Annotated in this window: 41 protein-coding genes and 1 pseudogene (2 of these 42 only partly in view); 29 read left to right on the forward strand and 13 right to left on the reverse strand. The window is 53.3% G+C overall.

What is annotated here, in order from left to right; translation table 11 throughout:
• Together AB1S56_RS01165 and tnpB are read left to right on the forward strand one after the other, a co-directional pair.
• Nucleotides 1-1,177, forward strand: the 3' end of a protein-coding gene (locus AB1S56_RS01165) for a fibronectin type III domain-containing protein (RefSeq protein WP_340871646.1). It extends 2,297 nt beyond the left edge of the window; the window shows 1,177 of its 3,474 coding nt (coding positions 2,298-3,474); its start codon lies beyond the left edge, outside the window; the stop codon is at nucleotides 1,175-1,177.
• A 219-nt stretch (nucleotides 1,178-1,396) separates the two neighbouring features.
• Nucleotides 1,397-2,485 carry an IS200/IS605 family element RNA-guided endonuclease TnpB gene (tnpB, locus tag AB1S56_RS01170; RefSeq protein ID WP_367903409.1) on the forward strand — a complete coding sequence of 363 codons (1,089 nt, stop codon included), beginning with the start codon at nucleotides 1,397-1,399 and terminating at the stop codon, nucleotides 2,483-2,485.
• 240 nt (nucleotides 2,486-2,725) lie between these two features.
• Here tnpB and AB1S56_RS01175 read toward each other — a convergent pair whose 3' ends face one another.
• On the reverse strand, nucleotides 2,726-3,739 hold the full coding sequence (locus AB1S56_RS01175; protein WP_340872333.1) for a DUF3231 family protein: 1,014 nt from the start codon (nucleotides 3,737-3,739) through the stop codon (nucleotides 2,726-2,728).
• A gap of 350 nt (nucleotides 3,740-4,089) precedes the next feature.
• Between AB1S56_RS01175 and AB1S56_RS01180 the strand changes: the two genes are divergently transcribed.
• The 7 genes and pseudogenes from AB1S56_RS01180 (at nucleotide 4,090) to AB1S56_RS01210 (ending at nucleotide 20,055) form a co-directional block, all read left to right on the forward strand.
• Nucleotides 4,090-5,538 (forward strand): DEAD/DEAH box helicase, encoded by a 1,449-nt coding sequence (locus tag AB1S56_RS01180; RefSeq protein ID WP_340872332.1) that lies wholly within the window; start codon nucleotides 4,090-4,092, stop codon nucleotides 5,536-5,538.
• 17 nt (nucleotides 5,539-5,555) lie between these two features.
• A pseudogene (locus AB1S56_RS01185) lies at nucleotides 5,556-5,624 on the forward strand (glyoxalase); the annotation flags it as partial.
• Nucleotides 5,625-6,450: 826 nt separating this feature from the next.
• The gene (locus AB1S56_RS01190; protein ID WP_340872330.1) at nucleotides 6,451-9,642 is read left to right on the forward strand and encodes a glycoside hydrolase family 44 protein; all 3,192 of its coding nucleotides are present in this window, start codon (nucleotides 6,451-6,453) and stop codon (nucleotides 9,640-9,642) included.
• A 5-nt stretch (nucleotides 9,643-9,647) separates the two neighbouring features.
• The gene (locus tag AB1S56_RS01195) at nucleotides 9,648-17,279 is read left to right on the forward strand and encodes an S-layer homology domain-containing protein (protein ID WP_340872328.1); all 7,632 of its coding nucleotides are present in this window, start codon (nucleotides 9,648-9,650) and stop codon (nucleotides 17,277-17,279) included.
• Between the two features lie 607 nt (nucleotides 17,280-17,886).
• Nucleotides 17,887-18,477, forward strand: a complete 591-nt coding sequence (locus AB1S56_RS01200; RefSeq protein WP_340872326.1) for a TetR/AcrR family transcriptional regulator — start codon at nucleotides 17,887-17,889, stop codon at nucleotides 18,475-18,477.
• Nucleotides 18,478-18,489: 12 nt separating this feature from the next.
• Entirely contained in the window at nucleotides 18,490-18,915 is a 426-nt protein-coding gene (locus AB1S56_RS01205) for a DUF3995 domain-containing protein (protein WP_340872325.1), read from the forward strand.
• A 3-nt stretch (nucleotides 18,916-18,918) separates the two neighbouring features.
• Entirely contained in the window at nucleotides 18,919-20,055 is a 1,137-nt protein-coding gene (locus AB1S56_RS01210; protein WP_340872323.1) for an FAD-dependent oxidoreductase, read from the forward strand.
• Nucleotides 20,056-20,069: 14 nt separating this feature from the next.
• Here the strand turns inward: AB1S56_RS01210 and AB1S56_RS01215 are convergent, their stop codons facing one another.
• Entirely contained in the window at nucleotides 20,070-20,309 is a 240-nt protein-coding gene (locus AB1S56_RS01215; protein WP_340872321.1) for a hypothetical protein, read from the reverse strand.
• Between the two features lie 253 nt (nucleotides 20,310-20,562).
• Between AB1S56_RS01215 and AB1S56_RS01220 the strand changes: the two genes are divergently transcribed.
• Nucleotides 20,563-21,306 carry an SDR family NAD(P)-dependent oxidoreductase gene (locus AB1S56_RS01220; RefSeq protein WP_340872319.1) on the forward strand — a complete coding sequence of 248 codons (744 nt, stop codon included), beginning with the start codon at nucleotides 20,563-20,565 and terminating at the stop codon, nucleotides 21,304-21,306.
• 78 nt (nucleotides 21,307-21,384) lie between these two features.
• Here the strand turns inward: AB1S56_RS01220 and AB1S56_RS01225 are convergent, their stop codons facing one another.
• Nucleotides 21,385-21,804, reverse strand: coding sequence for a hypothetical protein (locus tag AB1S56_RS01225; protein WP_340872316.1), 420 nt, complete (start codon nucleotides 21,802-21,804; stop codon nucleotides 21,385-21,387).
• Complete coding sequence (locus AB1S56_RS01230; protein WP_340872314.1) at nucleotides 21,801-22,013, reverse strand: helix-turn-helix transcriptional regulator; 213 nt, start codon at nucleotides 22,011-22,013, stop codon at nucleotides 21,801-21,803. The genes AB1S56_RS01225 and AB1S56_RS01230 overlap by 4 nt, the downstream gene beginning before the upstream one ends.
• A gap of 163 nt (nucleotides 22,014-22,176) precedes the next feature.
• Between AB1S56_RS01230 and AB1S56_RS01235 the strand changes: the two genes are divergently transcribed.
• The 9 genes from AB1S56_RS01235 to AB1S56_RS01275 all read left to right on the forward strand — a co-directional run bounded on the left by AB1S56_RS01235 (nucleotide 22,177) and on the right by AB1S56_RS01275 (nucleotide 36,166).
• The gene (locus AB1S56_RS01235; protein ID WP_340872312.1) at nucleotides 22,177-23,133 is read left to right on the forward strand and encodes a sigma-70 family RNA polymerase sigma factor; all 957 of its coding nucleotides are present in this window, start codon (nucleotides 22,177-22,179) and stop codon (nucleotides 23,131-23,133) included.
• A 70-nt stretch (nucleotides 23,134-23,203) separates the two neighbouring features.
• Nucleotides 23,204-23,635 carry a VOC family protein gene (locus tag AB1S56_RS01240; protein WP_340872309.1) on the forward strand — a complete coding sequence of 144 codons (432 nt, stop codon included), beginning with the start codon at nucleotides 23,204-23,206 and terminating at the stop codon, nucleotides 23,633-23,635.
• 308 nt (nucleotides 23,636-23,943) lie between these two features.
• Nucleotides 23,944-25,344, forward strand: coding sequence for a stalk domain-containing protein (locus AB1S56_RS01245; RefSeq protein ID WP_340872307.1), 1,401 nt, complete (start codon nucleotides 23,944-23,946; stop codon nucleotides 25,342-25,344).
• Nucleotides 25,345-25,382: 38 nt separating this feature from the next.
• On the forward strand, nucleotides 25,383-26,246 hold the full coding sequence (locus AB1S56_RS01250) for a phosphate ABC transporter substrate-binding protein (protein WP_340872306.1): 864 nt from the start codon (nucleotides 25,383-25,385) through the stop codon (nucleotides 26,244-26,246).
• 87 nt (nucleotides 26,247-26,333) lie between these two features.
• The gene (gene pstC / locus AB1S56_RS01255) at nucleotides 26,334-27,296 is read left to right on the forward strand and encodes a phosphate ABC transporter permease subunit PstC (protein ID WP_340872304.1); all 963 of its coding nucleotides are present in this window, start codon (nucleotides 26,334-26,336) and stop codon (nucleotides 27,294-27,296) included.
• Nucleotides 27,293-28,207 (forward strand): phosphate ABC transporter permease PstA, encoded by a 915-nt coding sequence (gene pstA / locus AB1S56_RS01260; protein ID WP_340872303.1) that lies wholly within the window; start codon nucleotides 27,293-27,295, stop codon nucleotides 28,205-28,207. Before pstC ends, pstA begins: the two co-directional genes overlap by 4 nt.
• Before the next feature lie 184 nt (nucleotides 28,208-28,391).
• Complete coding sequence (locus tag AB1S56_RS01265; RefSeq protein ID WP_340872301.1) at nucleotides 28,392-30,173, forward strand: histidine kinase N-terminal 7TM domain-containing protein; 1,782 nt, start codon at nucleotides 28,392-28,394, stop codon at nucleotides 30,171-30,173.
• 18 nt (nucleotides 30,174-30,191) lie between these two features.
• On the forward strand, nucleotides 30,192-31,331 hold the full coding sequence (locus AB1S56_RS01270) for a response regulator (RefSeq protein ID WP_340872299.1): 1,140 nt from the start codon (nucleotides 30,192-30,194) through the stop codon (nucleotides 31,329-31,331).
• Between the two features lie 155 nt (nucleotides 31,332-31,486).
• Nucleotides 31,487-36,166: an S-layer homology domain-containing protein gene (locus tag AB1S56_RS01275; protein WP_340872298.1), complete on the forward strand. Its 4,680-nt coding sequence runs from the start codon at nucleotides 31,487-31,489 to the stop codon at nucleotides 36,164-36,166.
• Nucleotides 36,167-36,499: 333 nt separating this feature from the next.
• On the opposite strand, the gene AB1S56_RS01280 is transcribed toward AB1S56_RS01275, so the two are convergent.
• Entirely contained in the window at nucleotides 36,500-36,829 is a 330-nt protein-coding gene (locus AB1S56_RS01280; protein ID WP_340872338.1) for a metalloregulator ArsR/SmtB family transcription factor, read from the reverse strand.
• A gap of 182 nt (nucleotides 36,830-37,011) precedes the next feature.
• Between AB1S56_RS01280 and AB1S56_RS01285 the strand changes: the two genes are divergently transcribed.
• Genes AB1S56_RS01285 through AB1S56_RS01295 form a run of 3 tightly spaced genes read left to right on the forward strand, consistent with a single transcriptional unit; the run spans nucleotide 37,012 to nucleotide 38,003 of the window.
• Nucleotides 37,012-37,140, forward strand: coding sequence for a hypothetical protein (locus AB1S56_RS01285; protein WP_340872296.1), 129 nt, complete (start codon nucleotides 37,012-37,014; stop codon nucleotides 37,138-37,140).
• Nucleotides 37,140-37,502: a DoxX family protein gene (locus AB1S56_RS01290; protein ID WP_340872294.1), complete on the forward strand. Its 363-nt coding sequence runs from the start codon at nucleotides 37,140-37,142 to the stop codon at nucleotides 37,500-37,502. Before AB1S56_RS01285 ends, AB1S56_RS01290 begins: the two co-directional genes overlap by 1 nt.
• Before the next feature lie 30 nt (nucleotides 37,503-37,532).
• The gene (locus tag AB1S56_RS01295; RefSeq protein WP_340872335.1) at nucleotides 37,533-38,003 is read left to right on the forward strand and encodes a phage tail protein; all 471 of its coding nucleotides are present in this window, start codon (nucleotides 37,533-37,535) and stop codon (nucleotides 38,001-38,003) included.
• Between the two features lie 209 nt (nucleotides 38,004-38,212).
• On the opposite strand, the gene AB1S56_RS01300 is transcribed toward AB1S56_RS01295, so the two are convergent.
• Nucleotides 38,213-39,301: a GntR family transcriptional regulator gene (locus AB1S56_RS01300; protein WP_340872292.1), complete on the reverse strand. Its 1,089-nt coding sequence runs from the start codon at nucleotides 39,299-39,301 to the stop codon at nucleotides 38,213-38,215.
• A gap of 321 nt (nucleotides 39,302-39,622) precedes the next feature.
• On the opposite strand from AB1S56_RS01300, the gene AB1S56_RS01305 reads away from it, so the two are divergent.
• From AB1S56_RS01305 to araA, 3 genes are read left to right on the forward strand one after another with little or no spacing between them, the layout of a single operon-like run.
• The gene (locus AB1S56_RS01305; protein ID WP_340872290.1) at nucleotides 39,623-41,251 is read left to right on the forward strand and encodes an FGGY-family carbohydrate kinase; all 1,629 of its coding nucleotides are present in this window, start codon (nucleotides 39,623-39,625) and stop codon (nucleotides 41,249-41,251) included.
• 2 nt (nucleotides 41,252-41,253) lie between these two features.
• Nucleotides 41,254-41,949: an L-ribulose-5-phosphate 4-epimerase gene (locus AB1S56_RS01310; RefSeq protein WP_340872288.1), complete on the forward strand. Its 696-nt coding sequence runs from the start codon at nucleotides 41,254-41,256 to the stop codon at nucleotides 41,947-41,949.
• 35 nt (nucleotides 41,950-41,984) lie between these two features.
• A complete protein-coding gene (gene araA / locus AB1S56_RS01315; protein WP_340872287.1) occupies nucleotides 41,985-43,409 on the forward strand; it encodes an L-arabinose isomerase in 1,425 nt (474 codons plus the stop codon).
• A gap of 223 nt (nucleotides 43,410-43,632) precedes the next feature.
• On the opposite strand, the gene AB1S56_RS01320 is transcribed toward araA, so the two are convergent.
• The gene (locus AB1S56_RS01320) at nucleotides 43,633-45,180 is read right to left on the reverse strand and encodes a sulfatase-like hydrolase/transferase (protein ID WP_340872284.1); all 1,548 of its coding nucleotides are present in this window, start codon (nucleotides 45,178-45,180) and stop codon (nucleotides 43,633-43,635) included.
• A gap of 15 nt (nucleotides 45,181-45,195) precedes the next feature.
• On the reverse strand, nucleotides 45,196-47,442 hold the full coding sequence (locus tag AB1S56_RS01325; protein WP_340872281.1) for an FAD-dependent oxidoreductase: 2,247 nt from the start codon (nucleotides 47,440-47,442) through the stop codon (nucleotides 45,196-45,198).
• A 147-nt stretch (nucleotides 47,443-47,589) separates the two neighbouring features.
• On the opposite strand from AB1S56_RS01325, the gene AB1S56_RS01330 reads away from it, so the two are divergent.
• Nucleotides 47,590-48,393 carry an AraC family transcriptional regulator gene (locus AB1S56_RS01330; RefSeq protein ID WP_340872279.1) on the forward strand — a complete coding sequence of 268 codons (804 nt, stop codon included), beginning with the start codon at nucleotides 47,590-47,592 and terminating at the stop codon, nucleotides 48,391-48,393.
• 80 nt (nucleotides 48,394-48,473) lie between these two features.
• Here AB1S56_RS01330 and AB1S56_RS01335 read toward each other — a convergent pair whose 3' ends face one another.
• The 5 genes from AB1S56_RS01335 to AB1S56_RS01355 form a co-directional block, all read right to left on the reverse strand.
• Entirely contained in the window at nucleotides 48,474-49,838 is a 1,365-nt protein-coding gene (locus AB1S56_RS01335) for an extracellular solute-binding protein (protein ID WP_340872278.1), read from the reverse strand.
• A gap of 70 nt (nucleotides 49,839-49,908) precedes the next feature.
• Nucleotides 49,909-50,739 (reverse strand): carbohydrate ABC transporter permease, encoded by an 831-nt coding sequence (locus AB1S56_RS01340; RefSeq protein ID WP_340872275.1) that lies wholly within the window; start codon nucleotides 50,737-50,739, stop codon nucleotides 49,909-49,911.
• A gap of 15 nt (nucleotides 50,740-50,754) precedes the next feature.
• Nucleotides 50,755-51,654: a sugar ABC transporter permease gene (locus tag AB1S56_RS01345; RefSeq protein WP_340872273.1), complete on the reverse strand. Its 900-nt coding sequence runs from the start codon at nucleotides 51,652-51,654 to the stop codon at nucleotides 50,755-50,757.
• Nucleotides 51,655-52,036: 382 nt separating this feature from the next.
• Nucleotides 52,037-53,605, reverse strand: a complete 1,569-nt coding sequence (locus AB1S56_RS01350; RefSeq protein ID WP_340872272.1) for a nucleoside hydrolase-like domain-containing protein — start codon at nucleotides 53,603-53,605, stop codon at nucleotides 52,037-52,039.
• A 31-nt stretch (nucleotides 53,606-53,636) separates the two neighbouring features.
• Entirely contained in the window at nucleotides 53,637-54,701 is a 1,065-nt protein-coding gene (locus tag AB1S56_RS01355; RefSeq protein ID WP_340872270.1) for a LacI family DNA-binding transcriptional regulator, read from the reverse strand.
• Between the two features lie 271 nt (nucleotides 54,702-54,972).
• On the opposite strand from AB1S56_RS01355, the gene AB1S56_RS01360 reads away from it, so the two are divergent.
• The 3 genes in view from AB1S56_RS01360 to AB1S56_RS01370 are tightly spaced (at most 24 nt apart) and all read left to right on the forward strand, a layout consistent with a single transcriptional unit that may run on beyond the window.
• Nucleotides 54,973-56,406, forward strand: coding sequence for an L-fucose/L-arabinose isomerase family protein (locus tag AB1S56_RS01360; RefSeq protein WP_340872269.1), 1,434 nt, complete (start codon nucleotides 54,973-54,975; stop codon nucleotides 56,404-56,406).
• 24 nt (nucleotides 56,407-56,430) lie between these two features.
• Nucleotides 56,431-57,279, forward strand: a complete 849-nt coding sequence (locus AB1S56_RS01365; RefSeq protein WP_340872334.1) for a transketolase — start codon at nucleotides 56,431-56,433, stop codon at nucleotides 57,277-57,279.
• Between the two features lies 1 nt (nucleotide 57,280).
• On the forward strand, nucleotides 57,281-57,671 hold the 5' end (the start) of the coding sequence (locus tag AB1S56_RS01370) for a transketolase C-terminal domain-containing protein (protein WP_340872268.1). 557 nt of this gene lie beyond the right edge of the window; the window shows 391 of its 948 coding nt (coding positions 1-391); its start codon is at nucleotides 57,281-57,283; its stop codon lies off the right edge, out of view.

Raw genomic sequence — 57,671 nt, forward strand, 5'->3', positions numbered from 1 at the left:
GAAGGTTACAATCGTGAAGGTGAATTCTTCCGTGCTTGAAGAAAAGCTGGATACAGAGGGACAAGGCGCGGTAATTACGGTTCCGGTATTTAATAGCTCTGATGTAGTCATAGGCCAACTAGATGGCCGGATGATCAAGCATATGGAACAGCAGCAAGCGGTGATCGAAATGAAAACCGAATATGCAACCTATACGCTGCCTGCAAAGCAAATTCATATTAGCGACGTCTCCAATCAGTTAGGCACAAATGTAGAGCTTCAGGACATTCAAGTGGCCATCAAAGTAGCCGCACCGGGACCGGAAGCGACCCAAATCATTAAGCAGTTGGCAACCCAATCGGGATTTCAGGTCGTTGCGCCGGTGCTTGATTTTACAATTGAAGTCACTCACGACGATACTACGATTGACGTCTCGACATTTAACTCTTATGTAGAAAGACAAATTGTCATTCCGGATGGTGCAGATCCTGAGAAGATAACGACGGGAATTGTTATTGCTTCAGACGGAAGCGTGAGCCATGTGCCAACGAAAGTGGAAAAAATAAACGACAAGTATTACGCGATCATAAACAGCTTAAGCAACAGCACGTACGCTGTCATCTGGCACCCCATGGCGTTTAAGGATATGGAACAGCACTGGGCTCAAGCCGATGTCAACGATCTAGGCGCGCGGATGGTCATTAACGGAAGCGGCGATAATTTGTTCGAGCCGAACCGTTCGGTTACTCGCGCTGAATTTACCGCAATGATCGTAAACGCCTTGGGATTAAAACGGGGCTCAGAAGCGAGGCCGTTTGTGGATGTGCAAGCAACAGATTGGTATGCTGAATGGATTCATACCGCAGTCTCCTATCAACTGATACAGGGTTATGAGGACGGTACGTTTTCTCCAGGAAGCAATATTACGCGCGAACAGGCGATGGCGATCATATTCCATGCGATGAAATTAACCGGCATGCAATCGGATATAAATGCCAGCGGAGCAGCAGGGATGCTTGCACAATATAGCGACAGCCACGAGGTGGCAGGCTGGGCTGTTGATGCGGTAGCGGGCAGTGTTCAAGCTGGAATCGTATCCGGCCGACCAAATGGCATGCTCGCGCCCAAAGACTATATTACTCGCGCGGAAGCAGCTAAGCTGGTAAGGAATTTATTACAGAAATCCAATCTCATATAGGGCAAGCTCGGACAATTATACCCCCCCATGAACATGATGAACATCACGTTTATCATAGACACCGAGAATACCCCTGCCTCTAAGCTACCGTACTCACGAAGTGAGAGTGTAGGCAGGGGATGAATCGGGAATTTTGCTCATGGATAGACACGAACATTTGTGCTATAATTGGAATGAGTTAACATTCATCTCTTTTGCAGCGAGGTGACGAATCAGACGATGCTCCAGCATAAAGCCTTCAAATTTCGGATCTATCCTAGTCATGTACAAATCATGCAACTGCGCAAAACGTTGGGTTGCTGCCGTTTTGTGTTCAACCACTTCCTATCAAAATGGAGTCAGATCTATCAGGCTACAGGCAAAGGTTTGTCTTATAACGCCTGTGCATCTCAGCTTCCTGACATGAAGCGCGAGTGGTCTTGGTTGAAAGAAGTGGATAGCATTGCCTTGCAGTCAGCTGTGCGAAACTTGGCTGACGGATATCAGCGCCACTTCAACAAGCAAAATGAACGACCTCGCTTCAAGAGTCGCAAGCATCCCGTACAAAGCTATACGACGCGATATACGAACGGGAACATTGCTGTGAAGGAAAACCGTCTGCAACTTCCCAAGCTAGGCTGGGTACCCTATGCCAAGTCAAGAGAGATCGAAGGCCGGATCCTATCCGCTACCGTACGACTAGCCCCAAGCGGCAAATGGTTTGTATCGTTGGTATGCGAGGTTGACATCCAGCCTCTTCCTTTAACGGACAGCATACTTGGCATTGACGTGGGTATCAAGTATCTTGCCGTGCCTTCGGAAGGTCCTGCAATGGATAATCCAAGATATACATTGCGATATGAACGGCTGCTCACGAAATGGCAGCGCATCCTTGCAAGAAGGAAACAAGGCGGAAGTAACTGGTCTAAAGCGAAAAGAAAAGTCGCCCTTATCCATGAAAGGATTCGAAATAGCCGATTAGACGCGATGCATAAGCAGACTACGAAATGGATCCGTGAAAACCAAACGATCTGTCTCGAGGACTTACGTATTGCAAACATGATGAAACAACGACACCTCGCCAAACACATAGCAGATGCATCCTGGGGCGAAATGAGCCGTCAACTGCATTACAAAGCCAAGTGGTATGGCCGAACGGTCAAAGAAACACCGGTTTTTGCGCCAACGAGTCAAACCTGTCACATCTGTGGGAACAAGCAAGCAGAAGTGAGAGATTTGAGCGTGCGGGAATGGACATGTTCATCCTGCCAAACACCACATGACCGAGATTGGAATGCGGCACAAAACATAAAGGCCATGGCCCAGTAAAGAACAAAATAGGAACTGTGGGAACCACAGGGATCGCTTGGTGTACGATATTTCAAAAAAATATCGCTACGACTTTGCTCCGTGAGGAGCAGCAACCCAAGAATCCTCCACCTCTTAGGTGGCGGGAGTGTTCAAGGAAGGGGTATTTTTTCTTCCCCGACCGACCTTCAAGCTTCGGTCCTCCAATTTGTAGAGCGAGCGGGAGTAAGGCATATCGAGGTTATTGTAGAATGCTTGCAATTATATGGATTTAACTAATTGATCACGATCGGCAGCAAGCGGAGGCTGCTCAAGCCAGCCGTATTCAATCAACATTTTCACACCTTGCTCTGAAAACTTGCTGATGTCCGTGAGCATCCCTGCGTAATCTAGAGCTACGTCGTGCCGCAGGTTTGAAGAAACGCCAAAAGCAATGTTTAACATACTTCCCGCGTTGGCTAGGGAAACATGATAAAGCATTAATTTGTCCGAGAATGGTGCCTGCTTTGAATCTAATATTTCGGCGTCCCAGAGCTGAGGGGATGGCAGATGATCTTTCGTGAGGAGATCCTGCAATTTGTTGATGTTTTTAGAGGACAGGTCTCTGCCGGCTACCATATATTTTTTTATATCTGACGAGTTTGCAGCTTGACTAAAGGCGATCATAAGCGATTTTCCAAGCTGATTGGCATCCAGGTTTATATATAGTCCCGTAATTTCAGTTGCTGAGAGCGGTCTTTGCTTCGTAAACATGTTGTGCAGAAAACCGTTGGATTCAACAAATTTGACTTCCTTAGGTATGGGGATCCCCGGTGCCCGTATGATAAATCCTTTCGCTAACATACAATTCATGACATCTTGGTAAAGCTCACTAGCATCATCAATGCATTCATCAAAGTAGGAGCGGATATCTTCGCGGAAGGAAACGGTTAAAGAGTTGGAGAATTGTATAAGGTTTATTCTTGCCATCTCCTTCAAATAAAAGAGATAAAATTTATCAGTGAATATCACCGTGGCATTTTGATGAACATCATTGGAGCTAAATCCAGCCGGGAGGGCGAAGCTTTCCTTATGGAAGATCTCTTTTAGTTTAGAAATATGCTTCTGTGTCATTTGTTGAGCTTTTTCTAATAGTTGCTTGATTCGCTGGTCATTGGTATTAGACACATAATGAGAAAATACGCAGTCTAACAGGGTCTCGCCTATGTAATTCTTCCAAATCTCACCAATCTCAGTGGCGGTTAACGTAATATATCGGCCTTCTTGGTTATCCACGTAATCAGCTCCTATAGATTGTATTGTTTACATTATGTTGAATGTCTGATTCATTTATTCAGGCGAGGGACATATATTGTGAAAAAGGATAATCCGCAGCAGCGAGAACGCATAGAAGCTGTTTTGTCGTGGGTGTTGAAGACATTTCATTTCCGAATGTATCATGGATGTTCTACATTCAAAAAAGAGAGATAACGGGCTACCCGCTTTGGTTGGCCCGTTTTCCTTTGCAACAAACCAGTTGTAATCGGAATCAGTTAGAAATACACTTTTATCTCATACGGGGTAGGAATGTTTCACAATATGGGATACATTTAAGCAATACAGGGTTTACAAAAAGGAGCTTATTCATGGATATTCAAAGCTTTCAGGATTATAAATTAAGCGAGGATATTCTGCGTGCCTTGGATCACTTGGGGTACCAGAGTCCGACAGAGGTTCAGAACAGTGTCATTCCCTCTGCGCTAGAGATGAAGGATATGACCGTGAAATCCCGAACGGGAAGCGGCAAGACGGCGGCTTACGGGATTCCTGTCTGCGAAATGGTGGAGTGGGAAGAGAATCGGCCGCAGGCATTGATTCTGACTCCAACACGCGAGCTTGCCGATCAGGTCAAACAGGATATTATGAATATCGGCAGGTATAAACGAATCAAAGCAATCGCGATCTATGGAAAGCAGCCGTTTGCTAGACAGAAGACGCAGCTGACGTACAGAAATCATGTTGTCGTCGGTACGCCGGGCCGGGTGATGGATCATATCGAGAAACGAACCATCGACTTGGAGCAAGTCAGATTCCTTGTCATTGACGAAGCCGACGAGATGCTGAATATGGGATTTATCGAGCAAGTGGAAAAAATTATTCGAGAGCTGCCTAAGGATCGTATGACGATGCTATTCTCGGCAACGCTGCCCAAGGATGTCGAGCGTTTATGCCACCGGTATATGAATCAGCCGTTGGATATTGAGATTAAGACAGCTGGGAAAGCGAACGGTCAGATCGAGCATTCCCTCTATATGGTGAAGGATGAGCATAAGCTCCAGCTGCTCCGGGCTGTCACAGTGGTCGAGAATCCGGACAGCTGTATCATCTTCTGCCGAACGCAGACGAGAGTTGAGGTTGTGTACAAAGCATTAGAGAAGCAGGGCTACCCCTGTAATAGAATCCATGGCGGAATGGAGCAGGACGAGCGCATTGAGGTGATGAATGCGTTCAAGCAAGGGGAGTTTCGCTATCTGATTGCAACGGATGTAGCAGCGAGAGGCATTGATATTGATAACATCAGTCATGTAATCAACTACGATCTTCCATTAGAGAATGAAAGTTACGTACACCGGACGGGTCGAACGGGACGGGCAGGCCATTCCGGCAAAGCGATCTCTCTCGCCACGCCTAGTGAGGAGAAATTCATTCTTCATATTGAAAAATATATCGGGTTCGAGATTCCGAAGAAAACGAGTCCTTCAGGAGAAGCTGTGGCCCAAGGGGAATCGGCTTTTGAAGCAAAACTGAAGAAGCAGGCAGCCGTTAAGAAGAACAAGGAATCGCGCGTGGATCAAGATGTTATGAAGCTGTATTTTAACGGTGGGAAGAAAAAGAAGCTTAGAGCTGTCGACTTTGTCGGCACCATCGCGAAGATTGAAGGCGTGTCGGCGGAGGATATCGGGATTATCACGATTGAGGATAACGTTTCCTATGTGGATATTCTCAACGGCAAAGGCCGCCTGGTCCTTCGTATGATGAAGGATACAACGATCAAAGGAAAGCTGCTTAAGGTCCAGGAAGCGAACAGAAGATAAAATGACGTTGATACAAGTTCCACTTCTGTGTGCAAGACCCTGACATCGAAGGGCTCGTTCAAACCATTGTCGATAATGGCGGGAAATAAAGAATGCCGATTAGAGAGTATTACCCTTAGTCTCGATCTCGATTCCACACGTGGAGACGGTATACGGCAACCAGCAGGGCGCAGCGGTTGGCGTCAATAGCTACAAGACCGGACGCAGGAGCTGCCATCCCTTGCTGGTATACTTAGGCAAGTCAATATGCTCGTGAACGCTGCGCTCCAGAAACACCGGCGGTTCGACAGATTTCCTTCCTATTGTGAAGGAGATCTTCGACCTTATTGGGTTGCGTGAAGTCCGAACTCATTTACATGCAAAAAATTTAAATGCAGAACGTACAGTTCATTTTATCGGAAAGCCCCTTACGACGGTCGCTAACTGCAGAACTTACATTTAAATTTGTGTTTTTTGGGAAAATGACGTGCTTGACCCTAAATTAGCTGTACGTTTTGCAGGTAATCCCCTGAGGTAGGGTTGATAGCCCCAATTAACTGTAGGTTTTGCAGGTCAGGTCATTCTCGTATCCGCCTGCTTTGCTTTGCTTTGCAACGTCACTTTCTCCGATCCGTCGATGATCCAACGATCTGTAAGCTGGCATGTCACGATAGCTGTGGTTGAATAAGCGAAGAAGCACGTTATACAAATATCCATTGAGTGGACATGATTACGATCGTGTCCATGCAATGGATATTTTTTGTCTACGAACAGGACGCGATACCCGCTTAATCGGACAGGGGGTGAAAAGAATTCATCCTCCCTAATACTTGGAAGTCGTTATAAGCTATAACTTGGAATGATGACCATGACGGCAGACCGGGCTTCAAGCCTCGGTCCTCCAATTTGTAGAGCGAGTTAGGAGATGGATGAATGAAAACCTTGAGGGGACAACACAGAAAAAGCGTATATCTGGTATGTTTGGCGGCGCTCCTTGTCTTCAATACGTTTGTCTTCGGCACGGCCGAAGGCAGCCCTATTGCGGGAGTAAGCTTCCAGGCTTCCGCTTCTCCCGCAGCATCTGTTGTGGAGACGGGCTCCAGTCTAGTTGTGAACGTCAACGTCACGGCATCGGCACAAGCCGATGTGCTGTTAGACGTGGAATTTTTTGACTCCAAGCTGAAGCGAGTCGGCCAGACCGTTGTCGACAACATCCGGCTGGAAGCCGGAGTCGGCAGAACGGTGCCGCTGACGTGGAATGTTCCGGCAGGCCTTGCGCCCGGAGAATATCTGATCAGCTTCGGCATATTCGGCGCCGGCTGGAAGGGAAGCGACAGCAAGTGGTACCCGGGTGTCGCGAAGGTTACCGTTAAGCAGGGAGCCCCTGTGCCGACCCCGGCGCCCACACAGACTCCGGCGCCAACGCCAACGCAGGCACCGACACAGACTCCGGCGCCAACGCCAACGCAGGCGCCAACACAAACCCCGGCGCCAACGCCAACGCAGGCGCCAACACAAACCCCGGCGCCATCGCCGACCCCGGCGGACAAGGCCTTTCAGGTACTGACCACGACGGGCAAAAATGCTGAGACCTTCTCGATTACGCCAAAGTTCAAGGTAATCAACCAAAGCAAGTCGGACTTCAGCTTAAAGGATCTCAAGCTCCGTTATTATTTCACGGCTGACTTCGCCAAGGATGAAGAAAAAGCGTTCGCTATCGGCTTCTACAGCCTGGTGAAATGGAGATCGCTGGGCGCATCGGACGTAACAACGCAATTCGTCAAGCTGCCAATACCCGCCGCTGACGCGACTCATTATTTGGAGGTTGGATTTGCCGAAAGCGCCGGACTCATAAAGTCAACGGAGGAGCTTATCTTCAGCGGCTGGATGAACAAAAGCGACTGGTCGTCCTTTAACCAGCTCAACGATTATTCCTTCACAAATATGGCTTCCGAGACGGCAAGTCTCCGAACGGTGCTGTATCGAAATGGCGAGATTGTATGGGGCGAGGAGCCCGTGCTTCTGGACTTGCCTTCGTTCCCCGACCCTATTCATTACAGCTCCACGGATACGTCGATTACTCTGACCTGGGACGCCGTGAACGGCGCAACGGGATATGAGGTGGCTGCCGACGGCGTCTATACAACAGTTACAGCTCCGGCCTTCGACTATAGCTATCTGAAGCCGGGCACGCTGCACACCTTCAGGATTCGAACACTGAAGGGAGACAGGACCAGCCAGTGGAGCTCGCTGCTGACGATCAAAACAACGGGAGAGCAGCAGCTGCCTGTCATGCTGGGCATTCGGGCGGCCAAAACCGAGGATGCCATTACGATTACCTGGAAGGCCATGAAGGAAGCCGTCACCGGCTATGACATCGAGGTGGACGGCACTGTTATGCCCGTCACGGGCTTGTCTTACAAGCATGAGGGCTTGGCGGCGGGATCGCTGCACACCTACCGGGTAAGGGCGAAGGATGGAGCCGCGCTTGGTCCATGGAGCGACCTCATGAAGGTGAATACACTTCGCCAGATTAATGGCGCATTTGATGTTCAGTTTACAATTGATCCTTCCATGGAGCGCCAGCCCATAAGTCCTTATATTTATGGAGCGAATGAGGATTTGACGGGAACAGAGAACCTGACTTCGCGCAGGGCTGGCGGCAATCGCTTCTCGGCCTACAACTGGGAGAACAACGCTTCGAACTCCGGCAGCGACGAGGGTTACGTAAGCGATTCGTTTGTGCCGTGGTATTACGGGGGCATTCCTGTCTCGGAGAAGGAGAAGTGGAGTATACCGGGCAGCGCGGCCATCGGCTTCCATCAGAAATCGTTGGAGAAGGGCGCCTACACGCTATGGACGCTGCCTATGGCGGGTTATGCAGCCAAGGATACAGCCTCCACGGTTACGAAGGCGGAGACCGCTCCGTCGAATAGGTGGGTCGAGGTGAAGGCCGCCAAGGGCGCGCCATTCAGCCTGACGCCTGATTTGAACGACAACGTGGTCTATAACGACGAGCTGGTCCATCTGCTGGTCAACAAGTTTGGTCCGGCGAGCTCGGCGACTGGCATTAAGGGCTATTCCCTCGATAATGAGCCGGGATTATGGGATGACACGCATGCGCGCATGCATCCGGAAGCTCCGAAGGGGGCCGAGGTGCTGCGCAAATCGCTTGAGCTGTCCAAGGCAGTTAAGAACGTAGATCCCGGAGCCGAGACGTTCGGCCCTGTCTCCTACGGCTTCAGCGATGCCTATATGGTGGACAACAAGACGGAATGGAACGAAATCAAAGGCAATTACAGATGGTACTTGGACTATTACCTAGACAATATGGCGCGGGAATCCCGCAAGGAAGGACAGCGATTGCTGGACGTGCTGGACATTCACTGGTATTCCGAGGAGATGGGCGGAGGAACGCGGATTACGAATACGGAGTTCTTGGATCACACGCTGGAGACGCATAAGGTGCGCGTACAGGCTCCAAGATCCTTGTGGGACCACAGCTACCTGGAGAAAACATGGATTGGCGACTGGTACAGCGAATTCCTGCCGCTTATTCCGAACCTTCAGCATACCGTGGATACGTACAATCCGGGGACCAAGCTTGCCATTACGGAATACGACTTCGGCGGCGGCCACCATGTTTCCGGAGGCATTGCCCAAGCCGATGCGCTAGGTATATTCGGCAAGCAAGGCATGTATATGGCTCATTATTGGAATATGGCGGGCACGAACAGACTGTCGCAAATTCCGTATCTTTCTTCCGGCTTCCGTATCTTTAACAACTATGACGGCAACAGCTCCAAGTTTGGAGATATCAGCGTGCAAGCCGATACGAATGACATGGAGAACAGCTCCATCTACGGCTCTGTCTTCCATGAGGATAACGGCGAGCTGCACCTTATTGTTATGAACAAAAATTTCGACCATGCCATGAACGCTCAATTCGACATCGGCGGAGAAACGGCTTACAAGTCGGCCCAGGTATGGGCGTTCGATGAGCACAGTCCGCAAATTACGCAAAGGGAAGGCGTAGCCGAGCTTGCAGGCAACAGCTTCACCCTGAATATTCCCCCATTGACGGTCGCGCATATTGTGCTTTCCGCCAATGGGACAGGAGGTTAAGACCTATGAAGAATAAGTGGTTAAAAGCTGCCAGAAGGAGGACCGCGTCGCTGCTCGCGGCGGTCATGCTTGGGACGGCAATGATGCCGACGGGAGCATGGGGGGCGGACTCCGCCCCTGGCATAACCGTGGCAGCCGGTGAGAGCGCCGCAGGGGAAGGCGGCGAGGTGAGAGCTCTGCTCCCTTCTGCCGGCAGCGACAGCTCGCCCTTGTCCTGGAATTTGTTAAGCCGGCTTAACCGGGGAACGGGATCTTATATGTTCCCCGCCTCTGACACGCCTATTACGCAGCTGAGCTCAGATGAGAGGTACATGGCGTTCATGACCTATCCCATGGATGATCTGGGAGTGGGCAGAAAGGTTGTGGCCTTGCAGGATCGGAGCACTGGCGAGCTGAAGATTACGCCAATGCCGGATGAAGCGGGCTCGGTCCACTTTTTTGACATGACGCCGGATGCCCGGTATATCGCTTACACCTATGGGGAAGACGCTGTCAGCGGAAAGGTCAAGGTCTACCTGTACGATTGGGTGGAGCAAAGACTGGAGACGATTAACGGGGTAAGCGGTCCTAATGAATTCAGCTATAGTGACGGGGACTACGTCTCCATAAGCGATGACGGTCGTTATGTAGCATTTGACAGCGAGGCTCAGCTGGTGCCCCAGGACACCAATGAGACAAGGGATGTCTACCTCTATGACCGGCTGGCAAGCGGAGAGAAGCTGGAGCGTATCAGCAAGCCCCTCAAGGAATTCTACGATTACGGCAGCTGGGCTCCCAGTATAAGCGGGGACGGCAGCGTTATCGCCTTTGTCTCCAAAGCGCAGCTGCTGGAGAATGAAGAATATGGCTGGAATACCGTCTATCTGTATGATCGAACGGATGGCGCGATCAGGCGTGTCGCAGAAGGGGAGACCCCTTCTGTCAGCGAAGATGGGCGCTACGTTGCCTTCGCCACGCATCTGAACAATCTAGGGTCCGGAGACAGCAATGGCCAGGACGACATTTATGTCTACGATAGCGAGCAAGAAAGCTTCTTGAGGGCATCCATGAAAGCGGACGGAACGCAGCACGACTCGGACAGCCGTTATCCCTCTATTAGCGGGGACGGCGCTTACGTCGCCTATGAGGTGGGGAGGTACAGCTCTGAGGATACGTTGGAGGGCTTCGTCACGGGACTTCGTGATCTGACCTCTGTCCCAATTCAGGTACCCGACTCTCCGCTTAAGCTAGGCACTACCTTAATGAGGCCTATTATTGGAGACGACGGACAGACCGTGACTTTTCTATCTTCTTTTATGGATCGAATCGGGGAAGTCGAATATTTGAATTTTGATTTTTTTGTTGCTACGGATGGGGTGGCGCCAACTTGGCCGGCAGGCAGCAAGCTTAGCGCATCCAACATAGGAACCGATTATTTGACAGTAAGCTGGCCCCATGCGGAGCATGGCGAGGGGGTAACGGGCTATGCGATCTATCGGAATGGCAATCCCGTAGGTTATGTACCGGGCAGCGGCACATCCTATACTTTGACTAATCAACCCGCCGAGAACAGCTATGAAGACCTCATTCAGGTAGAAGCCATCGGCGGCAGGTACCATATGAGCATGAACGGACCTACCTATGCTTGGGTTAGGGATGGAGAGGTCGACCCGCCGGATGAGCTGTTATTCTTCGAGTGGATCGGCGAGAGAGGCAGCGACAGCGAGCCTCTGCATCGAGGGAGCGCTATTCAGCTGTTTGCTTCGGGACCGTCCGGACGGGAGGCTAAGGTAGAGTACTCCTACAAGGAATGGAATGGAGTGAGCGAGGCCTTGAAGTCGGGCTCCATTCCGCTGAATGAAATACAGGGATCGGGCCTGTATATAGCTAATTTCCAGTTGTCTCAGGAAACAACGGAATTGCTCTCTATCCGGCTGACCTTGACCGGAGGGGGAGAGACTTTAACGGCAGAGGGGGATCATCTGCCTGTGTCCGTCGGCGGCAGTCTGTCTCTTGCGTTCGAGGGAGCAGAGCCTGAGGAACTGAAGGGCGCTATTCTGACTCTTCTCCAGTCTGGAAGTGAAGTAAGGACAATGACACTCGGCGATAGTCCACTTACCTTGCTGGAAGGCCTTCAGCCAGGAGCGTCGACGACCGTCCTACTCTATTCGCCGGATTATCGCCACGAAATGGCGCGGGTAGAGAACATTGTGATTCAGCCGGGAAGAACGACCGCAATTACCGTGCCGGTCGAGCTGCCTTCAAGGTTTCGGGCTCGCACGGTGGATGCAGACGGAAGTCCCGTAGCCGGCATTCCGGTCTCGTTCTGGAATGAAGAGCGGGAGCTGCTGCTAATGTCAGCCACGGAGAATGACGGTCTGACGTTCTGGCAGGAAGGGCTTGCGGAGAATGAAGTCATTACAGTAGAGCTTGATCTGGAGAGGTTCGAGTACGAGCTTGCGCCGGACAACGCCATGAGCATGAAGCTGGAGCGCGGCGATAATGAATTGGTGATCCGGCTTGTCCAGCCGGATCGCGGCGGATTGGAGGTCAGCGTGCTGGATCCGCAGGGGGAGCCGGTCTATAATGCCATGGTGACGGCCACTCAGACGTACAAGGGCAGACCTGTTGTTGTGAGCGGGCGCACAAGCTTTGACGGCAAGGCCAGGCTGGACCTGTACGCGGGAGAGGCTACTCTGGAGGCAACGCAGAGCAGCTATCAATACAGCTCGGAGAAGACCAGCGTGCAAGTGGCAGCAGAGGCTATGACCCCGGTGAAGCTTCCCGTTCGCCAGCCAAGCCAATATATGGTGAACCTGCATGTATTCAAGAAGGCGCTGGATACCGACTGGATTGGCCCGCTTAGCTTGAGCGAGGAGGGCTTCCTGGCCACCGTAACTTCTTCGCCGGGAGGAGGATGGATCAGGTCCTACTTCTCCAATGCGGTAAGCTTAGGGGGCAAGCCGGGCAATGTGGTGGAAGCCTGCCTGGCAGGGACAATCTATGGTTATGTAAGAGCCTGCGGCAGCTCTATTATGGATGAGAACATGAATGCGGATGTGGAGGTGCGCCTGGAGGAGAAGGGCGCGCGCATTCAAGGGCAAGTGGAGACGGGACGCCATGTGTCCTATTACGCGACCATCTACGAGCTGCAGGAGAACGGCGGCCGGCGGTGGGTGGCAAACGCATGGAACGAGCATTTCCAAAGCAAGCCTTTTAATGTCAATATCCCGAAGGGCGGCACGTTCCGAATGGAGCTCGTCAAGACGGTGCGGGAGCCCAACTATACAAGCCGGTATGAGACGGCAAGCGTAGAGTTCACAGTCGCGGAGAATGAGATCAAGCATCTGGGAACGCTGGCGTTCAACGCGTCCAGCCACTTCGCGAACAAGGGGGGCAACAGCTTCACCGCTTATCCTTCCCGAGCTGTTCCTGGAAGCACGCTCGTCATGAAGGCGGCCTATCGGAACGCCACAGACAAGACAGTAGAGCAAGCCTATCTGCATTTGGACATTCCAGAGGGCATGAGCATTGTGAATGACGCTGCCGGAGGAATAGCGGTTACGGGTGGAGCCGGAGCGGCGGAGGTGAAGGACGGCATGCTGAGCGTTCCACTAGGCCAGCTGGCTAAGGGCCAAGACGGCACGGTAACGTATAAGCTGGCCGTATCCCCGTCCTTCAGCAAGTCGTCTGTAGCCGCATCAGCGAGAATAGCAGCGAAGATAGATGGGGAAAGCTTGGAGGAAACGCTGGGCACCGTCCAGCTTGATGTGCCCAAGATTACGCTGCAGGCACCTGCGCGCGTCTCCAGCGCAGATCGTGGCACCTTGCTAAGCGGCTTTGCTCCAGCCGGCAGCACCGTCCATTTGTACGATACAAATGTGCGAGTGGGTGGCGCTGTAGCTAACGCGGCAGGCATGTGGAAGGCGACGGTAACGCTGGTCGACCTGGGCAATCCAAGCACGCACGGCTTATGGGCGGAGACGGAGAGCGGCGGCGTCACGCTGCGGTCGGAGAAGGCGTTCTTGGAGTATGATGAAAGCCTGCCGAGACTGGAACGTATGGCGTACTCCCAGGCGCCGAACGGCAAATGGGTGACCGTTGAGGTAGGCAGTCAGGTACAGGATCAGCCATATAGCGTTCTGCCTGGCAATCCGTTCCTCTTCGACCTAAAGTTCTCCGAGCCGGACCGGGTGGAGAACGTGAGAGTGTATATGGATGGCCAGGAGGGCAGCGAATCCATTCTTGCCAGCAGGCAAGGGGACATCTTCAGAGCCACTGTGCCTATATCGGCGGGCGCCCTCGGTGGAATCTATGTCGATTACGACGTGGTGAACGAGCAGCGCTCTTACGACGGGCATCTGGAGTCGTTGGATGAGATTCGGGCCTCCATGCCGATTGGCATGAGAGACTTTGAAGTGGTGTCCGTAGAGCCCTTCCGGCTAGATGGAGATTCGTATGTCGGCAGCGCGGTGCTTCGCTTCCCTCAGCTGGATGGAACAACGCTCAGCTATTCCATTACGGTAGACCCAAGCTCCAGCTATGTTCCGACGGCGGAGGAGCAGGAGCTTGCGATTCGATCCGGAGTGCCGGTCGTGCAGAAGACGTTCGAGGCTTCCGAGACGGATACCTCTATGTCCTTGAAGCTCGGCGGTTACATTCCGAGCAATCTGCTCCAGGATGAGGGCGGCAGCTCGCTGGCCGCCAGCTCCGCCTTGGCTGGCAAGCCGGGCGAATGGAAGCATACTGCGGAATATTTTATGGAGATTAAGGCAGATGTGGACGGTGTAAAAGGGCAGATTAGCGGCATTAAGAGCCAATATAACGACTACATGACGTACGCGGGCAAGATTAACAAGATTATGCACCGGGTAGAAGCAAGCGGTATGGATTGCCTGGAGGAAATGCCGACAACCGCCAAGGAAGCCGGCAAGGCGCTGGCAGCGGTCATCATTGGCGAGGTAGCCAAGACGGCCATGAGCGCCGGTGTTGGCGCGATGGCGCTGACGGGCGTCGGCGGCGCCATTGCGGGCAAGGTAACGAGTATGGCGAGCTCCCGAATCGACAAGTATGTAGATGAACGAATTAACGCCGTCGGCTCCGGCTATAACGAATGTTATACGGAGGAGACGGGCAAGAAGTACAGAGGCTTGAAGGTAGCGAATCCGAAGTGGATCTACGACCCTAGCGGCTATGTGTACGAGGCGGTGGCCAGCAATCCGGTGGAGGGTGTCACTGCAACGGTTCTGTTCCTGGATGAGGCAACAGGCGATTGGAAGGTGTGGAAGGCCGAGGAATATGATCAGGTCAATCCGCAGCAGACGGATCAAGCCGGCAAGTATGGCTGGGATGTGCCGCCTGGCAAGTGGAAGGTGGTCTGGAGCAAACGGGGCTACGAGACGGTGGAAAGCGCGGAGATGATCGTGCCGCCGCCTCATACGGAGGTCAACGCGGGCATGATCTCGCGAGCGGCGCCTGAAGTAGCCAGTGTGCAAGGCATCGCTGCCCCGGGCGGAAGCTATGTGGAGGTGGCGTTCACCAAATATTTGAAAACAAATGAATTGCCGGCGGGTGCGATTCTGCTGTTAGATGCGGACGGCAAGCCGGTTGAGGGCAAGGCGCAATTCACAGGACTTGAGGCAAGTGCGGCGGATGAAACGGTATTCTTCTCCCGTACCGTGCGCTTCGTGCCGAAAAACGATCTGGCTCTGGATGGCCAATATACGTTGAAGGTGGGCAAAGGCGTGTTCGTCAGCTATGCCAATGCGATGCTGGCGGAGAAGGATGCCAAGTCGTATACTGTGCCGATGAAAGCGCTGGACTTGGTGGGACCAACGCCTCTAAGCGCAGCAATGGAGAGCGGAGGCCGGGTCATTCGTATCGTGTTCGACGAACCCATTCAAGGTACGGCAGACGCAGCAGGCATGCTCATTAACGGTACAAAGAACGTCGTGACAACAGCGGTTGCAGCGGCCCAACAGGGCGGCGGCGAGTCGCGCGAGCTTCTGCTCTCGTTGAAAACCCCCGTTCTGGAGGGAGCGAGACTGACGCTGCCGGCAGGTGCAGTGAAGGACCAGGAGGGCAACTCGTCGGCTGAGACGGCCTTCACGTTGTCGCCTGACCTCGACCCTGGATTAAGGGAGCTGTCGTTCGGCACCGGCACGTTAAGCCCGGCGTTCAGCTCCAGTGTAACGGAGTATACACTGACGCTGCCGGCGGGAACGAAGGAAACGACGATCAAGGCGACGGCTATTCATGATGGGGCGAAGCTTACAATTGGCTCCGACCCTGGCCTCAGCGGCCTTGCCAAATCCATTGCCATTCCGGAGGACGGGATCATTACCGTGCAATCGGATATTGGAGGCGGAGTGGCAATCAAGAGATATACCGTGCAAGTGAGCTACTCCGGCGGCGGCGAGCCGGGTCCAGGTCCCGGCCCAGGCCCTGGGCCGGGCACAGGCTCGGGAGTAGATCCAAAGCCGGGAGATACGCTGAATGTTGGCCAATCCGCTAAAGTAACCAGCGAGACGGCTGCAGATGGAAGAGTTGTGGTTACAGCGGACATTGCGGTCGAGGCTATTACGGCGGCTCTGCGAGATGGGCGCCAAGGTCAAGTGCTGTATCTGGAGACCAAGGAGCAGGGCGATGAGCTTGTTGTCCGCGTTCCTGCCCAAGGGATGCTGCTAATGAAGGAAGCCGGCGCCAAGCTGCTGGTGAAGTCAACGCTGCTGCATGTGACGGTTGACGCGGCGGCGGCATTAGCCGGGAATCAGCCTTCGGGCGAGACCGCGTTCAAGCTGGTTGTAGAATCGGCCGCGAATGACTGGCTGAGTGCCGCGGATAAGGCGGCTCAGAGCCAAAGCCACGGCATTAAACGGCTGACCTCAGCGGTTCGCGTTCAGGCGCATTGGGTATCGGGCGGCAAGACTGCGGCCATATCGAATGAAGCGCTGAAGGGGCAATTCGGACCATCTGCCGATGTGTATCGGTTCAGCGAAGGCGCTTGGATTCATGTTGCAAGCGCGGGAGCCATGTTCGCCATTGCGGAGTCCAGCGGTTACTATGCGGCGCTTAAGCCGCTGCTGAATCGCTTCCAGGATACAGCGGGGCACTGGGCAAAGCTTGACATCGAGTGGATGGCGCAGCGCTTGCTCGTGAACGGAACGTCGAGCATCGCGTTCCAACCGGATACATCCGTCACCCGCGCAGAGTTCACCGCGCTCCTGGCGAGAGCGCTGCAATTGCCGGCAAGCAGCGGCGAGGCGGGCAGCAACGAAGGCTCCGGCTTTGCTGATGTGGCTTCCACCGCATGGTATCGCAAGGATGTGCTCCGAGCGGTTGCGGCTGGCATCGTGAACGGAAGAGACGCACACCGGTTTGCTCCGGATGCAACAATAACGCGTCAGGAGATGGCGGTAATGATCAGTCGCGCATATGCGTACTTGGGTCTTGAAGCATCGCCTTCAGGCGCTGACCCGGCAGAGACATTCGCGGACGGAAGGGACATTTCGTCCTGGGCGAAGAGCGCTGTTGAGCTGGCGGTGAGCGAGGGACTGCTGAAGGGCGTGTCGGAGGGCCGCTTTAACCCGGCAGGTCTGACTACACGAGCGCAGGCTGCGGTTGTCATCAAGCGACTGCTTGGCAAGCTGGAGGAATAGGCGTTATGACATCTGCCCGAACGTTGCGAATGTGAAGCGACGCTCGGGTCCATACGATGAGGAGGCGTCCCTGGGAACAGGGACGCTTCTTTTCTTGAATTCTAAGCGTATAAGTGTTACACCTTATCTGAGCTTAAACTTCTCGGAATGAAACGCGCTGCGCCGCCAAGGACGGCGACAGCCGTTTCACCTTGACAATAGCTGAAATTGAATGTAAAATGACCACAGTCAAACAATGACCGTGGTCATTTTTGTGGTTGCGACGAAGATCCGGTTCGTAGGCGCAACAACGACACGAGTTGTCGTTATGAGACCAATTGGAGTCTTGTAGAGGTGAATAGCGACACCTCGTGTCGCTGTAGCCCAAACAAGCTACTCTTCTGGACTCATAACGATCTCACGTGTCGTTATCGCTCGTGCTGATGCACCATTTGCTGCGATAGCGACACCTCGTGTCGCTGTAACACCAAGTAGCTACTGTTACGAGGCAGTAACGATCTCACGTATCGTTATTGCTCCTGCTGGTGCGCCAGTGGCTGCTATAACAACACGAGGGATCGTTGTTGCGACGAAGAGGCGGTTAGTTTGTTAACGAGGAGGCACACTCATGCTAAGAGAAGCGCGCAAAGCGGAGCTGAAGGAGCGGTTATTCCAGGAGGCGCTGCAGCTGTTCTGCGACAAAGGATACGAGAACGTGACGGTGCAGGAAATCGCCAGCCAATGCGGGATTGCCAAAGGCACGTTTTTTAACTATTTTGCGAGGAAAGAGGACATTCTGTTGTATCTCGGCGAATCGCAGCTGGAATGGCTGGAGCAAAGCGCGGCACAGCATCAGCATGTGGAGGAGCCGAAGGAGCAAATTTGGCTTGTGCTGAATGACCTGCTACAACGGTTCGCCGCGCATAGCGAGCTGATGAAGCTGGCGGCTGTCGAGATGATCAAGTCTGCTTACCTGGCGGAGCGGGAGTCCAGAAGTGTGCTGCAATTGCATGCCCAAATAGCTGGCCTGATTGATGCTGCCAAGGCGGAGGGAAGGCTGCGAAGCCGCTGGGACACAGCGGATATTGCGACCACGCTGGTCAGTGTTTATTTCCACACGATGATGTCCTGGACGCTGCTGGCCGCCTCACGGGAATCGATAGGAGATTCGCTGAGGAAGCATCTGCATGTAGTCTGGGATGGCATTGACACCGAATAGGGGGGACGCTGAGTGACCATCTTTATTATAGCTGCGGCATGTTGTTTGTTCGGGATCAGCTTGCTTCATATCTACTGGGCCTTCGGAGGAGCGTGGGGGGTAAAGGCCGTTATACCGGAACAGGAAGGCCAGCGCTCCTTCACCCCTAGCCGTGGAGTGACCTTGCTAGTGGCGGCAGCCGTCGGCGCAGCGGGCATACTCTTGCTCTTGGAGGCGGATCTCATGGGAGGGCTTCAGGGACCCCCTGTCATTGTGCGAGCCGGCGCCTGGATATGTGCGGCTGTGTTTGCGCTTCGAGTCATCGGGGAGTTTAACCGTTTTGGCCTATTTAAGAAACAACGCGATACGGTCTTTGCCCGCATGGATACGTTTCTCTATATTCCCTTATGCGCGGCGTTGTCCTTGGCCTATATGCTGGCGATCGGAATGGGAGGGTAAGCCATGTCACAGAGAGTGCTCATTATAGGCGGCGGAATCGCGGGTCTTACGTGCGCCATTACACTGCAGCAGCTGGGTCTGGATGTGAGGGTGTACGAACGGGAGAGGGAGCAGGCGGTGGCCGGCGCAGGTATTATTATGGCACCCAACGCGCTGCAAGCATTGGAGCCCTATGGCGTTGACGCGGCTATCACTCGTGAGGGGATGCCCAGCAAAGGCTTTCAGCTGTTGTCCCATACCGGAGCGCCCCTCAGCCAATTGTCCGTACCCTCCGGCTATGGCGCCTTATATGCCCTTCATCGCAAGGACCTGCATCATATCCTTCTGTCGCAGCTGAAGCCTGGAACGGTGCAGTGGGGCAAAACCTACTTGCAACACGAAGGAGCAGGCGACGAGATTCGCGTACAATTCCGAGATGGCAGCCAGGCGCAAGGGGAGCTTGTCGTTGCCGCTGACGGAATTCACTCCGCTATTCGCAAGCAGCTTTTTCCCCATATAGCTTATCGTTATGCGGGCTACACATGCTGGCGCGGCATCGTCTCCGCTGATGATATTCAGGGAATAGCTCCACATTTTGTGGAGACATGGGGAGCGAGAGGGCGCTTCGGCGTGGTGCCGCTGCCCCGGAACAAGGTGTATTGGTATGCCCTGGTCAACGCGAAAGCTAATGATACCCGGTTGGCGGGCTATACCTCTCAAGATTTGTACCAGCTGTTCAAGGACTATCATGACCCCATTCCCAGCCTGCTGCTGAAGACGGATAACCATGATATCATTCATCGCGATATGATCGACATAGTGCCTATGAGGCGGTTTTATTCGAATCGCATCGTGTTTGTTGGGGATGCCGCGCATGCCATTACCCCGAATATGGGCCAAGGAGCGTGCCAAGCCATCGAGGATGCGAGAGTGCTCGCCGACTGCTTGGGCAGCAATCAGCATGTTGAAGCGGCGCTTGAAGCATTCGATACCCGGCGTCGCAAGCGGATCGAGATGATCTCGAAGCAATCATGGACAATGGGGAAAATAGCGCAAGCCGACAATGCCCTGTTTATTGCGCTTCGCAATCTAGGCATGAGGTATACTCCGGAGGCGCTGTCTCGCCAGCAAGCGCTGAAGCTGTATCAATTTCAGCTGTAGAGCTGCAGGGACGACTACCCCACGCCATCGCTTTCTAACAAGGAATAGAAATGGTCACGGTCCTCGTCGTCGAATTTGCCAAGCGAGCGGACTCTGACGATTTCATGCCCGCCATGCAGGTCGATTTCTTCTCCGTAGCTGTTGTAGAGCGCGAGCATCCTGCCGTCTGCATTCATTTCCATGTACCCGTAGCAGGCTGCTTCGGGCTCTTTGCCGTAAAAGCGCAGAAATCTGATCTTGTCCACGCTATGCATCGTATACCCCCCTTTTTCTCCACTAACCTGATCCACATCTTACAGCAAATTGGCTGACTTGGAAAAAGCGATCAGGCTGAACATATATCCGTTCTTCCAATGAAAGGAGAGGGCGGCCTCGTTTTATCGCTCTATTGCACATTTTCTCTTGACGAGATGAGGTTTGGGCATTATGATAGCGTGCCGATTAACCTAGGTTAATGAAACCCGCGTCTCACCGTTATAGAGTAAGAGCTGAAAGGGGAGATGCATCATGCATACGACAGGCCATACGGTAGTCATTACGGGGGGCGCGTCCGGGATCGGACTGGCGTTGACGGAGAGGTTCGTTCGTGAAGGCAACAAGGTCATTATTGTTGGCAGAGATCCCGTTAAGCTGAACGCTGCAAAAGCTAAATTTCCGGACATCGCTGTATTCGTCTGCGACTTGCGCTCGGAGGCGGAGACCGATGCCCTCGTGGCCCAATTGAAGGAAGCCCATCCCGATATAAGCGTGCTGGTCAATAATGCCGGCATGCAGAATATAGAGTCGCTTGCTCAGCCGCGGGATGAGAATATGGGGAAGCGGATTGCGGAAGAGATCGAGGTCAATTTGACGTCTCCGATCCAGCTCACCGCCAAGCTGCTGCCTGTGCTTGCTCTTCGTGAGGAAGCCGCGATTGTCAATGTATCCTCGGGACTTGCCCTTTCGCCCAAAAGGAGCGCGCCTGTCTATTGCGCCACGAAGGCAGGCATTCATGTTTTCACTAAGGCTCTGCGATACCAGCTGGAATCGACGAGCGTGCGGGTATTCGATATCATCCCTCCTCTGGTGGACACCGCTATGACAAGGGGGAGGGGAGGCACAAACAAGATGTCGCCCGACCAGCTCGCCGAACAATTCTGGCATGCCTATAAGCGTGACCAATTCGAGGTGGCGATCGGCAAGGTGAGGCTGCTGAAGCTCCTGAAGCGCATCCTCCCATCCGTTGCCGACAGGCTGCTGAAGAACAGCTGACGGGAGCTTCACTCCTCCAAGGCATGTGGTATGCGCCATGTAGTCACTTAGCTAATGCGTTGCGTTACGGTCTACAGGCTACATTTCCTTGGAGTATTTGACCCGGTAATAGACGCTGCAGCCAATAATGAACGTATAGGCAGCAGCCAATAACAGCAGCATGGTTAGCTCTAGACCCATCAAGGCCAATGCGGTCAGCAAGGCGCCAAGCACAGGAACCATCAGGTCATAAGCTTTGGCTTTGGCCCGGTAGGCGATGGCCAGATTGCGTTCATCATTTTGTTCAATCTCAACCTGCTTCGCAGCGGCGGGGCTATGCTTCTTCGCGAAGGAGGACATCAGCTTCCCCATGCCGTGGCCGAATAGTCCAGCGCCAAGACCGATGCAGATGTAAGGCAGCGCCCCCGCCAAGCCTTGCCACTCATCGGTCGTCTTGATGACAGACACACCGGCTGCGAGAATCAGCACGCCTGCTATGGTTATCCATCTCGCATTCATACGTTCACATCCTCTTCCTCTTCGTAAATAAAAATGTCCTCAATGCTCATGCCGAAATAGCGGGCAATCTTAAACGCTAACAGAATGGACGGGTTATAGCGTCCGTTCTCCAGCGAACCAATGGTTTGCCGGGACACCTCCAGAGCAGCTGCTAATTCCTCCTGCTTAATGCCCCGCTGCTTGCGAATTTCCTCTAAACGGTTATTCAATGCCATCACGCTCCTCATGGAAAGCTGGCTTTCCATGCTTCCAGCATACTGATATGACTGTGCAATGTCAAGCTTACTTTCCATTTGTATTGGCTAATCCCCTATGTTCCGGTAAAATACAGACATCAAAGTACAATGCTATGAGCATAGACTGGAGGTTCCAATGAACGAAACGGCAGAAGAGCTTCAGTTGTTCGAAAGTGTCAAGCCGGCATTAACGTCCTACTGCTACAGAATGTTAGGGTCCATCGATGACGCAGACGATGCCGTTCAGGAGACCTATATACGTGTCTGGCAGAGCTGGAGCACCTTCCGACAAGAGGCCTCCTTCAACACGTGGGTGTATCGGATCGCCTCCAACATTTGTCTGGATAAGCTGAGACAAGCCAAACGCCGCATACGGCCCGTTGATTATGGCGGTCCTGCCTCGACTATTGTTGAGCCCCGCGACATGCTGCCAGACGCTTATTGGATTTGGCCGGCACCAGATTTGCCAGAAACGCCGGAGGATATTATGGTGCGCCGAGATACGCTTCAGATCTGTTTCCTTGCGCTGCTGCAGACCCTCCCTCCCCGCCAAAGAGCGGTACTGATTCTGAAGGATGTATTCGAGTGGCCATCCAAGCAAATCGCGGAGACGCTCAACATGTCCCCGGCAGCCGTGAACAGCGCCCTGCAGAGAGCAAGGGTGACACTGGAGCGGGAGAAGCTTCGCTCGGATGTGCGGGTTACCAGCAAGGCTGAACCGGATCAGGAGCTGTTGTCCAAATATGTGGAGGCGTTTGAGCAATTCGATGTCGAAACACTGGTTGCGTTATTCCATGAGGAAGGCCGTATGTCCATGCCTCCGTTCACAATGTGGGTGTGCGGCAAGGAGCATTTGTCCGCGTTTTTTACGCTGACGCGCAGCCATTGCGAGGGCTCCCGCTTTGTACCTATTACGGCTAACGGTGGTTATCCAGCGCTGGCGCAGTATGTGCCGAGCCAAGAGGGGGATGCTCTTATTCCATGGGCCATTCATCTGCTTGAGTTGCGGAATGGAGAGATCTATCATGTGCAACACTTTATTGGAGCCCATTTATTTGCTCAATTCCGTCTTCCTTTGCAATTACACCGATGAATTTCCCGAAGCTGAATCGTCTATAAGAAGGAATTGACCAATAACGAAGCCATTCGAGGAGGAACCATTCATGACGGTTAAGCTTACCCCTTATATCACCTTAGAGGGACGCGTGAAGGAAGCGATTCAGTTCTACAAGGAAGCCATAGGCGCGGAGATTATCTCCCTGATGACCTACGGCGAGATGCCTGACATGCCCAGCACCTTCACTGACGAGTTAAAAAATCTTGTGGCGCATGCCAAGCTGAAGGTAGGCGATACGGAGCTGATGCTGTCAGATACGCCCAACCAGTCGGGGACGATGGGTGATGGGAAGCGGGTTACCATTTGTATAACAACCCATAATGTGGAGCATGCCAGAACGATATTTGAAGCGCTTCGCCAAGGCGGCCAAGTGAACATGCCGTTTCAAGAAGAGCCCTTCAGCCCTGGCTTCGGCGATGTCACAGACCGGTTCGGAGTAACGTTCCAAGTGTATACGGAGCTGCAGCCTGAGGTGTAGGCGCTCCTGCCCTCTAAGCACGCCAAGAAGGTCATCCTCACGGGATGGCCTTCTTGGCGTGCAGCCGCTTATTAGGCGGTTCGATGTATATAACCATAATTTACAAATTAATTACTATTTTTAAACAATGGGATAATAAATCCTTGCTAATCTGTTCTAGGAATTGCGGTGGTGTGTGATGCAAGCCAAACCTACGTTTCTCGGGAGGGATTCTGCCAATAGATCAGACCGGCTGTGGCTGTCGGATATGCAAGAACACCCTATTGTACCTGTAGCAGTAACCCTAATTCAGAAAGGTGATTCCAACCATGCCAATGAAAAAAACAGTAATGGTCTCTATGCTCGCAGCAGCGATCAGCGCAGCAGCAGTTACTCCCGTGCTCGCACAAACCACTAGCCAGCAAGCCATGACATTCGAAATCGCGACTTTTTATGTAAACGCCAATCCCGTTGATATTCGTACCATTATGGCTGGCGGCCAAACACTGGCATCTGTCCGCGATCTTGTGGACGCGATGGGCGCCAAGCTACATATAACCAGCAGCAAAGCGATTCTGGTATACGCTAACGATCATTTCCTGGAGCTCCAGGCAGGCTCGTCCACGATCTATGTGGATGGCGAAGAGCAGATGCTGGCTACGCCGGTTACCCAGGTTGCCTATACGAACTTCATTGACCCAGCGGCATTCGCAGAAGCGCTTGGCGCAAAGTATGAAGACAACCACATCTCCACCATCGAGATGCTGGACGGCGTAGAGCAAGCGGTATGGGTGAACGGCTCGCAGCTGCTAGCCTCGAACTCCGTAGGCGAAGGCCGCGAGGACTACCTGGTAGATGCCATGACGGGCGCTTATGAGCTGCTGCTTGCGTCGGAAGGCGCTTCAGGGCTGGTGCTGTCGCCAGACGGCTCCAAGGCTGCGTATTCCGATGCTGACGGCATCGTCTATACGATTGATCTTGCGACGAAGAAGCAGATGAAGATCAGCGACGATGCAACGATCAAGAATGAGCTGACATGGGCCAAGGACGGCTCTGCGCTCTTCTTCCTGCAGGGCGACAAGAGCTCCGTCATCGCTAAGCTCTCCCTGGCCGACGGCACTGTCACCAAGGTACTGGACGATAAGGTGGATTACAAGATGGATCTGCAGGTATCCGCAGACGGCAAGCAATTCACTTATTATGTCGTGAAGCAGCCGAAGGTAACGGCGGACAGCAGCAAGGAAGTGGAGCTGGATGATGTTGCGATCGACGCGACAGGCACAGAGCCGCAGATCTATTATTACGATGGAAGCTTCGCCAACACGAAGCCGGTTCAATTGACGAAGGATGCTACGGATAAAGCATTCCTGGCGTTCGCTGCTGACGGCTCCCAGGTAAGCTACATCAATATGACAGCTGACGAAGAGAGCGTGGGCCAGCTCTTGACGGTGGACAACAAGGGCATGAAGGCCAGCAAGCCAGTTTTCACGAAGAAGGACGTCTACCAATTGACGCAAAGCGGCGGCATGCTGTATGTCCTCACGGCTTATGGTCCGACGACCAATGGCATTTATGAGATCAACCCCGCAACAGGAGCTAGTCAATTTATTAGCTTTGTCTCCGACAGCGCGATGGAGCTTGTGATCTCCGATGAGTCTCATGTAGCAGCCATTGTAGACGGTCAGCTTCAGGTTTCTGTACAGGGCAAGTGGAAAAATATTACGAACTAAATCAATTTATTTATTGAAATTAATGGAGGTTATATTACATGAAATGGTTCAAACAATTATCCATCGCAGCGTTAATCGCGGCGATTAGCTTCAGCTCTATTCCGGCATCCACTCCAGTAGCGGAAGCCGCCAGCAAGCTGAGCGGCAAGATTGTCATCAATGGCTCATCCGCGCTGCTTCCACTGACGCTGCAAGCGTCCAATGAGTTCAAGAAGCTGCACCCGAAGGTGAAAATCTCGGCATCTGCTGCCGGCTCCATCACTGGACCTCAGGCTGTACGCAAGGGCATCGCGGACATCGGAGCGGTGGACTGGGATGCATCGAAGGATGTGCCGGGCTTCAAAAAATTTGATGGCCAGGTCGCCCATAAGGTTGCGGTTATTCCCTTCGCAGCGGTTGTGAACAGCAAGGTTGGCGTCAAGGACCTGTCCACGAAGGAGCTTCAAGGCATCTTCTCCGGCAAAATCACGAACTGGAAGGATGTTGGCGGGGATGACGCCAAGATTATCGTCGTGAACCGTACCTTCGGCTCCGGCACTCGCGTCAACTTCCAGGATAAGGCGCTCAAGGGCGAGAGCTTCATGACCAAAGGCGACAACTACAAGGAAGTGAAGACAAGCGGCGACATGAAGACGGCGATCGAGACAACTCCGAACGCTATCGGCTATATGGACCTTGCTTATGTCACGTCCAAGATGACGGCTGTAAGCATTGATGGAGTGGCGCCTACTGAAGCGAACGTCGTAAACGGCAAATACAAGGTATGGGGCTATGGCTACTATATGACCAAAGGCCAGCCTTCTGGCGCGACTGCTGAGTTCATCAAGTATGTACAGAGCACGAAGTTCCAGAACGGTTCTCTCAAAAAGCTTAAATTCATTCCAATCTCCGCTATCAAATAACAGCGATTGGATATGAAACGGTCGGCTTGCGCGAGTTGCGCTTAAGCCGGCCGTTTTTGAATGACCATTCCTTGAGGAGACGATCTCATGTTAGAAAATACGCAAGTCGCGCGGCAGTCCAAGCTCTCGACAGAGCTGGGACGTACGATCCTGTCCGGCCAGCATAAGCCGTTTAACCGGAAGGCCAGACTGATTCTCGCGAATCGGCTGTTCCGTTATCTTTGCATCATAGCGGCAGGCTTTGTCTGCCTTGTGCTGTTCATGATTCTTGCGCTTATGCTGCGAACCGGAGCACTGACTTTCGGCGAAATATCACCCGCTCAATTCTTCTTCTCGGCGGAATGGAACCCTGAGAATGAGCAGTATGGCGCGTGGATTTTTATATTCGGCACAATAGCGCTGACGGCATTAACCCTGCTGATCAGCGTGCCAATTTCATTAGTCGTAGCAATCTTCCTGTCCGTATTTGTGCCGACGTGGATGAAGAATGCGCTGCGTCCTATTCTGGATCTGCTCGTCGGCATTCCGTCCGTCGTGTACGGCTACTTAGGGTTGACGGTGCTTATTCCGCTTATTCGGCAAGTGACCGGCAGCGGGATGGGCGACGGCTTGCTGGCGGCGGCCCTGGTCCTTACGATTATGGTGCTGCCTACCATTAGCCGTATTAGCGATGATGCCATCAGTGCAGTTCCCAACCGGTTCCGAGATGCTTCCTACGCGCTTGGCGCAACGAGAATGCAGACGGTATTCCGCGTGCTCCTGCCCTCAGCCAAGGGCGGCATTATGTACGCTGTCATTCTGGGCATGGCTCGCGCAGTTGGCGAGACGATGGCTGTCGTGATGGTCATCGGGAACACGCCGCAGCTGGCCGACAGCCTGCTTAAGCCGACGTCCGTGCTGACGAGCAATATTGTTATGCAGATCTCGAACGTGCCCTTTGACTCTACGTGGAACTACGCATTGTATTTCATGGGCTTCCTGCTGCTCATTATTTCACTGCTTATGATTATTACGATTCGATTCTTGCAGAGGAAGGGATCACAGCTATGAAGCGTAAGCCATTGCCTGTCAAGAGTGCTGAAGGGAATCCGTTTGTCGGCAATCATACGTTAAGCAAATGGAAGGACCGGCTGTTCACCGCATTTGTGTGGAGCCTCGGGCTTGTCATTATCGCCTTTATATTCGGCTTGCTCTACCTGATTCTGCAGGACGGACTGCCGAAGCTGACGTGGGATTTCATTATTGGCATACCGAATGAAATTGAAGAGGGCGGCGGCATTGGACCGACGCTGCTGAATTCGTTCTACGTGCTGTTCGTATCGCTTGTCATCTCCATACCGCTGGGGCTCGCGGCAGGCATCTATCTGGCTGAATTTGCGCCGGACAACAAGCTGATCGACTTCGTTCGGGTATGCGTAGAGGGTCTCGCCTCCGTGCCGTCTATCATATTCGGCTTATTCGGCATTGCAATCTTCGTCGAATATTTCCAGATTGGACTTACGATATTAGGCGGAGGCGTCAGCCTGGCGCTGCTGAATCTGCCCGTGCTGACCAGGGTGACGGAGGAGTCGATTCGGCTGGTTCCGCAGGAGCAGAAGCAAGCCTCCTTCGCTCTTGGCGCCTCGCACCTCCAGACCATTCAGCGCGCGCTTCTTCCAGCAGCGATGAATGGCATCATTACAGGCATCTGCCTGGTGGCGGGAAGAGCCTTCGGGGAAAGCGCGGTTATTATCTTAACCGCAGGCGTAACCACCTCGGGAGAGATGTGGGACTTCAACCTGTTCTCTCCGGGAGCGACGCTGGCCGTCCATCTCTGGTATGTGCAGTCTGAGGCCATCGTCAGCGATGCCGGAGAAATTGCGCAGAAGGCTGCCGCGGTGCTCGTCTTCGTGGTACTGCTTATTAATCTCGTCTTCCGTATTCCGCTATGGTACAATGCGCTGCGCACGAAGCGCTCATAACGGTTACCTAATGGCACCCTGGCGGGTGCCATTTTTTTCGGGCGAATTTCCGCAGAACCATTGGAAGCTCGCCTATTATTTTAGCAAGAAACCTGTCGAATAATGTCTATTCTTGTAGGTTTATGAGACGCCTTCTGCTAACATAGAGAGAGGGATGAGTTGAACCCTGGGAAGGCTGACAGCTATGAGCTATAATCTCTATTTATCCGTAATGCTGATGGCTGCCACGGGCTGCTCGCTTATATTGGCTTATCTATGCTGGCAGCGGCGGGAGCAGCCTATTGCCATCAGCTATGGCCTGGGCTTGCTGACCGGAGCCTTCTATTCCATGGGCTATGCGTTTGAAATTGTGAGCACCAATCTGGAGCAGATACGCTTCTGGCTTCGCATCGAATATTTGGGTATTCCTTTCGGCACGGTATTCTGGTTTCTTCTTGTTCTTCAATATACGGGACGTCAAGCTCTAGTGCGCCGAAGGCTTGTAATCCTGCTGCTGATTGTTCCTGCCATTACCTTCATCGCTCACTACACCAATGAATGGCATCACTGGTTCTATACAAGCATGTCCTTGAATATGTCGGAGGGCTTCCCCACCGTCGTGCTGGAGAAGGGTCCGCTTTATTATCTTCATGTCTTCTTTTCGTATATCCTGTTTGTCATCGGGATGGTCATGCTGGTGCAAATGTTCAGAAAAGCGACACCAAGCTTGAAGAAGCAGGTCGGCTTTATGATTATCGGCTCCTGGGGACCGTACGGCTTCACGCTGATCTACTTAAGCGGCATCATGTATATGCCCATTGATTTTTCACCGTTTGGCTTTTTGTTTTCTGGCGTATTTTATTTGTGGGGCATCTATCAGTTTAATATGCTTCGGTTGGCGCCGCTGGCGCTGCAGAAAGTGTTTGGCACAATGAAGGATGCTGTTATGGTGTTCGATATGGACCATAGCTTAACCAGCTATAATCAGTCCGCTGCGGGGATCATTGCCAGCTTGGATCAGAACTGGATCGGCGCGCCGGCCCCCCGCGTATTCGGCGAGCATCCCGTTCTGCTGGATAAGCTGCGGTCCGTTCCTTCTTTTACAGGGAAAGTACAGCTCGGCATGCAGGGGGAAGACCGATTCTACCATGTGCATATCACCATCATTGCCGATCGGAAGCAGAAGCCGGTTGGTAAAGTGATGCTTCTTAGCGATGTGACGGAGACGGTGCGATACGAGGAGAAGCTGCTCGACAGCGCCAAGCAGCTCAGCGAGCTGAACCTGTTCAAGGATAAGATGTTTAATAGAGTCGCACATGATATTCGCAATCCGCTTGCCGTCCTCGTGAACCTGATGGAGCTGATGGAGGATGAGCTGCGGGAATGCGGAGAGCGCCATAGCGGAATGGCACAGGAGATGAGCCGTCAAATTCATCACACGTTTATTCTGGTGGAGGGCTTATTGGACTGGTTCCACAGCCAGAAGGGCGGCATGCTGCTGCACCCGCATGAGGTCAACCTCGCGGCCGTGGTGGAGGCGAGTATGGCCTTGCTTGGTGTGCGAAGCGAGGCTAAGGGGATTGGCGTGGTCTCCCAGATCCCGGAGGATATGCGCCTGTTGTGCGACCCGGAGATGCTGGCATTTATTATTCGCAATCTGCTGACTAATGCAATCAAATTCACCGATGCAGGCGGTCGTGTCAGCGTGAAAGCGGAGAGGGCAGAGCCTCTGATCATCGTTGCGATCAGCGATACGGGGGAAGGAATAGATCCCGATCAAGCGAGGGCCTTATGGCAGGAAGGCTATTCCATGTCTTCGGCTGGCACAGCCGGTGAGAGGGGCATCGGTCTGGGACTCGCCATATGCAAGGAGTTTGTGCGTCTGAACGGAGGAGATATCTGGGTGGAGAGCAGCCCTGGGCTGGGTAGCACGTTTTATTTCTCCCTCCCTGCGTCAAGGGTGGAGCAGACTCGACAGGCGGACTAGCGTGGAAGGAGAGATGGCATGAAGGTCATTCTTATTGATGATGAGAAAGCCATGCATATCATTATGACCAGAATGCTCGCCAAGCTGGATGACAAGCTTGAGGTTGCGGGCTGCTTTACCGATACGGCTTCCGCGTATGCTTATCTGACAAGCCATGAAGTGGATCTGGTCTTCGTCGATATTAGCATGCCGCGGGAGAGCGGGCTGGCGTTTGCTGGGAGGCTGCGTGATGCGGGCAAGCACACGAGGCTTGTCTTCGTGACGTCGCACAAGCAATATGCGCTTACCGCCTTCGATGTGTACGCGTTTGATTATATTGTTAAGCCGATTGGGCTGGAACGGCTGGGGCAGACGATTAAACGAGCGATGGGGGAGCTTCAGGCGGAGGTGCGATTGGCGGAGAAGGCGGAGGCTGCTGCTCCGGATATTCGCTTCAACTGCCTGGGCGGCATGGATATACAGAGCGCGCAAGGACTGCGAGCCAAGTGGAAATCAAGCAAAAGCATGGAGCTGTTCGGCTATTTGCTGCTGCACAGGGGCAGGCTGGTATCGAGAGCCCGGCTGATTGAGGATATGTTCGGCGATATGCCGCTCAAGAATGCCGAAGTCTATCTCAATACGACCGTGTATCAGCTGCGCAAGGTGCTGCAGAGCTTTGGGCTGAAGGAAAGCCTGATATCAGACAGCTACCATTATGCACTGAATCTCAACGAAGTGAAGGTGGATCTGTTCGAATTCGAGGCAGGCTGCAGGGCTCTGTCTATGGCGAATGAGCAGCAGGTGAGCCAAGCGATCCAGCTGGAGCAGCTGTACGCGGGCAATTTGTTCGGGGACCATGCCTACGCCTGGGCCGCGCATGAGGTTGAACGCATCGCGATCATGTATGCCTCTTTCACTCGCAGCTTAAGCGCCGCCTTGCTGGAGCGGGGAGATGCCCATCTGGCCAGCTTGCTGCTGAGGAAGCTCATGAGCAATAACGAGCTTGATGAAGAGGCGTTGGCGCTGCTGATGAAAGCATGGGCCGCACAGAAGAACAAGGAAGCTTTGACAAGCTGCTATAAGCGGTTTACCGAAACCTTGTACAGAGATATTGGCGTGAAGTCCTCGCGTGAGTCGGAGGACCTATACAACAAGCTGCTTCTTCAGCTGGATGCTTAATCGAATAGACAAGCGGAGAGCCCTTTTTGGGCTCTTTTTTGCGCTTAAATAAGGGTTGATGGGGACTGGCCGGGCTTGGTTTATCATTATCGCGTCATTGGCGACCCGTATAATAGTCCTATGCATAATAAAGGTTAACAGGAGGTTGAATATTGTTGAATTTTTTTGTGGGTAGAAAATGGATTGCGATCTCCATGATCGTATGTCTCCTGTTCTCATCGGCTGGTATGGCTTCGGCTGCAGCGAGCGCCTCGCGTTCAGATATCGATGGACATTGGGCGCAGGCTCAGATGGAGGCATGGGCGGATAAAGGCCTTATTCATGGCTATAAGGATGGCAGCATGAAGCCGAATCAGCATGTGACCCGAGCGGAGTTTATGGCGCTTGTGAATCGTGCGTTTCAATTCACGGCCTCTGCAGCCATCGACTACGTAGATCTGCAAGCGAATTTCTGGGCTTATAGCGATATCGCCATTGCGGTGCATGAAGGCTATATGGCGGGGTATGCGGATGGCACGATGAAGCCTAATAGTCCCATCAGCAGACAAGAGGTTGCGGTAGTAATGAGCAGGCTGCTGAAGCTGTCCGCAGCTCCTGCTGAGACAAGCTCGACGTTTGAAGACGCGAGCCAGTTTGCCCCTTGGAGCCAAGACGCCATCCAGGCGGTTACGGAAGCGGGCATTATGGGCGGTTATGGCAATCAAACGTTCCGTGCGAACGCCTATATTACGCGCGCGGAAGCGGTGGTGACGCTGGACCGTGCCTTAACTGGGCAGGAAGGACAGGCAATTGTCTATGATCAAGCCGGCACCTACGGTCCAGCGGAAGGGCTGCTCGCTATTGAGGGGGATGTCATTGTCAATGCGGCGAACATTACCCTGCGGAATATGGTCATTGCAGGCGACCTTCTGCTGGGCGAAGGCATTGGCGAAGGCGACGCCTATCTGGACAATGTTACGGTAGAGGGACAAGTGACTGTGCGCGGCGGCGGGCCAAATAGTATTCATCTGAAAAACTCCGTTCTCGTTGACATTGTCATTGACAAGACAAGCGGCACTGGCATGGTGAGAATTGTGTCGGAAGGCTCAACCACGGTCGCTATGGTTACCGTTCATACGCCAGCTCGCATCCAGTCGACCCAAACTGCGCCGGGAGCAGGCTTTAACCAGGTTAATCTGAGCTCCTCCCTGCCAGCGGGCTCTGAAGTTACGCTCATCGGCTCCTTCGAGACGTTGAATGTCAGCGCGAAGCAGGTAGTCGTGGCTGTGCCGCAAGGCTCGATTCAGAATGTCGATGTGAAAGCTTCGGCAACGGGAAGCTCCTTCCAGCTGAGTCAAGGCACAACCGTTAACGCCATGGTGCTGAATGCGGTCATTTCCGTATTGGGCGAGGGCGCTGTTGCGTTGGCCACGATTCATACGCCAGGCTCCAGCTTCCAGAAGGCGCCAGCCAAGACGGTAGATTCGCAGGCGACGCCATCGGCGACGCCTGCTCCAACAGCAGCGCCAACACCGGTACCAACACTGGCACCAACACCGGCACCAACGCCGGCGCCAACACCGGTACCGCCAATCATCATCTTGCCTCCTGTGCCGCCGATTCCACCGTTGCCACCGGTTCCGCCTGCACAAGCGCCGGTCGCATCGAATGTGAGTATTACGGGAACGCCGCAGGTTGGCAGTGTTCTAACGGCGCAATACACGTATTCAGACGCGAACGGAGATCTGCAGAGCGGAACGACCTTCCAGTGGTATCGCGCGGATCAAGCGGATCGCAGCGTGAATCGTACGCCGATTGAAGAGGCTGTGAGCATGTCCTACACGCTGCAAGCGGCTGATGCCGGCAAATATGTGTTTGTTCAGGTGACGCCAGGCACAACTGTTGAGCCGACTAGCGGGGCAATGGTAGAGAGCCAGGCTACAACGCTTGTTCAATATATGCCGACTGCTCCCGTTGCGGAGAACGTTGCCATCACAGGAGCTTTGGTGGAAGGGGGCTTGTTGACGGCAAGCTACTCTTATTTTGACCAGAACGGGGATGCCGAAGAGGGGACGACCTATCAGTGGTACCGCTCCGAGGATTCCGCTCGCGCAAGCCATTTAACGGCCATACAGGGAGCTGCATCCTTGACGTACACCTTGACAGCGGCAGATGTTGGCCACTATATCTCCTTCGAGGTTATGCCGAGGAGCAGCATTGCGCCTGTGCAGGGGCTGCCCGTTGTGGCTGCTGCAGCAGAAGCCGTTCAAGGGCTGCCTGTACTCATTGTGGAGGATTCATTGTCGGCCAGCATGCCGGTGATCTCCATTCAGCAGCTGGAGGTTGGCGACACCTACACGGTCTATGATACGGACAGGACAACAGTGCTGGCTCAAGGCATCGCAGAAGCGACGCAAGTCAGGACGGTGCTGGACGCTATGGAGCCGGGCATTCATTCTATCCAGGTCAAGGTAGAGCGTGGCAGCGGCGGGCAGGAACTGAACGCCGTGGCGGTGGAGCATGAGGTGCAGCCGAGGGCCATTGCTCCGCGCGATCAAATTTCCGCCGGCTCTAATCATATTGCTGTGCTCAAGACAAGCGGAGAAGTGTATACATGGGGCTCCAATTGGCACAGCCAGATCGGGAACGGCACAACAACCGCGCCAGCTATCCGATATAAGGTGACAGGTGTGCCGGAGCATATCGTTTCTGTACAAGCTGGGTTCGGCCATACCTTGGTGCTTGCCTCAGATGGGGATGTGTACCAATGGGGCTACGGCGGCATTCTGCAGCCGGAGAAGGTAAGCGAATTAGATCACATAATTGCGATATCCGCGCAAGGCGGAACGCGCAGCATCGCGCTGAAGGCAGATGGCACGGTTTGGACATGGGATCGACATAACTTCCGCCCGCCTGCGGTATTGTCAAGCTTGACGGATGTAGTCTCGGTGAAGGCGACTTATGCGGCATATTATGCAGTCAAATCGGACGGCACGGTATGGGCATGGGGAAACAATGACTACGGCCAGCTAGGTAATGGAACCATCGGCAACGGTCAAAATATAGAGGTTACGGAGCCTGTGAAGGTAACCGGCCTGGAGCATGTCACAGCTCTCGAATGCGGTAATTTGCATTGTGCGGCACTGACTGAGAGCGGAGACGTGTATGCTTGGGGCTACAATCAATACGGGCAAGTAGGGGATGGGACTGATATAACACGCACAGCTCCTGTAGCGGTATCGGTACCAGGCTTGTCCAAGGTCGTTGGGCTGGGCACAGGCCTGTACCATACAATGGCCGAGACCGAAGCGGGTGAGCTGTATGCTTGGGGAGGCAACTGGACGGGCCAGTTGGGCATCGGGCCAGGGGCGGATTCCTTTACCCCTAGCAAGGTAGAGGGCTTGCCTTCGCAGCTAGCGGCATTTACAGGCAACAATACGACTGTCCTGTTGACGGAAGACGGCACCTTGTATACATGGGGGACGGCATATAGCGGAGCATTGGGCGATGGCACACTTAACGATCGGAATAGACCGGCTGAGATTGAAGCCTTTAACCTCATGCTGGGCAATCCGATGGCTGTCATCAACGGCGCTTTAGCCGAGCATCTGCCGGTACTGACCATTGACAACATAAAGCCTGGCCAGCAGTATCAAGTGATGCTAGGCGCCGATGGCGCGATTGTTGCGCAGGGGACGGCCGTGGCTTCAGAGGTGGAGGTCATGTTGGATGCTTTGGAGCCGGGGACGTATACGTTCCGCGTTGCGGCGTCTGACGAGGGGAACGCCTTCACCAAAATGTCGAAGGTGCTGGCCTATACGGTTGGCTCATACGAGCTTCAAGCCAGAGAACGTATTTCGGTAGGCTCCAGCCATATTGTGCTTCTAGATGGCTTGGGCCATGTCTATACGCAAGGGGACAACTGGAGAGGGCAGATTGGAGACGGCACGACAGACACAAGTAACACCTTGTATGCCGTACAAGGCTTGCCGGAAGGCATTGTATCGGTGAAGGGCGGTTCGGGACACACAGCCATACTGACCTATGAAGGCGATGTATGGTGGTGGGGAGGCAGCCAGAGCATGGCGCCCGCTCGGGTAGCAGGTCTGGATCACATTATCTCCATTGCGGGTGAAGGCGGCACAGGCCTGCTGGCGCTGAGAAGCGACGGAACAGTCTGGGAGCTATTGCCCGACGCGTACGGTAATCCTTCCACGCTGCGGCAAGTAACCGGTCTGGCTGGCGCAGCCGCCATTCAGACTACTTGGGCAAACTCCAGTTTTGTGCTGACATCCAGCGGTGAGGTGTGGGCCTGGGGCTCGAATTCGGATGGGCAGCTGGGTGATGGCACGCTAACGGCTAGACAGGCGCCTGCTAAAGTGCAGGGGCTGCCTGCCATTCAATCCTTAAGCTGCGGCAATCTTCATTGCCTGGCATTAGGGGAGGATGGAACCGTATGGGCATGGGGAGGCAATCCGCTTGGCCAGATTGGCAATAACACAACAGCTAATCAGCTCACTCCGATCCAAGTGGATGGCTTATCGTCCATTAATCTGATCGGAACGGGCAACTACAGCAACTATGTGCTTGATTCCGGCGGAACCTTCTATGTCTGGGGATACAATGGCGACTTTCAGCTGGGTCTTGGCAACGATATGACGAATAAGCTGACACCTGTGACGATGACTCATACGATGGGCAATGTGCTGGCTGTCACCGGCGGTGGCGGCAACACCACGCTTGCCATTTCGAGCAATGGCTCCTTATGGCTGTGGGGCTATCCGGTCAACGGAGGCAACTATTCCACCACGCCGACGATGGTGACGGGCGTACAGATGCTGCCCGCCGAGGAGTGATTAACAAGGGCTTGAGCATATAACAAACAAGAGCGGTGCAGAGGGAGAAACTCTGCACCGCTCTTTTGCGTATTCCCATTCCCGCGCGCCATAACGACACGAGAGATCGCTATCGGCCCATCTCATCAGCAAATGAGCGCAATAGGCACACGAGGTGTCGTTATTGCAGTAACTGGTGGGTTCCAGCGCGCCATAACGACACGAGAGATCGCTATCGGCCCATCTTATCAGCAAATGAGCGCAATAGGCACACGAGGTGTCGTTATTGCAGTAACTGGAGGGTTCCAGCGAACCATAGCGACACGAGAGATTGTAATCGCCGCACCGCGCCCCTTATTCAGGGTCTTCCTTCAGCAGCTGATCCAGGCGAAGCATGTTGTGCTTCCAGAACTTCTCGTAATAGGACAGCCAATCCTGCAGCTCCTTGAGGGGCGCCGGATTGAGGCGGTTACGCGTCTCCCGTCCCACCTTGCGCTCCGTGACCAGGCCTGCTTCCTTCAATATCCCCAGATGCTTGGAGACAGCCGCGCGGCCTATTGGGAAATGAATCGTTAATCGGTTAAGCGGCAGCTCTTCCGCATCCGCCAGTAGACGAATGAGTTCGCGCCGAGTCGGATCGGCTACCGCATAATATACATCCCGTGTCTGAGCAACAGCGCTCATCATCGCTCACTCCTTCGTATGCATGCTCTTGGGTTAAAAACCTAATAGTGCCTTGATTATAGGGCTCGCCGGAGATAACCGTCAATAGGATGAATCCTTCATTGACAGGATACCAAATGGTATCCTATAATCTAATACGACACCAAATGGTATCCAATTAAAATAAAAGGGAGGCATCATGTATGCGTATATTATTGCAAATGCGGATGGACTCAGGCAAGCTGGAGATAGCAGGGAATCATGTGGACGAGCCCAATCGGTTATCCTATACTTGGCTAAGCGGCCATAAGCGGGAGGTGCAGCACGTATAATGTTTCTCCATATCCTCTCCATTATTATTCAGAGCTGGCTTCTGCTGTGGATCGCCTTTCAAGGCGCCAGCAAAATCGCGGGGACCAAGCAGCAGGTTGAGCTGTTCCAGTCCATCCGATGGCCGCAGCAGCTTCGCATAATTGCCGGTGTCGTGCAGCTCATTGGTGCGGCAGCGCTTATCGCAGGGTACTGGGCTCCCGCCGCAGCGGCTTGGGCTGGCATTTGGCTGGGCGTTACCATGCTGGTTGCGATAGCGGCGCATATCCGGGTCAAGCATTCCGCTGGGCAATTGGCGCCCGCTTTGGTCACTCTTGTGCTGGCGCTTGCCGTAGTTATTTTGTTCGCAGACGAGCTTCTGTAAGATCATAAGATGATGAGGGGTGCAATGGATATGTCCTATGTCGTGGATTTCAAAGAGGTGTCAACGGCTGGCTTGGAGTCTTCGCCCGCAGCTGAGGCGCTTGCCGGCCTGCGCGCCAATGAGGCCAGGTACTTCATGAACAAATACAAGCATGAATTTGCGGTGGTGCCGGCTGCTGACAGCCCGGAGACGCTGGAGTATGTAAGCCGGATCTTGAAGGAGCAGCGGGGAATAGCATTTGCGGCCAAGCCATTAGAAACTTCGCGTTTTCAAGTGGAAAATATACAGTGGGCCTACGTCTTCTACGAGGATGGCCTGGCGGTCAACGTCATGTATACGGTCGATGACCCCAAGAAGCGGGCGGTTGGCTTCAAGCTGTCCGAGGGAATGGAGATTCCCAAGGAGCTCGAGGAGAAGGGATTTAAGTTCGCCAGGCAGAAGTCCAAGCTGGCCGGCACGATACGAGGCTCGTTTTTTGTCATCAAGGGAGAATATGAATAGCCAATACAGATCAATTTGAGATAATTGCGAGCGCTTATGACACGTCCGAGAGGGTTCATATTGCCGCCGTCTCTGCCGATGCGATTCGCGAATACATAATCGACGGGGGCAAGATGGGGCAGGACGCGACGATGTTGTCATGGATGCCCGCAAGGAATAGGGCTGCCGTCCAGGCAGCCCTTCCTCATGCCGGTCTAGCGGCACCACAATCAACAGGACTCCGCCATAGGCGCCTTCACGGTCTCGCCCTCCACCAGCACGGGCTGATAATAGGTTTGGGCGGGCAGGTCCTTCTTCCCCTGGAGGCTCTTGATGATCCAATCTGCGGCGTCGCGGCCCATCTGCTCCTGCGGGTGAGTGAGCGTCGTCAGTTGAATATTGGCGTTTTTGGCAAAATAGGAGTTGTCCTGGCCGATGATGGACAGCTCATCCGGAATGGAGATGCCAAGCTTTCGGCAGGCATGCACGACCTCCAGGCCGACCTCGTCGTTGTAGCAGACAAGAGCCGTCAGCTCTCCTCTATGCTCGCTTAGGAAGGTCTCCAGATTGCCGAACAGGTCCGGCTTCGTATCCGTGTCGAAGGAGAGCACATGCTCCGGTAGGAAGCGAAGCTTGGCCTCCCCCAGCGCTTTGATGTAGCCCTTCATCCGATATTTCCCTTGCAGATCATCCATCTTCGCGATGAGGCCGATGCGGGTATGGCCCTTGGCGATAAGCTCCCGCGCCGCCAGATAGCTGGATTGCACGTCATCCAGGCAGAAGAACGGCACCTCCAGCTCCTCGTAATAGGCGTTAATCATCGTAAAAGGCACCTCCTGCTCCTTGAACGACAAGTAATACGCGATGTTCGGGTTATAGACATTGCTGCGGGTCGGCTCAATAATGAGTCCGTCCACACCATACGACAGCATCATCTCCAGCGCCTTCTTCTCCTGCGCAATATCATTATTGGTGCTGGCCAGCAGCAGCGAATAGTTATCCTCGTTCAGCCGGCTTTCAATGCCGCGAATAATGGAGGGAAAGATATAGTCCGAGATATAGGTCGTAATGACGCCGATCGTCTTCTTCCCGCCCGAGCGCGACCGGTATTGGCTGCTGACGTACGTGCCGGACCCTTTCTCGCTGCGCAGAAATCCCTCATTGGACAGCTCCAGAATCGCCTTCCGAACCGTCTGCCGGCTGACGCCGTAGCTCTCCTGCAGCGCGGATTCCGTAGGAATCTGCTCGCCTGCCTTGTAGGTCCCCGACAAAATATGGCTTTTGATATCATCAATAATCATTTGATATTTGGGCTTCATCTCTTCCACTTCTTTCATTCTGGTTCATAAAAGTTGTACGTACACATCTTAGCATGAAATGTACAAATTGCAAAGGTTACCCTCCATATTTGATGCCAAAACGATACAAATTTCGCCCTTTTTTGTTGAAGCACGCCATTATCGGGACCCTAAAACCCTATCACCATGATGTAAGTATAACTATTAGACTATATTGACAAATGTACGTACAAAAAATTATACTAAGGCTGTCAACTGAAGAGAAAGCGCCTTCTTCCATCCTGCTCAGAGCTGTAAGGGAGTCGGAAGCGGCTTTTATAGAAAAAGGGGAAAAGAGAGGGGATGCACGTTATGACGAGTCATACGGACCTGAAGGAAGCCATCGTCCAGGGCGCAACGTCGCTTGGCATCGAGCTGGGCTCTACCAGAATAAAGGCGGTGCTGATCGACCGCCAGTTCCAGACCATCGCATCGGGAAGCTACGAGTGGGAGAACCAGCTCAAGAATGGCTTCTGGACGTACGGCCAGTCGGACATGATGACCGGTGTTCAGGCCGCTTATCGCGAGCTGAAGGAGGAGGTAGCGAGATCCTACGGGGTTACGCTTCAGACCGTCGGCTCCATCGGCTTCTCCGCGATGATGCACGGATACCTCGCCTTCGATCAGCAGGGAGAGCTGCTGGTGCCGTTCCGGACCTGGCGCAACTCGACGACGGGCGCCGCGGCCAAGGAGCTGACGGAGCTGTTCCAGTTCAACATTCCGGAGCGCTGGAGCATCGCGCATCTCTACCAGGCCATCCTGAACCAAGAGGAGCATGTGCCTCGCGTGGCCTTCATGACGACGCTGTCGGGATACATGCACTGGCTGCTGACAGGCCGCAAGGTGCTGGGCATCGGCGATGCTTCGGGCATGTTCCCTATTGACGAAGCGACGGGACAATACCACTCCGCGATGGTTCAGCAGTTCAATGAACGAGTCGCGGACCGCGGCTACGCGTTAAGGCTGGAGGAGCTGCTGCCGAAGGTACAGCTAGCAGGCGAGGGAGCCGGTGAGCTGACGCAGGAGGGAGCGGCTCTGCTGGACCCGGCCGGCGACCTGAAGCCCGGCATTCCGCTCTGTCCTCCGGAGGGTGACGCAGGGACGGGCATGGTGGCGACGAACAGCGTGAAGAAGCGGACGGGGAACGTCTCTGTCGGCACGTCCATCTTCGCCATGATCGTTCTGGAGAAGGAGCTGTCCAAGGTATACCCGGAGATTGATATTGTGACAACACCGGATGGCAGCCCGGTTGCGATGGTGCACGCCAACAACTGCTCCAGCGATCTGAACGCCTGGGTAGGGCTGTTCCGTGAATTTGCGGCGGCAATGGGCTATAGCGAGGATTCCGGCAGACTGTTCAGCGTGCTGCTGAACAAGTCGCTCGAAGCGGATCCGGACGGCGGCGGGCTGCTCAGCTACGGCTATCTCTCCGGTGAAAATATTACAGGCATCGAGCAGGGCCGCCCGCTTTTTGTCCGCTCGCCGGAGAGCAGCTTCAATCTGGCCAACTTTATGCGCACGCATCTATTCACGGCTTTCGGCGCGCTGAAGCTGGGCATGGATATTTTGACAGATAACGAGAAGGTAGCCATCGACAGCATTCTGGCCCATGGCGGTCTCTTCAAAACCCCTGTCGTCGGCCAGCGGGCACTCGCCGCCGCGCTGAATGTGCCCATCTCGGTCATGTCCACGGCCGGTGAAGGCGGAGCGTGGGGCATGGCGCTCTTGGCCTCGTACTTGGTCAACAAGGGCGAAGGAGAGAGTCTGGACGGCTTCCTCGCGGGGCAGGTATTCCAGGCTGTCGAGGGACAGGAGCTTGCCCCGGACGCAAGGGACGTGTTGGGCTTTGAAGCCTTTATGGCGCGCTACAAGGCTGGGCTGGCTATTGAGCAGGCCGCGGTCGAACATCTGCTGGAGAACGGGAGGGGTTAACGTTGCTGGAACAGCTGAAGGAAGAGGTGTTTCAGGCGAATCTGGATTTGCCGAAGCACGGACTTGTTAAGTTTACTTGGGGTAATGCAAGCGCGCTGGATCGGGAGAGCGGATTATTCGTCATTAAGCCAAGCGGTGTCAGCTACGAGAGTATGAAGCCGAGCGACATGGTTGTGGTGGATCTCGACGGGAACGTGGTGGAGGGCGCTCTGCGTCCATCCTCTGACACGGCGACTCACGCGGTGCTGTACAAGCGCTTTCCGCAGATTGGCGGCATTGTGCATACGCACTCCACCTGGGCGACCATCTGGGCGCAGGCGGGCCTCGATGTGCCCGTCATGGGAACGACGCATGCGGACACGTTCTATGGCGCAGTTCCCTGCGCCCGGTTCTTGAACCAGGAGGAGGTGAATCGCGGCTACGAGGCGGAGACGGGCCATGTCATTATCGAGACGTTCGAGAAGCGGGGCCTCGATGTCATGGCGATTCCGGCCATCCTGCTGCAAGGCCATGCGCCGTTCACCTGGGGCAAGGACGTCAAGTCGGCGGTGGTGAACAGCGTCGTGCTGGAGGAAGTGTGCAAGATGAACCTGTACGCGCGCCAGCTGAACCATTTCTCCAAGGAGCTGCCGCAGGGTATACTCGACAAGCATTATCTCCGCAAGCATGGCAAGGACGCTTATTACGGACAGAAATAGATGCAACTACCTATATGGAAAGAGAGTGATACAATATGACAGCAACAGCAGCTAAACAGTTTTGGTTCGTAGTGGGCTCGCAGCATTTGTACGGAGAAGAGGCGCTGGCCGAGGTGAAGGCGCATGCGCAGATTATGGCCGATGCGTGGAACAACAGCGGTGTGCTGCCGTATCCCGTTGTTCTGCAAGACTTGGCTGTCAGCGCGGACAAAATTACAAGCATCATGAAAGAAGTGAACTACCGCGACGAGGTAGCGGGCGTGATCACGTGGATGCATACCTTCTCCCCTGCGAAGATGTGGATTCGCGGCACCAAGCTGCTGCAGAAGCCTCTGCTGCACCTTGCCACACAATACAATGAGAGCATTCCATGGGCGACCATCGACATGGACTTCATGAACCTGAACCAGGCCGCGCACGGCGACCGGGAATACGGCTTCATCAACGCGCGCCTGAAGAAGCAGAACAAAATCGTCGTTGGCTATTGGGAGCGTCCGGAGGTGCACAAGCAGCTTGCCGACTGGATGGATGTGGCGGTTGCCTACAATGAAAGCTTCAACATCAAGGTGGCTCGCTTCGGCGACAATATGCGCAATGTCGGCGTGACAGATGGCGACAAGGTCGAGGCGCAAATTCAATTCGGCTGGACGGTAGACTATTACGGCATCGGCGACCTCGTACAATACGTGAATGCTGTAACCGAGCAGGAAATCGATGATCTGATGGGCGAATACGCGGAGCTGTATGAATTCGATTACGGCACGAACAGCCAAGAGGCTTGGGAAGCCAGCGTGCGAGTGCAAGCGAGCTATGAGATTGCGCTGAAGAGCTTCCTGGAGGACAAGGGCTACAACGCCTTCACCACAAACTTCGAGGATCTTCATGGCATGAAGCAGCTGCCGGGTCTTGCTGTACAGCGCCTGATGGCGCAGGGCTACGGCTTCGCCGGCGAAGGCGACTGGAAGACAGCCGCGCTTGATCGTCTGATGAAGGTTATGAGCCGCAACCAGAACACGGGCTTCATGGAGGACTACACGTATGAGATGGCGGCTGGCCAAGAGGCCATCCTGCAATCCCACATGCTGGAGGTCGACCCGTCGCTGGCGGCGAACAAGCCGAAGATTGTGGTGAATCCGCTCGGCATCGGCGACCGCGAGGATCCGGCTCGTCTCGTATTCGACGGCAAAGCCGGCGAAGGTGTCGTTGTCTCCATGGCCGACTTCGGCACGCATTACAAGCTGCTGATTAACGAGGTGTCCGCGTTCGAGCCGACGGTCCCAGCTCCCAAGCTGCCTGTCGCGCGCGTCCTGTGGACTGTGAAGCCGAACTTCCAGGACGGCGTAAAGGCCTGGATCGAGAACGGCGGCGGCCATCATACGGTGGTGTCGCTGAACCTGACGACCGACCAGATCGTAACGTACGCGAAGCTTGTGAACCTGGAGTACGTGGTCATTAAGTAATGATAGGGCGCGTGAATGCCACTTAAAAAAGCTGGTCCTGCTTGAGCTGAAGAGCTGAAGCGGGACCAGTTTTTTTGTGTTGGATTTGAACGAGAAATCGTTCAAAGTGGCTTGGTGATGCGCCGCGGGTGCCGGATATGAACGAAAAATCGTTCAAAACGGCGCGGTAGCGCGCTGCGCAAACGCTGACGGGCCTATGCTGCTGCGTGGCCACTTGCACCCTCTATCTGCGGGTTAACCGCTTAATGGTGCCCTCTTCCGTCAACAGGCGCTGCATCTTGGCCATGTTGTCTGCCTGCATGAGGTGATAACTGTTCACCACGGGCTTCGCTTGCTCCATGTCGTCAAGATTCGCAAGCTCTCCTAAGCAGCTACGCCATTCATAGAGACGCGCAAGCAGAGATATCCTCAAATCCAGATACTCAGGCTCATGAAACAGATTGTTCATCTCATGAGGATCGTCCCCCAGGTGGTACAGCTCACCTTCCACAATATCCTCTAGAAACATGGGTGTATATTTCAAGAAATGATCGTTCAGCAGCCTATCATGCACATGCTGCTGTCCAGGGTATATCGTCAGCTTCCATTGATCTTGACGAATCATAAGCGCAGGCTCAAGCTGCACACCGCCAGAGAAGATATGGCCGAATACTTCCCTCTTGGCAGCTCCTGGCTCTCCGCGCAGCAAGGGCAGAAGCGACGTTCCCTGCACGCATTCCGGCGTGTCAATGCCTGCGGCGTCCAATAAGGTTGGCATCACATCGACAATCTCAGCCAATGCGTCATAGGTGCCGCGATAACGAGATTTCGGGAATTTGATCATGAGCGGGATGCGAGTCACTTCCTCATACATGATCCCCCACTTCTCAATGAACCCGTGCTCACCCATCATGGAGCCGTGATCGGAGGTGAATACAAGGATGGCATCATCGTAGAGATTAAGCTCCTTCAATCGATCAACCACTTGCCCGACGCGAGCATCTACATGGGTAATTAAGCCGTAATAGCTGGCCATGCTTTTGCGATAGTCCTCCTCTGTCAAGTGGTGAAAGCCTCGGGCTTGATAATAATACCGATGCAGAAGAGGCTTGGAGCGAAGGTCCTCCTTCCATGACAGTGGCAGAGGGATATCTTCAGCCGCATACATGGACGCATAGGGCTCCGTCGGAAAATAAGGCGTGTGCGGGTCCATCATGGAAAGCCGATAAAACAGTGGCCGCTCACTGTCCTTCAGCGCCTCCATGCGATCGACGTAAGCTTGAGTCAGCCGTGAGTCGGTGGTATCCTCCGGTCTCTGTGGATTCACGCCATGTATGACAAGCGGGATCTCGCCTTCATTTTTTTTGTACACACTGTTTCTCAGCACGTCCCGGTCCGTTACGCCAAAAGCATCCACGCCGCCGCTATGGTACAGCTCACGGGGATATAGCTCCTCAAAGCCGAAGGTGCCCGGTGTGTTAAAATGGATTTTGCCATAATTAATCGTGCGATATCCGTTATCGCTCATGATGCCGTACAGGGATATTTCATCTGCAACCGGTGCAAATGAATTGTCCAGCACACCGTGGCTCGGCCCGTACCGTCCGGTTGCCAGACTGACCCGGGCTGGGGCGCACATTGGACAGTTGGTATACGCGTTGGTGAATACGGCGCAGTCCTCAGCTAGCTGATCCAGGTGCGGCGTTTGCACGATGCCATGACCCCGGAACCCCAGCGTATCGGCTCTCAGTTCATCCGTCATGATAAAAAAGATATGCGGCTGTCTGCTCATTCAAGCATGCCTCCCTTATTGATAAGCTCTTACCTCATAGACGCCAACGCGTCTTGCGCCATTCGTGCGGTGGAACACGATCTTGCATTCATTCGTCTGAATGGGCTCAAATTGCAGCCTGTTGACTCGATGATAGTTGTCTTGAACAGCAATAACTTCCACGTAGTCATCCTTCGATTTGGCATAAACCGTATAATCCTTCACCAAGGTGGGAAACACTGAGAAATCCTTGTATATTTCCAGGTTATCGTAGTTGTAATTCAGGTTGGAGTCGAATGCCAGCTGCAATTGGCTGATGGTCTGCAGGTCAGGAAAGCGGATACACAGCTCTTCATCCCCATTCGTCAGATCGGACAGCCACAGGTTAGGCAGGCCATGGTTTCGCGATAAGCCGTTGATGACATTCTCTGCGCCGTACACGTCTTGCTCCGGAGTTGTTCGGTAGCAGGGAAGCCCCTTCTCCAGCTTCCACATCTCCTTCTTGACCTCCAAGGTGTCAATATCGCAGAAGGTGGTACGCCGGTTCATAGGCCTTTTTTTCAGTAAAAATACGCCATTCACTTCGTCCTCGCACATACCTAGTTGAATGCCGGGGTTGGGCTCCAGCTCTATAAACAGCTTTCCAGTGTCTGTCTCCGCGTGCACAGGCAGATGAATCCATGTAAATTCTGTTGTGGCTGGCACCTTGACGATGCCTTCATACAGCTTGATCTGCGGTGCGTAATTCTGATGCTTGGCAGGAGCGTACACGGTGTAATGAAGCTCAGTCGCCGATTCGCTGCGCAGTTGAAGGGACAGCTCCTCCACCCTCTTCTTCACCGGTACGATCAGTGCATATTTGCCGTCCAGCGTCTGGCTGGATGTCATCTGTTCCATCGAGGAGACGTGCACCGAGCTGGTTGATACAGTCGCTCTCCTGCACAGATCAAGAGCATCATCGTTTTGCTTGCCGATAATGTATTGATCATTGGCAAGCAGCAGCTGCTGCAGCTCCTTCATATGCTGTTGAAGAACCTCCCGGGGCTTTACGTTGTACTTCCGGCAGAGATAGGCTGCAGCAGCACACGACTGCCCCAACACGGCGAGAGTGGCCATCACTCTTGTGGAGCCGAATGCGACATGAGTCGTCGACATGCAGCGGCTGGCTACGAATAAATTGGTTATATTTTTGGAATAGCAGCTCCGATAAGGGATAGGGTATACGCCATGCAGGACGAAATGCCGGGTCGTCATGTCCTTGGAGAAAAAACCTTCTGTAGCATGGAGGTCGATCGACCATCCGCCATAGCCAATGGCATCCTCAAAATCGGTCTGCTCGACGATATCGCCCTCTGTCAGAATATAGTCTCCGATCAGCCTTCTGGATTCACGCTTGCCTGGTGCGCTGCTGACAAATTCTAAGTCATACTGAGCCGAGTCGTAGCTGCCGCTGTTCTTGATATGATTCCAGATGCCGAAGACCAGCTCACGGTGATTTTGCATGATCTCCTCATTGTGTTCGATCTGATCCTTCCCATGTCCAATTTCATAGAACCATTGCATCCGATACCCCTCGTATCGGGTATTGCCTTCCATGCGCTCCGGAATTTCTCGATGCTGCAGCGCCTCTTCCACAGACAGACTGTTGGCGAAATCGGGCATGACAAACTTGGCGGGCCTGCCCGTATCCTTTGAGTACCATGATAGTGTGCTAAGCAGCACATGGTTATCGGCTTCGTCAGGCGCAATACGTTCATTAAATTCCGATTTGGCCTCTCGTCCAGTACGGTATTCCGCTCCCGCCAGATATCCAACCGTTCCGTCTCCCGTATCATCCAGGAATAACGGACTATAAAAGTCAAATCGTTTCTCCGTACCCTGCTGCGCTCCCGAGACATATACAATACATCCCTTGCCGTCCGTCTCTACCCTGTCAACGTTGGTGTTCAAATATAAGGAGAGGTTAAGCTCTCGCATCACAAAGTCAAGAAGAACGGTTTCCCACAAATAAGCGTTGCCTTGAGGATTGCGATACAGATTCTCAAGACGCAGCTCCTCCATGATGCCCGTCTCCCTTGCATAGAAGTTGAATTCCTGGGCTCCGTCTGCACCGGCTACATTAATGCGATTCTCGGGACTGGCATTTCCTCCGAGATACCCTCGATTATTAATCAAAGCCACCTTCATCCCTAGCCGTGCAGCTTGAATCGCTGCGCAGATTCCCGGCATGCCTCCTCCTACTACCGTTAAATCCTGCTCCACCTTTATGATTTTAAATTCCATTCGCTGTTGCCTCCCTTAAAGCTTGTCTCATATCTATATAATAGTTTCTATAGAAATCCTATTACATGCACGGAACTGTAGGATTGATATCTTATATCAACTTTATTAGAATAGTGGTGACCCTGACTGAAAGGGAGGACGCATACAATGGACACTCGAGTTGTCATTAACCGTAATGAATTGCCGTCACTGATGTCTATAGGCGTGTTTGAAACCTCCAGACCGTGGATTCATTTGGACCGGATCCTGGCTATTGATACGATGCTTTATGTGACGAACGGCGCTGTAACGGTATGCGAAGAAAACACAGACTACACCATATCCGAGGGAGAGGTGTTTTTTCTTAAGCACCAATGCCGTCATTGGGGGAGGCTGCCCATTGCGCCGGGCTCTAGATGGTTCTGGATCTCATTCCTGCCATTCCGAAGCCTGGGTGAAGAGCAGCAGCTTATTCTTCCGAAGCAGTACAAGCTAACCCAGGAGGAGCCCTTCGTGTCCATGGTGGAGACGATGCTGCAGCTGTATGCCTCCTCCTCCCCAGTAAGGCATGAACGGCTTAACGGTATGCTGTACCAGATCTTGTACGAGCTGCTGCATCAGCATCTGCATGGAGGAGAGGAGCATTCTCCCTCATCCCTAACAGCCAAAATCATAAAGCTTCTGAAGCAGCAGGCGGAGCTGCCCTTCGACAGCCATGCGATTGCGAACGCAATGAATATGAATTACACCTATCTGGGACGCGTGTTTAAACTGAATACGGGAACTACGATCAACCACTACTACCGGAGACTGAAGATAGAGAGAGCCATTGCCTACATGCAATCCGACATGTTGAACATCTCGCAAATAAGTGAACGGCTCTCATTTCCCAATCCTTATTACTTCAGCCGTGTATTCAAACAGGTTACGGGTGTATCTCCCAAAGAATATCAGCAGCAGCTCTACCGATAGCCGAAGCTCTCGCCAAGCTTGGATGGTTGGAAAAGCCCCCTATCCTATGCGATAAGCATGGGATAGGGGGCTGCTTGGCCTTACTTCTTCTTAATCGTTTCGTCGCCGCGCCGTTTAATGTTTTCAATCGTTTTCTCCAGCGCTTGCTCCTTCACGAGGTACTTCTCAACCTCTTCGGTAATGACCTTCTCGTATTGCACGTTGTTAGGGCCCATTACCTTCTCGCCTACAAAGACAGTCTCAGCGTTAGTGAACACAGATTTCAGATGATCGACGGTAATGCCGTCATCCGCAAGAGCTTCGCCAAAGATCTCGAAGAGCTCCTCCTGCGCAACTGTACGATTGGCGGATTCGGAGGAGTCCGCATATTGGGCGGAGAGTCGGCTCAGATCCAGAGCGATTTCAAGTGCGAGCTCAGGATCAGCGGAAGTCGGCGAAATGCCAAATCCATTCACGATTCCCCATGTTTTGGTTTGCTCCCCGCTGTCGACAGGCAGTGGAGCAACGCCCATCTTCCAATCCCGCGGGAATTTCTCCTTGTTCGCTGCCCATGGCAGTACCCAACCGCCTTGAATATTCATAGCGTAAGAACCATTCATGAATGCTGGTGGATCAATCTTGGAGGTGACGGCATTGGCGTGCGTCGGCATACTGCTGTCCACATGCATCATATTAAAGGTACGCTCCATGGCTTTGGCGAAAGCGGGATCCTCGATGTTGGACAAGCCTTCGCTGGTATAGAAATGCTCGCCGCCGCCGAGCGCCATAATGGCATCGCCATACCAGAAGGTGCCCCATGGAAGATAGAATGCGCCATACTTCTTATTGGCGCCTTCGCCGCTAGTCAGCTGCTTGGCCAGCTCACGATATTCATCCCACGTCATTGGAATCTTGTCGTCCGGGTACGGAACGCCTGCTTTGTCGAACATATCCTTGTTGTAGTACAGCGCCCAGCGGGTAATATTATGAGGTACGATGAACAGCTGTCCATTATTGCTCGCATTGTCTACATAAGGACCAAATTCCTTTGTGAAATCCACCCCAATCTTCTGTGCAAGCTCATCCAGCGGAACGATTGTGCCTGCATCCGACCACTGCTGTTGTAGCATCGGATTAGCGACAATAATAAGATCTACCTGGCTGCCGGCTGCGATAGCGATTGGAACAGCTGTCAGGAAATCCGCTTCTCTGCCATGAAAGTCGAATGTGACATGCTTGTACTTCTCCAGCTTCTGGATCTCCTCCATCGCCTTTTGCATTTTAATATCTTCATCGATACCGTTCAAATGGATGACCATCTTGATAGGCTTCTTGGCATCGGAGCCTTCCTTGGACTCATTTCCTTTGGACGCAGGTGTCTCTCCGCCATTGGATGACTGACTGCAGGCTGCAAGTAACGACATGACGAGAACAATCATAAGCAGAATGGTCATTTGTCTTTTCATCGCTTATTACCCCTTTTATAATGATTTATTATGATTAAGCGGCAAGCCGCTCTACCATCGCAACAATGGGCTAACCTTTGACGCCTGATAGCGCAACACCCTCTACAAAGTGCCTTTGCGCAAACAAATACACGACGATAATCGGAATCAGTGCGAGGGTCGCGCCTGCCATTTGCACGGCAAAGTTAGTAGAATATTCTCCCTTGAAGCTGGCAATTCCGACGCTCAGCACCTGCTTCAGCGGGTCGTTGATATAAATGAGCGAGCTAAAGTATTCATTCCAACCCCATGTAAATGCCAGTATGAACAACGCTGTAATTTGTGATTTTGCAAGCGGCAGCACGATACGACCGAAAGTCGTATATTCATTGCACCCATCGATTTTGGCCGCTTGCAGAAGATCATTGGGAATAGAGGTGAAAAACTGCCGCATAAGAAAGATGGAGAACGCGTTGAACATCCAGGGAAGCGCCACGCTGAGCACGTTATTAATTAAGCCCAGCTCCTTAAAAATCATAAATTGCGGAATGATTCGGACCTCTACCGGAATCATCATCGTGGCAATAAAGAGCAGGAAGATCGTATTCTTCCCCTTGAAATCCAGCTTGGCAAAGGCATAACCGGCAATGGTGCTGACAAACAACACCAGGAACACAATATAAAAGGTAACCAATGCCGTATTGGCGTACCAATTCAGAAAGGGGAATTCGGTAATCGCCGTCGTATAATTGCTGGTATTCACATTGTCGGGAATCCATTGGATGGGCATCTGGAATACTTCGCTTTCATATTTGAAGGATGCGGACAGCATCCAGGCAAGCGGGAATACCATAATGAGCCCCACCGCAACGAGTATTAGATTTCGAACCCACCGGATCGTAAGCGTCATGCTGCTACTCACAGAATTTCCCCTCCTCTATGCATATTTGACCCATTTTTTCTGACCGTACCATTGCACCATAGTTACAATCACCACCAGAACAAAGAATATCCAGGAAACTGCAGATGCGTATCCCATGTTATATTGCTTAAAGGCTGTGTCATAAATGTGGTAGACCATCGTCACGGATGCCGTTCCTGGTCCCCCCTGCGTCATGACCATCACCTCAGCAAAGATCTGGAAGGAGGAAATAACAGAGGTGATCATGAGGAAAAACGTAGTAGGAGAAATCATCGGAACGGTAATTCTGAAAAACTGCTGCAGCTTGTTGGCGCCGTCAATGGATGCCGCCTCATAATAAGTGCTGGATATCCCCTGTAGTCCGGCCAAATAAATGACAATGCAGTACCCCAAGTGCTTCCATATCCAAAACAAGGCAATCGTGGGAAGCGCCCACTTTACACTCATCACCCAGCCCGGAGGCGAGTCTACACCAAGTGCTTGAAGGACGTAATTGACTGGACCGAATTCGGGCTGGAATAACGCCGAGAACACGAGGGCAGCAGCCGTAATCGTCGTAATATAGGGCACAAAATACATGGCGCGCAGCAGTCCGCGGCCCAAAATACGTGCGTTAAGCTGTATAGCAATGACCAGCGACAAGATGAGCAGAAGCGGCACCGCCATTACAACGAGCAGCAGGTTGTTCATGAGTCCAATTCGAAAATATTCATTATCAATCGCATCCGCGTAATTCTGCAAGCCAATGAATGTGGAGCCTGAAGCCCCTTTGAACATGTTCCAGTCCATAAAGCTGAGATACAACGAATTAAACAGCGGATAGGCCATAAACGCCAAAAAACCGATAAATGCCGGCAATATAAATGAATAGCCCACTGCATTTTCTCTTAAGCTTAGTTTCCTTCTGGATGCCACCGTAATCCCTCCCCAAATTCCAAACCATCGTTTAAATATTATATATAAAAATTAATTCTATACTTGTATTCTAGTTAAAGCGCTTCCAATAGTCAAGAAATTTATACTATATATAAAATTAACAATTACATATAAAACAATGAGGGTGCCGATTATTCATCCTTGTATGAATGGCATTGCAGAGTGTATGACAAAAAAAGCGGGACTCGCTTAAGCATGATGCTTAAACGGGTCCCGCTTTTTTTTAACCACAATAGAATTTATAGGTTTTCGAGTATTCGAAAAACGGAAATTCTATTTGGCGATAAATCCTACATCTAAACGCGGTCGCTCATCTCTGAAAGGCCTCGATAGAGGATTTCTCATATTGAATTTTGGGCCATCATGAGATGAACGACTTGCCGCCGCGCTGTACAGTCAGCACAACCCTCAAGTACGAGGTCAAGGCTGGCCGCCCGTGATTGACGGCTTCCAAGATGAAGTGCAGGGTCTGCCCGCTCGACGCATCATGGGGAACGGTGAAGCTTGAGACGACGTCGCGCTTGCTAACCTTCAAGCTGGCCGCCTCCGGTGACCCCGGTGCGGGAATAGTGGCCGGATAGGGCTGCTGCTCAGGGGCGGCAGTGCCAGGCGCGGCCAGCCATTCTATGGCTCCCGGATACGTATCGGCCTCCTCGTAGCGCCACCACCTGCCCGTCACATGGCCATTGTCCGGGTCCTGGACCGCTGCCGCCAAGGTGACGACTTCCCCGGGGCGCACCACAAGGCTATTGCTCCTGGGGCTCAGGAGCTGTGCAATTGGCGGATGGCTGGCATCCTCGTAACGAGGGGTAACGGTCCACTTCATGCGGGCTGCGAAGTCGCGCTGCGCGGCGCCGAACCAGCGGGCGACGGCATAGGAGTGTGAAGCGATGCCGTCTGGCGTAATATCTTTGCCGCCCCGTCCGCCCCAGCCGCCGTAGCTGCCGTCGATATGAGCATCAAGTCCATTGTTAATGAGGTTCATGAAGATGGAGGTATCGCCCTCCGATATCCAGGCGCCGGGCTCCTTCAGCGCTTTATACCAGACGTTGTAACCAAGCTCTTGCAGCTGCTCAACCGTCAGGCCGGCGAAGCCGAAGAAGTCAGTTCGGTCGTTCTGATGCATAATCTTCCCGTCTCCCCACACACGGTAGAACTCGCCAAAGGGGCCTACGCTTGAGACATGCTCCTTCATCCAGGCAGAGGACAGATATTGCTGGTCATGAGGCAAGGCCTCCTGATGCGCCCCGTAACCCCATATGCCGGTGGACATATCCCGGCATTCTATATCCGGCCATTGAGGTCTGATATAACCGGGATAGACGCCGTCTTGATCCCCGAACGCCTGGAGGATGACCTTCCTGCATACATGGCGATAGATGTCCTCCCAGGCTTTCGTATGCTTGTAAGTCTCTTCAATGGATAACAAGGCTCTGCCGATGGTCGACATGCCCGCGCCTGATAAGAGATACAGCGGACCAGGCTTGTCATCCAGAATGAGCGACTTGATGCGATTGGAGCCGGGGCTTTCCTGTGACATATCGCCGGGAAAGCTGACATTGCCTTCATAGATGCGTGATTGCAGCAGGTCTGGCTCTGGATAGCCGTCGGAATGCGCGATCAGATTGGTGTAGACGCGGGCATAGATGTCGACCCCTTCCTCCATGAATCGGGAATCATGGTCCCATCTCCATTGCGTGATCGGACCTATGCCGATGTGGGTGTGCTCCGAATTGCCCTCGAACGTAGTTCCTTTCCCGTCACCCTTCCAGTGGTAGATGCTGCTCTGATAGATGAAAGCTTCTGTATCGAATTGGTCGCTGTAGAGCAGATAACGTACCAATGTATTTAAGTCATCAAGCTCAGGATCCAGCAGAAGCACCGTGCGCGGCTTCCTAGCTGCCTGTGCCGATATGCCAGCTTTGATCATGCCCATGTCACTCCCTATTTGTTGTTATGCCTTATACAGTTGAATTCGCGCGAAGGCTTTCCGCCTGCGGCGCTGCGGATGAATGCCGCAGGACAATTCTTGTATCCACTTTGATTTTGGTTCTGACCTCCTTGGCGTCATGAATGGAGCCGATCAGCAGGTCGACGGCCAGATGCGCCATACGCTCCTTCTCGACATGAATCGTCGTTAATTCCGGAGAGACAATAACCGACTCCGTGATGTTGTCAAAGCCAACAACAGAGATATCTCCGGGAATGCTGAAGCCGAGTTCCGCCAGCGTCTTCATGGCGCTAATCGCGATATAGTCGCATTCGCAGAACAGGGCAGTCGGCAGCGAGCCTCCCTTGGCCAGAAATTGCTCCAGCTGCTTGCGAAGCGACTCCTGAGAGGAGAGGATGGTCGGCGCAACGGACAGGAGGTGGGGCTCCGTCACCTGAATGCCGCGCTCTTCGAGCGCTGCCGAGAAGCCGCGCCGCCGCTCATCAAAGTTATGGATTCTCACATTAGAGGAGATATAGCCGATCTGGCGATGCCCGATTTCATATAAATGCTTGCCTGCCTGATAAGCCCCCATAAAGTTGTTGATTTCCACAAAGTGCACGGGCAGCGTGTCAAAGCTCGTATCCAGCACAACGAGATTGCGCTGGTGGCTGGCGATATACGAAATATGCTCCGGCGACAGGTTGGTGCCCAGCAAGATGAGACCGTCTGACCGAGGGTCGTCCGCAATGAGCCGGACATCGCGCTCGAACGCGCCCATGTCAAGGGACGAGAACATCATGGAATAGCCCTTGGCACGGCATCGCTCCTCAATGTATTGAATCAGCTCCCGGAAGAAGGGCTGCTGATAATATTCCTCTAATACAATGCCGGAATTGGTAATGACGAGAAACGTTAACGCTTTGGATGGAGAGGAGTCTGACGAAGCGCGCGGCTTAGGCGTGTAGCCGTAATCCTTGGCGATCTTGAGGATGCGCTCGCGCGTTTCGGAGCTGATGCCCGGTTTATCGTTGAAGGCCAACGATACGGCGGACTTGGATACGCCAGCAATCTTCGCAATGTCTTCCAGTTTCAATGGCAAAACTCCGTTTCTAGAAATATATGAATTTCCTGTATTTAGTTTAGTGAGTTTAGCGTACTATGATTCCACTAAAAACGCAAGGGTCCCGCCCTATTGTTTAGTTTGTTTATTACGAAACTAGATTAACCTTTGACTAAACAGCGCTAAAAACGATTGACTGAACCCAATTTAAATGCTAATCTGAATATAAATTTAACAAACAGTTTAGTTATATTTATAGTTAGTTTAGTTTATTAGTATCTAATTCATTTCGGGGGGCCATTGTATGAAAAAGTTCAAGCTGGGTTATGCGCCTACACGTCGATTCGTTTTTAGTGCCGAGGATGCTTACAAGTATAAGATTATGATCAGAGAAAAAATCGAAAGCTTTGGCTTGGATATGGACATTGTGGATCTGGAGGGCCTGAATTCCGAAGGGCTGCTGTATGACGATCATATCAATGCGGAGCAAATTGCAGACCACCTCAAGAAGGCAGAGGTTGACGCTGTATTTTTCCCGCATTGCAATTTCGGAACGGAGGATACGGTTGCCAGAGTCGGGAAGGCGCTTGGCAAGCCGGTCCTGCTGTGGGGACCTCAGGACGAGGCGCCGCTTGAGGACGGCATGAGGCTGCGGGATACGCAATGCGGCTTGTTCGCTACAGGCAAGGTGCTTCGCCGCTTCAATGTTCCCTTCACTTACATTACCAACAGCAGGGTGAACGATCCCGTATTCGAGCGCGGCTTCGTCAACTTTGTTGCGGCGTCGAACGTCGTGCGCCAGTTCCGCAAGCTGCGGATTCTGCAGATCGGCCCGCGTCCGGCGTCCTTCTGGACCATGATGTGCAACGAGGGGGAGCTGCTTGAGCGCTTCGGCATTGAGATTCATCCCATCACGTTAATTGATATTCAGCGCGCCTCGCAGCGGATTGAGAAGGGCAACAGCTCTGAGCTGGCGGCGGCGATGGACTACATCAAAGCGAAGCTGGATTGGTCGGAGGTGACGGAGGAGGACGTGCGGCGGATTGCTGCCTTGAAGGTGGCGATGAAGCAATACGCGGTAAGCACAGGAAGCACGGCAATCGCGATTCAATGCTGGTCTTCGCTGCAGGACGCTATGGGCATTATGCCGTGCCTTGCCAACGCCATTCTGACCGACGAGCAAATTCCAGTTACCTGCGAGACCGACATCCATGGAGCTATTACTTCCGTAATGGTGCAAGCGGCTACGATGAATCAGGCGCCTACGTTCTTCGCGGATTTGACTATTCGTCATCCGCAGAATGCTAATGGCGAGCTGCTGTTCCATTGCGGCAATTTCCCGGTGTCCTTGTCGGTGGAGGATAAGCCGAAGCTCAAGAAGCATTTCCTGTTCGACTCCCATGCCCCTGGCACGCATGAAGGGGAAATTCGCGGCGGAGATATGACATTGGCGCGCTTCGACGGGGACCACGGCGAATATCAGCTGTTCCTCGGTAAAGCCAAGGGCATCGAAGGCCCGTATACGCGGGGCTCCTATGTATGGGTTGAGGTCAACGATTGGCCGCTGTGGGAGGAGAAACTGGTGAAGGGTCCTTATGTGCATCATTCCGTAGGCATTCATGCCAATGCGATTCCGGCGTTGTACGATGCTTGCCAGTATATTCCGGGTCTCAAGCCTGATCCAGTGGATCCGACGGAACAGCAGATTCAAGCATGGCTCAGAGGAGCCGGATTATAAAGGAGGATGACGGAAATGACCACTATGGTAACGAACTTGGAGCTGAAGAGGAAAGCCGTTCAGATTCGAAAGGACCTCTTAACCATGATCCATCGGGCCAAGACTGGTCACACGGGCGGCTCGTTAAGCAATACGGATATTTTGACAGCCTTATATTATAAGATCATGAAATTGGATGTAGCCAATCCCAAGTGGGAGGATCGCGACCGGTTCATCGCCAGTAAAGGACACTCTGTGGAGTCGCTCTGGTGCATTCTCGCGGATAAAGGCTTCTTCCCCAAGGAAGAGCTGGAGACGTTCAGCGAGTTCGGTACGCGATTGATTGGACATCCCAACAACAAGGTGCCTGGCATCGAGATGAATACGGGCGCCCTTGGGCATGGTCTGGCCATCTCCGTTGGCATGGCGCTTGCGGCGAAGCGGGACGGCAGAAGCTACCGGACGTTCTGCTTGATGGGAGACGGCGAGCAAGCGGAAGGCTCGGTATGGGAAGCGGCAATGGCAGGCGCGCATTACAAGCTGGACAATCTGGTGGGCATCATTGATCGCAATCGTCTGCAGATCAGCGGCACAACCGAAGAGGTGATGGGACTGGAGCCGCTGGAGGAGAAGTGGGCGGCATTCGGCTGGCATGTCGTGTCTATCGACGGCAACGACATGGATGCTCTGGTGCAAGCGTTCGAGGAGGCGCCTTCCGTGCCAGGCAAGCCAACCTTGCTGATGGCTAATACGGTGAAGGGCAAGGGTGTGTCCTTCGCGGAGAACTCGGCGAAATGGCATCATCACGTCCCGAACGACGACGATCTGGCGAAGGCTCTGGCGGAGCTCGATGCCCGCGACCGCAAGTACTTATCGGAAGGGCAGGGACTATAAGATGGCAAATACAATTCCCAATAGAAAAGTGATCTGCGATACGCTTCTGGAGCTTGCGCAGGCTGATCACGATATTATGGTTCTGGCCAGCGATTCGCGAGGCTCGGCGTCCATGGCGCCGTTCGCGGATACGTATCCCAATCAGTTCGTCGAGGTAGGCATCGCGGAACAAAATATTGTCGGCATTGCGGCAGGCTTGGCGCACAGCGGCAAGAAGCCGTTCGTCACCTCGCCCGCATGCTTCCTAAGTATGCGAAGCATCGAGCAGATCAAGGTGGACGTGGCGTATTCCGGCACGAACGTCAAGCTTGTAGGCATCAGCGGCGGCGTCAGCTACGGCGCGCTGGGCATGTCTCACCACTCCGTGCAGGACATTGCGGTTGCTCGGGCGA

The sequence above is a fragment of the Paenibacillus sp. PL2-23 genome (assembly GCF_040834005.1).
GTDB lineage: Bacteria > Bacillota > Bacilli > Paenibacillales > Paenibacillaceae > Pristimantibacillus.

Coding starts and splice junctions, on each gene's coding strand:
- tnpB (WP_367903409.1), top strand. CDS start 1,397: ATGCTCCAGCATAAAGCCTTCAAATTTCGGATCTATCCTAGTCATGTA.
- AB1S56_RS01180 (WP_340872332.1), top strand. CDS start 4,090: ATGGATATTCAAAGCTTTCAGGATTATAAATTAAGCGAGGATATTCTG.
- AB1S56_RS01190 (WP_340872330.1), top strand. CDS start 6,451: ATGAAAACCTTGAGGGGACAACACAGAAAAAGCGTATATCTGGTATGT.
- AB1S56_RS01195 (WP_340872328.1), top strand. CDS start 9,648: ATGAAGAATAAGTGGTTAAAAGCTGCCAGAAGGAGGACCGCGTCGCTG.
- AB1S56_RS01200 (WP_340872326.1), top strand. CDS start 17,887: ATGCTAAGAGAAGCGCGCAAAGCGGAGCTGAAGGAGCGGTTATTCCAG.
- AB1S56_RS01210 (WP_340872323.1), top strand. CDS start 18,919: ATGTCACAGAGAGTGCTCATTATAGGCGGCGGAATCGCGGGTCTTACG.
- AB1S56_RS01215 (WP_340872321.1), bottom strand. CDS start 20,309: ATGCATAGCGTGGACAAGATCAGATTTCTGCGCTTTTACGGCAAAGAG.
- AB1S56_RS01220 (WP_340872319.1), top strand. CDS start 20,563: ATGCATACGACAGGCCATACGGTAGTCATTACGGGGGGCGCGTCCGGG.
- AB1S56_RS01225 (WP_340872316.1), bottom strand. CDS start 21,804: ATGAATGCGAGATGGATAACCATAGCAGGCGTGCTGATTCTCGCAGCC.
- AB1S56_RS01235 (WP_340872312.1), top strand. CDS start 22,177: ATGAACGAAACGGCAGAAGAGCTTCAGTTGTTCGAAAGTGTCAAGCCG.
- AB1S56_RS01240 (WP_340872309.1), top strand. CDS start 23,204: ATGACGGTTAAGCTTACCCCTTATATCACCTTAGAGGGACGCGTGAAG.
- AB1S56_RS01245 (WP_340872307.1), top strand. CDS start 23,944: ATGCCAATGAAAAAAACAGTAATGGTCTCTATGCTCGCAGCAGCGATC.
- AB1S56_RS01250 (WP_340872306.1), top strand. CDS start 25,383: ATGAAATGGTTCAAACAATTATCCATCGCAGCGTTAATCGCGGCGATT.
- pstC (WP_340872304.1), top strand. CDS start 26,334: ATGTTAGAAAATACGCAAGTCGCGCGGCAGTCCAAGCTCTCGACAGAG.
- pstA (WP_340872303.1), top strand. CDS start 27,293: ATGAAGCGTAAGCCATTGCCTGTCAAGAGTGCTGAAGGGAATCCGTTT.
- AB1S56_RS01265 (WP_340872301.1), top strand. CDS start 28,392: ATGAGCTATAATCTCTATTTATCCGTAATGCTGATGGCTGCCACGGGC.
- AB1S56_RS01270 (WP_340872299.1), top strand. CDS start 30,192: ATGAAGGTCATTCTTATTGATGATGAGAAAGCCATGCATATCATTATG.
- AB1S56_RS01280 (WP_340872338.1), bottom strand. CDS start 36,829: ATGAGCGCTGTTGCTCAGACACGGGATGTATATTATGCGGTAGCCGAT.
- AB1S56_RS01285 (WP_340872296.1), top strand. CDS start 37,012: ATGCGTATATTATTGCAAATGCGGATGGACTCAGGCAAGCTGGAGATA.
- AB1S56_RS01290 (WP_340872294.1), top strand. CDS start 37,140: ATGTTTCTCCATATCCTCTCCATTATTATTCAGAGCTGGCTTCTGCTG.
- AB1S56_RS01295 (WP_340872335.1), top strand. CDS start 37,533: ATGTCCTATGTCGTGGATTTCAAAGAGGTGTCAACGGCTGGCTTGGAG.
- AB1S56_RS01300 (WP_340872292.1), bottom strand. CDS start 39,301: ATGAAGCCCAAATATCAAATGATTATTGATGATATCAAAAGCCATATT.
- AB1S56_RS01305 (WP_340872290.1), top strand. CDS start 39,623: ATGCACGTTATGACGAGTCATACGGACCTGAAGGAAGCCATCGTCCAG.
- araA (WP_340872287.1), top strand. CDS start 41,985: ATGACAGCAACAGCAGCTAAACAGTTTTGGTTCGTAGTGGGCTCGCAG.
- AB1S56_RS01320 (WP_340872284.1), bottom strand. CDS start 45,180: ATGAGCAGACAGCCGCATATCTTTTTTATCATGACGGATGAACTGAGA.
- AB1S56_RS01325 (WP_340872281.1), bottom strand. CDS start 47,442: ATGGAATTTAAAATCATAAAGGTGGAGCAGGATTTAACGGTAGTAGGA.
- AB1S56_RS01330 (WP_340872279.1), top strand. CDS start 47,590: ATGGACACTCGAGTTGTCATTAACCGTAATGAATTGCCGTCACTGATG.
- AB1S56_RS01335 (WP_340872278.1), bottom strand. CDS start 49,838: ATGAAAAGACAAATGACCATTCTGCTTATGATTGTTCTCGTCATGTCG.
- AB1S56_RS01350 (WP_340872272.1), bottom strand. CDS start 53,605: ATGATCAAAGCTGGCATATCGGCACAGGCAGCTAGGAAGCCGCGCACG.
- AB1S56_RS01360 (WP_340872269.1), top strand. CDS start 54,973: ATGAAAAAGTTCAAGCTGGGTTATGCGCCTACACGTCGATTCGTTTTT.
- AB1S56_RS01365 (WP_340872334.1), top strand. CDS start 56,431: ATGGTAACGAACTTGGAGCTGAAGAGGAAAGCCGTTCAGATTCGAAAG.